Origin of the sequence: Rhizobium nepotum 39/7 (assembly GCF_000949865.1) — a bacterium.
Taxonomy (GTDB): domain Bacteria; phylum Pseudomonadota; class Alphaproteobacteria; order Rhizobiales; family Rhizobiaceae; genus Agrobacterium; species Agrobacterium nepotum.
The window spans coordinates 113,552-169,904 of record NZ_JWJH01000017.1; the positions used below are offsets into that span (position 1 = coordinate 113,552).

56 protein-coding genes and 3 tRNA genes (2 of these 59 cut by a window edge) are annotated in these 56,353 nt (G+C 59.6%); 30 read left to right on the forward strand and 29 right to left on the reverse strand.

Annotated elements, in window-relative coordinates; translation table 11 throughout:
• Nucleotides 1-822, forward strand: the 3' portion of a protein-coding gene (locus RS75_RS17730) for a methylenetetrahydrofolate reductase (protein WP_045022654.1). Its footprint begins 72 nt before the window's first position; the window shows 822 of its 894 coding nt (coding positions 73-894); its start codon lies beyond the left edge, outside the window; its stop codon occupies nt 820-822.
• Between the two features lie 54 nt (nt 823-876).
• Here the strand turns inward: RS75_RS17730 and RS75_RS17735 are convergent, their stop codons facing one another.
• The gene (locus RS75_RS17735) at nt 877-1,815 is read right to left on the reverse strand and encodes a LysR family transcriptional regulator (protein WP_003515711.1); all 939 of its coding nucleotides are present in this window, start codon (nt 1,813-1,815) and stop codon (nt 877-879) included.
• A 241-nt stretch (nt 1,816-2,056) separates the two neighbouring features.
• On the opposite strand from RS75_RS17735, the gene RS75_RS17740 reads away from it, so the two are divergent.
• Both RS75_RS17740 and RS75_RS17745 read left to right on the forward strand, forming a co-directional pair.
• The gene (locus tag RS75_RS17740) at nt 2,057-2,275 is read left to right on the forward strand and encodes a DUF1127 domain-containing protein (RefSeq protein WP_045022656.1); all 219 of its coding nucleotides are present in this window, start codon (nt 2,057-2,059) and stop codon (nt 2,273-2,275) included.
• 269 nt (nt 2,276-2,544) lie between these two features.
• Entirely contained in the window at nt 2,545-3,582 is a 1,038-nt protein-coding gene (locus RS75_RS17745; protein WP_045022657.1) for a GlxA family transcriptional regulator, read from the forward strand.
• 204 nt (nt 3,583-3,786) lie between these two features.
• On the opposite strand, the gene RS75_RS17750 is transcribed toward RS75_RS17745, so the two are convergent.
• Nucleotides 3,787-5,262 carry a bifunctional ADP-dependent NAD(P)H-hydrate dehydratase/NAD(P)H-hydrate epimerase gene (locus tag RS75_RS17750; RefSeq protein ID WP_045022658.1) on the reverse strand — a complete coding sequence of 492 codons (1,476 nt, stop codon included), beginning with the start codon at nt 5,260-5,262 and terminating at the stop codon, nt 3,787-3,789.
• 359 nt (nt 5,263-5,621) lie between these two features.
• On the opposite strand from RS75_RS17750, the gene RS75_RS17755 reads away from it, so the two are divergent.
• The 4 genes from RS75_RS17755 (at nt 5,622) to hspQ (ending at nt 8,987) form a co-directional block, all read left to right on the forward strand.
• Nucleotides 5,622-5,960: a P-II family nitrogen regulator gene (locus tag RS75_RS17755; RefSeq protein ID WP_003508042.1), complete on the forward strand. Its 339-nt coding sequence runs from the start codon at nt 5,622-5,624 to the stop codon at nt 5,958-5,960.
• 74 nt (nt 5,961-6,034) lie between these two features.
• On the forward strand, nt 6,035-7,444 hold the full coding sequence (gene glnA / locus RS75_RS17760) for a type I glutamate--ammonia ligase (protein WP_045022660.1): 1,410 nt from the start codon (nt 6,035-6,037) through the stop codon (nt 7,442-7,444).
• 202 nt (nt 7,445-7,646) lie between these two features.
• Nucleotides 7,647-8,567, forward strand: a complete 921-nt coding sequence (locus RS75_RS17765) for a DMT family transporter (RefSeq protein ID WP_045023181.1) — start codon at nt 7,647-7,649, stop codon at nt 8,565-8,567.
• 90 nt (nt 8,568-8,657) lie between these two features.
• Nucleotides 8,658-8,987, forward strand: coding sequence for a heat shock protein HspQ (gene hspQ / locus RS75_RS17770; protein WP_045022662.1), 330 nt, complete (start codon nt 8,658-8,660; stop codon nt 8,985-8,987).
• A gap of 94 nt (nt 8,988-9,081) precedes the next feature.
• Here the strand turns inward: hspQ and RS75_RS17775 are convergent, their stop codons facing one another.
• Nucleotides 9,082-9,738, reverse strand: a complete 657-nt coding sequence (locus RS75_RS17775; RefSeq protein ID WP_045022664.1) for an invasion associated locus B family protein — start codon at nt 9,736-9,738, stop codon at nt 9,082-9,084.
• Between the two features lie 307 nt (nt 9,739-10,045).
• Between RS75_RS17775 and RS75_RS17785 the strand changes: the two genes are divergently transcribed.
• Genes RS75_RS17785 through RS75_RS17795 form a run of 3 tightly spaced genes read left to right on the forward strand, consistent with a single transcriptional unit; the run spans nt 10,046 to nt 13,595 of the window.
• On the forward strand, nt 10,046-11,893 hold the full coding sequence (locus tag RS75_RS17785; RefSeq protein ID WP_045022666.1) for an extracellular solute-binding protein: 1,848 nt from the start codon (nt 10,046-10,048) through the stop codon (nt 11,891-11,893).
• Nucleotides 11,894-11,932: 39 nt separating this feature from the next.
• Nucleotides 11,933-12,601, forward strand: coding sequence for a DsbA family oxidoreductase (locus tag RS75_RS17790; protein WP_045022667.1), 669 nt, complete (start codon nt 11,933-11,935; stop codon nt 12,599-12,601).
• A gap of 52 nt (nt 12,602-12,653) precedes the next feature.
• A complete protein-coding gene (locus RS75_RS17795; RefSeq protein WP_045022668.1) occupies nt 12,654-13,595 on the forward strand; it encodes a DMT family transporter in 942 nt (313 codons plus the stop codon).
• Between the two features lie 128 nt (nt 13,596-13,723).
• Here RS75_RS17795 and RS75_RS17800 read toward each other — a convergent pair whose 3' ends face one another.
• The 3 genes from RS75_RS17800 to RS75_RS17810 form a co-directional block, all read right to left on the reverse strand.
• Nucleotides 13,724-14,086 carry a hypothetical protein gene (locus RS75_RS17800; RefSeq protein WP_045022669.1) on the reverse strand — a complete coding sequence of 121 codons (363 nt, stop codon included), beginning with the start codon at nt 14,084-14,086 and terminating at the stop codon, nt 13,724-13,726.
• 141 nt (nt 14,087-14,227) lie between these two features.
• Entirely contained in the window at nt 14,228-17,725 is a 3,498-nt protein-coding gene (gene mfd, locus RS75_RS17805; RefSeq protein ID WP_045022671.1) for a transcription-repair coupling factor, read from the reverse strand.
• Nucleotides 17,726-17,728: 3 nt separating this feature from the next.
• Nucleotides 17,729-18,040: an FAD assembly factor SdhE gene (locus RS75_RS17810; protein ID WP_045022673.1), complete on the reverse strand. Its 312-nt coding sequence runs from the start codon at nt 18,038-18,040 to the stop codon at nt 17,729-17,731.
• A 187-nt stretch (nt 18,041-18,227) separates the two neighbouring features.
• On the opposite strand from RS75_RS17810, the gene recG reads away from it, so the two are divergent.
• Complete coding sequence (gene recG / locus RS75_RS17815; protein ID WP_045022675.1) at nt 18,228-20,333, forward strand: ATP-dependent DNA helicase RecG; 2,106 nt, start codon at nt 18,228-18,230, stop codon at nt 20,331-20,333.
• Between the two features lie 14 nt (nt 20,334-20,347).
• Complete coding sequence (locus RS75_RS17820; protein ID WP_045022677.1) at nt 20,348-20,620, forward strand: hypothetical protein; 273 nt, start codon at nt 20,348-20,350, stop codon at nt 20,618-20,620.
• A 24-nt stretch (nt 20,621-20,644) separates the two neighbouring features.
• On the opposite strand, the gene RS75_RS17825 is transcribed toward RS75_RS17820, so the two are convergent.
• Together RS75_RS17825 and RS75_RS17830 are read right to left on the reverse strand one after the other, a co-directional pair.
• Nucleotides 20,645-20,935, reverse strand: coding sequence for a type II toxin-antitoxin system RelE/ParE family toxin (locus RS75_RS17825; RefSeq protein ID WP_045022679.1), 291 nt, complete (start codon nt 20,933-20,935; stop codon nt 20,645-20,647).
• On the reverse strand, nt 20,932-21,177 hold the full coding sequence (locus RS75_RS17830; RefSeq protein ID WP_045023183.1) for a CopG family ribbon-helix-helix protein: 246 nt from the start codon (nt 21,175-21,177) through the stop codon (nt 20,932-20,934). The genes RS75_RS17825 and RS75_RS17830 overlap by 4 nt, the downstream gene beginning before the upstream one ends.
• A 127-nt stretch (nt 21,178-21,304) precedes the next feature.
• Between RS75_RS17830 and RS75_RS17835 the strand changes: the two genes are divergently transcribed.
• Nucleotides 21,305-21,562: a type II toxin-antitoxin system Phd/YefM family antitoxin gene (locus RS75_RS17835; protein WP_045022680.1), complete on the forward strand. Its 258-nt coding sequence runs from the start codon at nt 21,305-21,307 to the stop codon at nt 21,560-21,562.
• Nucleotides 21,559-21,942, forward strand: coding sequence for a type II toxin-antitoxin system VapC family toxin (locus RS75_RS17840; protein ID WP_045022682.1), 384 nt, complete (start codon nt 21,559-21,561; stop codon nt 21,940-21,942). The genes RS75_RS17835 and RS75_RS17840 overlap by 4 nt, the downstream gene beginning before the upstream one ends.
• 3 nt (nt 21,943-21,945) lie before the next feature.
• Here RS75_RS17840 and RS75_RS17845 read toward each other — a convergent pair whose 3' ends face one another.
• The 10 genes from RS75_RS17845 to pcsA form a co-directional block, all read right to left on the reverse strand.
• Nucleotides 21,946-22,614: a DUF502 domain-containing protein gene (locus RS75_RS17845; RefSeq protein ID WP_045022684.1), complete on the reverse strand. Its 669-nt coding sequence runs from the start codon at nt 22,612-22,614 to the stop codon at nt 21,946-21,948.
• A gap of 13 nt (nt 22,615-22,627) precedes the next feature.
• Nucleotides 22,628-23,131: a GNAT family N-acetyltransferase gene (locus RS75_RS17850; protein WP_045022686.1), complete on the reverse strand. Its 504-nt coding sequence runs from the start codon at nt 23,129-23,131 to the stop codon at nt 22,628-22,630.
• Nucleotides 23,128-24,954 carry a glutamine--fructose-6-phosphate transaminase (isomerizing) gene (gene glmS, locus RS75_RS17855; RefSeq protein WP_045022688.1) on the reverse strand — a complete coding sequence of 609 codons (1,827 nt, stop codon included), beginning with the start codon at nt 24,952-24,954 and terminating at the stop codon, nt 23,128-23,130. Before glmS ends, RS75_RS17850 begins: the two co-directional genes overlap by 4 nt.
• A gap of 204 nt (nt 24,955-25,158) precedes the next feature.
• Nucleotides 25,159-26,520, reverse strand: a complete 1,362-nt coding sequence (glmU, locus tag RS75_RS17860) for a bifunctional UDP-N-acetylglucosamine diphosphorylase/glucosamine-1-phosphate N-acetyltransferase GlmU (RefSeq protein ID WP_045022690.1) — start codon at nt 26,518-26,520, stop codon at nt 25,159-25,161.
• Nucleotides 26,521-26,728: 208 nt separating this feature from the next.
• Nucleotides 26,729-27,466 (reverse strand): FadR/GntR family transcriptional regulator, encoded by a 738-nt coding sequence (locus tag RS75_RS17865; protein WP_045022692.1) that lies wholly within the window; start codon nt 27,464-27,466, stop codon nt 26,729-26,731.
• Nucleotides 27,467-27,863: 397 nt separating this feature from the next.
• Nucleotides 27,864-28,937 (reverse strand): BMP family ABC transporter substrate-binding protein, encoded by a 1,074-nt coding sequence (locus tag RS75_RS17870; protein ID WP_045022694.1) that lies wholly within the window; start codon nt 28,935-28,937, stop codon nt 27,864-27,866.
• A gap of 37 nt (nt 28,938-28,974) precedes the next feature.
• Nucleotides 28,975-29,895 (reverse strand): ABC transporter permease, encoded by a 921-nt coding sequence (locus tag RS75_RS17875; protein WP_045022696.1) that lies wholly within the window; start codon nt 29,893-29,895, stop codon nt 28,975-28,977.
• Nucleotides 29,895-30,986: an ABC transporter permease gene (locus RS75_RS17880; RefSeq protein WP_045022698.1), complete on the reverse strand. Its 1,092-nt coding sequence runs from the start codon at nt 30,984-30,986 to the stop codon at nt 29,895-29,897. Before RS75_RS17880 ends, RS75_RS17875 begins: the two co-directional genes overlap by 1 nt.
• Nucleotides 30,976-32,532: an ABC transporter ATP-binding protein gene (locus RS75_RS17885; RefSeq protein WP_045022700.1), complete on the reverse strand. Its 1,557-nt coding sequence runs from the start codon at nt 32,530-32,532 to the stop codon at nt 30,976-30,978. The genes RS75_RS17880 and RS75_RS17885 overlap by 11 nt, the downstream gene beginning before the upstream one ends.
• Nucleotides 32,533-32,743: 211 nt before the next feature.
• Complete coding sequence (gene pcsA / locus RS75_RS17890; RefSeq protein ID WP_045022702.1) at nt 32,744-33,469, reverse strand: phosphatidylcholine synthase; 726 nt, start codon at nt 33,467-33,469, stop codon at nt 32,744-32,746.
• Nucleotides 33,470-33,679: 210 nt separating this feature from the next.
• On the opposite strand from pcsA, the gene RS75_RS17895 reads away from it, so the two are divergent.
• Nucleotides 33,680-34,888, forward strand: coding sequence for a UbiH/UbiF family hydroxylase (locus tag RS75_RS17895; protein ID WP_045022703.1), 1,209 nt, complete (start codon nt 33,680-33,682; stop codon nt 34,886-34,888).
• Here RS75_RS17895 and RS75_RS17900 read toward each other — a convergent pair.
• The gene (locus RS75_RS17900; RefSeq protein WP_045022705.1) at nt 34,872-35,810 is read right to left on the reverse strand and encodes an AEC family transporter; all 939 of its coding nucleotides are present in this window, start codon (nt 35,808-35,810) and stop codon (nt 34,872-34,874) included. The genes RS75_RS17895 and RS75_RS17900 overlap by 17 nt on opposite strands.
• Nucleotides 35,811-35,838: 28 nt before the next feature.
• On the reverse strand, nt 35,839-36,585 hold the full coding sequence (locus RS75_RS17905) for a cytochrome c biogenesis CcdA family protein (RefSeq protein ID WP_045022707.1): 747 nt from the start codon (nt 36,583-36,585) through the stop codon (nt 35,839-35,841).
• A 286-nt stretch (nt 36,586-36,871) separates the two neighbouring features.
• Here RS75_RS17905 and RS75_RS17910 point away from each other — a divergent pair.
• The 6 genes from RS75_RS17910 (at nt 36,872) to nadE (ending at nt 43,155) form a co-directional block, all read left to right on the forward strand.
• Nucleotides 36,872-36,947: transfer RNA gene (locus tag RS75_RS17910), tRNA-Lys, on the forward strand.
• A 327-nt stretch (nt 36,948-37,274) separates the two neighbouring features.
• Complete coding sequence (locus RS75_RS17915; protein WP_045022709.1) at nt 37,275-38,399, forward strand: hypothetical protein; 1,125 nt, start codon at nt 37,275-37,277, stop codon at nt 38,397-38,399.
• The gene (asnB, locus tag RS75_RS17920; RefSeq protein WP_045022711.1) at nt 38,399-40,351 is read left to right on the forward strand and encodes an asparagine synthase (glutamine-hydrolyzing); all 1,953 of its coding nucleotides are present in this window, start codon (nt 38,399-38,401) and stop codon (nt 40,349-40,351) included. The genes RS75_RS17915 and asnB overlap by 1 nt, the downstream gene beginning before the upstream one ends.
• Nucleotides 40,348-40,614, forward strand: a complete 267-nt coding sequence (locus RS75_RS17925; RefSeq protein ID WP_045022713.1) for an acyl carrier protein — start codon at nt 40,348-40,350, stop codon at nt 40,612-40,614. The genes asnB and RS75_RS17925 overlap by 4 nt, the downstream gene beginning before the upstream one ends.
• Before the next feature lie 13 nt (nt 40,615-40,627).
• The gene (locus RS75_RS17930; protein ID WP_045022714.1) at nt 40,628-42,157 is read left to right on the forward strand and encodes a class I adenylate-forming enzyme family protein; all 1,530 of its coding nucleotides are present in this window, start codon (nt 40,628-40,630) and stop codon (nt 42,155-42,157) included.
• Complete coding sequence (gene nadE, locus RS75_RS17935; protein ID WP_045022716.1) at nt 42,154-43,155, forward strand: NAD(+) synthase; 1,002 nt, start codon at nt 42,154-42,156, stop codon at nt 43,153-43,155. The genes RS75_RS17930 and nadE overlap by 4 nt, the downstream gene beginning before the upstream one ends.
• Before the next feature lie 95 nt (nt 43,156-43,250).
• Here the strand turns inward: nadE and RS75_RS17940 are convergent, their stop codons facing one another.
• The 3 genes from RS75_RS17940 to RS75_RS17950 form a co-directional block, all read right to left on the reverse strand.
• Complete coding sequence (locus tag RS75_RS17940; RefSeq protein WP_045022718.1) at nt 43,251-43,994, reverse strand: glycosyltransferase family 25 protein; 744 nt, start codon at nt 43,992-43,994, stop codon at nt 43,251-43,253.
• A 177-nt stretch (nt 43,995-44,171) separates the two neighbouring features.
• Entirely contained in the window at nt 44,172-45,416 is a 1,245-nt protein-coding gene (locus RS75_RS17945) for a YcbK family protein (protein WP_045022720.1), read from the reverse strand.
• Nucleotides 45,417-45,574: 158 nt separating this feature from the next.
• The gene (locus RS75_RS17950) at nt 45,575-46,015 is read right to left on the reverse strand and encodes a VOC family protein (protein WP_045022722.1); all 441 of its coding nucleotides are present in this window, start codon (nt 46,013-46,015) and stop codon (nt 45,575-45,577) included.
• 192 nt (nt 46,016-46,207) lie between these two features.
• Between RS75_RS17950 and RS75_RS17955 the strand changes: the two genes are divergently transcribed.
• Both RS75_RS17955 and RS75_RS17960 read left to right on the forward strand, forming a co-directional pair.
• The gene (locus tag RS75_RS17955) at nt 46,208-46,786 is read left to right on the forward strand and encodes a cold-shock protein (protein ID WP_045022724.1); all 579 of its coding nucleotides are present in this window, start codon (nt 46,208-46,210) and stop codon (nt 46,784-46,786) included.
• Nucleotides 46,786-47,268: a DUF192 domain-containing protein gene (locus RS75_RS17960; protein WP_045022731.1), complete on the forward strand. Its 483-nt coding sequence runs from the start codon at nt 46,786-46,788 to the stop codon at nt 47,266-47,268. Before RS75_RS17955 ends, RS75_RS17960 begins: the two co-directional genes overlap by 1 nt.
• A gap of 59 nt (nt 47,269-47,327) precedes the next feature.
• Here the strand turns inward: RS75_RS17960 and RS75_RS17965 are convergent, their stop codons facing one another.
• A complete protein-coding gene (locus tag RS75_RS17965; protein ID WP_045022732.1) occupies nt 47,328-47,576 on the reverse strand; it encodes a BON domain-containing protein in 249 nt (82 codons plus the stop codon).
• Between the two features lie 213 nt (nt 47,577-47,789).
• Between RS75_RS17965 and RS75_RS17970 the strand changes: the two genes are divergently transcribed.
• A complete protein-coding gene (locus tag RS75_RS17970) occupies nt 47,790-48,059 on the forward strand; it encodes a DUF982 domain-containing protein (protein WP_045022734.1) in 270 nt (89 codons plus the stop codon).
• Nucleotides 48,060-48,275: 216 nt separating this feature from the next.
• Nucleotides 48,276-49,418, forward strand: coding sequence for a ceramide glucosyltransferase (locus RS75_RS17975; protein ID WP_045022736.1), 1,143 nt, complete (start codon nt 48,276-48,278; stop codon nt 49,416-49,418).
• Between the two features lie 55 nt (nt 49,419-49,473).
• Here the strand turns inward: RS75_RS17975 and RS75_RS17980 are convergent.
• A tRNA-Pro gene (locus tag RS75_RS17980) sits at nt 49,474-49,550 on the reverse strand.
• A gap of 265 nt (nt 49,551-49,815) precedes the next feature.
• Between RS75_RS17980 and RS75_RS17985 the strand changes: the two genes are divergently transcribed.
• Together RS75_RS17985 and RS75_RS17990 are read left to right on the forward strand one after the other, a co-directional pair.
• Nucleotides 49,816-50,121 (forward strand): ETC complex I subunit, encoded by a 306-nt coding sequence (locus tag RS75_RS17985; protein WP_045023184.1) that lies wholly within the window; start codon nt 49,816-49,818, stop codon nt 50,119-50,121.
• A 50-nt stretch (nt 50,122-50,171) separates the two neighbouring features.
• A tRNA-Arg gene (locus RS75_RS17990) sits at nt 50,172-50,248 on the forward strand.
• Between the two features lie 139 nt (nt 50,249-50,387).
• Here the strand turns inward: RS75_RS17990 and RS75_RS26905 are convergent.
• Nucleotides 50,388-50,543 (reverse strand): hypothetical protein, encoded by a 156-nt coding sequence (locus RS75_RS26905; protein ID WP_052679712.1) that lies wholly within the window; start codon nt 50,541-50,543, stop codon nt 50,388-50,390.
• Nucleotides 50,544-50,779: 236 nt separating this feature from the next.
• On the opposite strand from RS75_RS26905, the gene RS75_RS17995 reads away from it, so the two are divergent.
• The 3 genes from RS75_RS17995 to RS75_RS18005 are packed head-to-tail and all read left to right on the forward strand — an operon-like array spanning nt 50,780 to nt 54,010.
• A complete protein-coding gene (locus RS75_RS17995) occupies nt 50,780-52,078 on the forward strand; it encodes an efflux RND transporter periplasmic adaptor subunit (RefSeq protein ID WP_045023186.1) in 1,299 nt (432 codons plus the stop codon).
• A gap of 14 nt (nt 52,079-52,092) precedes the next feature.
• Nucleotides 52,093-52,812, forward strand: coding sequence for an ABC transporter ATP-binding protein (locus tag RS75_RS18000; protein WP_045022738.1), 720 nt, complete (start codon nt 52,093-52,095; stop codon nt 52,810-52,812).
• A complete protein-coding gene (locus RS75_RS18005) occupies nt 52,802-54,010 on the forward strand; it encodes an ABC transporter permease (RefSeq protein WP_045022740.1) in 1,209 nt (402 codons plus the stop codon). Before RS75_RS18000 ends, RS75_RS18005 begins: the two co-directional genes overlap by 11 nt.
• A gap of 203 nt (nt 54,011-54,213) precedes the next feature.
• Here RS75_RS18005 and sufA read toward each other — a convergent pair whose 3' ends face one another.
• The 3 genes from sufA to RS75_RS18020 form a co-directional block, all read right to left on the reverse strand.
• The gene (gene sufA / locus RS75_RS18010) at nt 54,214-54,603 is read right to left on the reverse strand and encodes a Fe-S cluster assembly scaffold SufA (RefSeq protein ID WP_045022741.1); all 390 of its coding nucleotides are present in this window, start codon (nt 54,601-54,603) and stop codon (nt 54,214-54,216) included.
• A 111-nt stretch (nt 54,604-54,714) separates the two neighbouring features.
• Complete coding sequence (locus RS75_RS18015) at nt 54,715-55,098, reverse strand: SUF system Fe-S cluster assembly protein (RefSeq protein WP_045022743.1); 384 nt, start codon at nt 55,096-55,098, stop codon at nt 54,715-54,717.
• Between the two features lie 37 nt (nt 55,099-55,135).
• Nucleotides 55,136-56,353, reverse strand: the 3' portion of a protein-coding gene (locus RS75_RS18020) for a cysteine desulfurase (RefSeq protein ID WP_045022745.1). Its footprint extends 33 nt past the window's final position; only the last 1,218 of its 1,251 coding nucleotides appear in the window; its start codon lies beyond the right edge, outside the window — the gene reads right to left on this strand; it ends in the stop codon at nt 55,136-55,138.

Here is a 56,353-nt window from a genome sequence, read left to right on the forward strand (position 1 = left end):
GCAAATCTTGCCGGTCTATTTCCGCAAGGTGTGCGTGTTTATCTGACGGACACGGGACAGGCCTCGCAGGAGAGGCTTGTCGATGCCGCAAAACATCTTCGCGATCTCGGCTACACGCCGGTTCCGCATCTTGCGGCGCGGCGCATATCCTCTCGCGCGGATTTTGAGGAACAGGTGAAGCGGCTGGCGGGCGAAGCCGGCGTATCGGATGTGCTGGTGGTTGGCGGCGGCGTCGACAGGCCCGCCGGTCCCTTCGCCTCCAGCATGGACATGCTAGCGACCGGTATCTTCGATCGCTGCGGGATAAATCACATCGCAATCGCCGGGCACCCCGAAGGCAGCCCCGATTTCAGTGAAGAGACGGCGATGGCGGCCTTGAGGCTGAAACGCGATTTTGCCGAAAGAAGCGATGCGGCGATGCGCATCGTCACCCAGTTCGGCTTCGACCCCGCGCGCTTCATCGCCTGGGCGGAAGGACTTGCAGCCTCCGGCATCGATTTGCCGGTGCATATCGGCGTTTCCGGCCCGGCGAAGATCACGACGCTGCTGAAATATGCAGCACTCTGCGGCGTCGGCAATTCCATCGCTTATCTGAAGAAGAACGCGCTCTCGCTGACAACGCTGGCGAAAGGCCATTCACCGGAAAGCGTGGTCGGGCCGATCGAACGACACTGGCACGCAAATCCGGCGGGTCTGATCCGGCAAATCCACGTTTTCCCGTTTGGCGGATTGCAGAACTCGGCCGACTGGCTGATCGGTCGCGGAAGCTGGCAATTTGGCGATACGGACTGTTCAGCAACGCTGGGCACGGTAGCGGTCTAAGGCTCACCTTTGCCCGTGGCGCGACGACGCTGGCCGTCGCGCATTCCGGTTATGTCACGCCGCCTTGGCGACTTCGACGAAGGCATTGCGGATGCTTTCCGCGACCGCAAGGATAGGGCGCGAGGGTCTTTCGCCGGTTATCAATCGAATATCGAAATAACCGAGTTCCGGCAGGCCTTCCTTGTCGCTGAGAATGACCATGTCGTTCTGCACATAGGAACGCGGCAAGGGCGCGATGGCGAGATCGGCGGCAATCGCCGCGCGCTGTGCCATTGTATGGCCGCTGAGATAGGCCACGCGGAAATTGCGCCCGCGCTTTTCAAGCGAATTGATCGCTTCGGAGCGCCAGATGCAGCCCTCTTCCCAGATCGATATCGGCAAGGGGTCGCGCAGATAGGCCGTACCGCATTTCGCACCCGCCCAGACGAGACGCTCACGCATCAGCACTTCGCCAGTATCCCTCAGCGGATGTGACGCACAGTTGACCAGCGCCAGATCCAGCCGCCGTTCATCCATGCGCTTGTAGAGATTGGAACTGGAATCGATCGTGACATCGATCATGATGCCGGGAAAAACCTCGGCAAAACGCTTGAGGATGCCGGGCAGCAAGCCGCGCTCACCAATATCCTCCGGCGCGCCGAGCCGGACCACACCGGAAAGTTCGGGCATGACGAAACGTGATACGGCTTCGTTTGAAAGCGCGATCATCCGGCGCGCATAGGTCAGAAGTGTTTCCCCATGCGCCGTCAACGTCACAGAGCGCGCATCGCGCAGGAACAATGTCGTCTTTAACTGTTCCTCCAGCTTTTTGATCTGCATGGAAACGGCCGATGGCGTCCTGAACACCACCTCCGCAGCGGTGGAGAAATTTCCCGTTTCCGCAATCGCAACGAAGGTTCTCAATATGTCGTTGTCCAGCAACGGCAAGGGTTGGCGGAAAGTCACGGTCATGGCACGTACCTTCAAATATTTTGATTTATAGATGGATATCATTTCGTTTGATTGATTGTCAACACGAGCGCACCATCGGGGACATCAAAGGACAAGGCGAGCACGGCCCTGTCGGAATGAAGCGCTTATCTCTCAACGGGCGGGCGGAAAAATCCGGCGGGAAGCGTCGGAAATTCATTCGTAAAGCTGATGAATGACATAAAATTCATTCTCTTGTTTGATGGAACGTGCAGGCGCATACCGAAGTCGCAAACAGGATCGTAGGTCAGGAAAGGATAAAGCCATGACCATGATACATTATCTCCCGGCAGCGAGCCGTTCTTCGCACCGTCCCTCGTTCGGCGGCTGGCTCCATCGCCTGTCCGCCCAGGTGTCGGCTCTTTACGCGGCACGACAACGCGCAAGGATGCTCCGCGCACTGGAGGCATTGCCGCCCGAAACATTGAAGGATATTGGATGGCCGACGACAGACAGCAGCCGCATACGCGTCATCCGCAAATGATGCCTGACCGGTGGCTCGCAACCGTTTCAAGACTTGCGAGCCCCCCGCTTTTCCCGCAACGCCCCGGCACAGGCGTAAAATGACTTGCCTGTTTTACATGCGACACAACGCCTTTTTAAAGGGCTTGTCGCAAATTTTGCATATTTCAAAAGCTATTTTTTGACAGCCCGGATTCCAAGGCGTATTTTTCGTTAAAGATGTCGGAAACAGGACATCCAGAAGACCGATTCCAAGGGAGGAATTGCGTATTCGCAACGGAGCACGGGCAAATGAGCAGGAACTCCCAGAAGAAACGCTCAATCGTCTTTTATCTCATTCCGCAATTTACCCTGCTGCCATTCGCCGCAGCCGTTGAAACCCTCCGCATCGCCAATCGCATGCTGGGCTATCAGGCTTACGAATGGCGCATCTCCTCGCTCGACGGCCAAAAGGTCATGTCATCAAGCGGCATCTGTCTTGAGGTCGACACCTGTCTCGCCGACGAGCGCCGATATGTCAGCGGTGAAAACCGCGCCGAAATGGCTATCATCTGTTCGGGCATCGATGTCGACCAGCATATCAACAAATCCGTCAATGCCTGGCTGCGCGAGGCCTATAATCGCGGCATCGCCATCGGCAGCCTCTGTACCGCCGCGCATATCCTCGCGCAGGCTGGTCTGCTGAACGGCAAACGCTGCGCGATCCACTGGGAGAACCTGCCGGGTTTTTCCGAAGCCTTCCCGCAGGTCGAAGTCTATGCCGATCTCTTCGAGGTCGACAGCAACATCTACACCTGCGCCGGTGGCACGGCTTCGCTCGACATGATGCTGAGCCTGATCGGCCAGGATTTCGGCGAAAACCTCGTCAACCGCGTCTGCGAGCAGCAATTGACGGACCGGGTCCGCAGCCCCAACGACCGCCAGCGCCTGCCGCTGCGCGCCCGCCTCGGCGTCCAGAACAGCAAGGTCCTGTCGATCATCGAATTGATGGAAGGCAACCTCTCCGAACCGCTGTCGCTGCTCGACATCGCCGACGCCGCCGACCTGTCGCGCCGGCAGGTGGAGCGCCTGTTCCGGCAGGAAATGGGCCGTTCGCCCGCGCGCTACTACCTTGAAATCCGCCTCGACCGCGCCCGCCACCTGCTCGTGCAATCAGCCATGCCGGTGGTCGAAGTTGCGGTCGCCTGCGGTTTTGTCTCCGCTTCGCATTTTTCCAAGTGTTATCGGGAAATCTACAATCGCACCCCGCAACAGGAACGCGCGGAGCGCAAACTGCTAATCAGCGCGTCGCGAATGGCAATGGCAAGCCAGGGCAAAGCCGCGCACTGAAGACGCGGTTTTAATGCTTCAGACCCGCTGGCGCGTGCCTCAGGGATGAAAACCTCTCCTCCGTCATGCCGGACTAGATCCGGCATCCAGCCACGGCGCGTCTGCCCCGCGAAAAGGACTGTCCTGCGATCAAAGACTTGATCGCACTGGACCCCGGATCAGGTCCGGGGTGACGGAGTGTGGATAAACACACCACCCCGAAATTCACGCAAACGGCCGCACCGCATGGGCGAGATCCTCCGCCGTCATGCCCGCGCCAGCCCTGCTGCCCGCTTCACCATGCAGCCAGACACCGGCGGCGGCCGCCTCGAAGGCGGGCGTTCCCTGCGCCAGCAATGCGCCAATAATGCCCGCCAGCACATCGCCCGACCCCGCTGTCGCAAGGCTCACCGGCGCGTTGCTGTTGACCAGCGCACGCCCATCCGGCGCGGCGATCACCGTATCCGCGCCCTTGTAGACCAGCACCGCGCCGCTGCGCACTGAGGCAAGCTGCGCCCTCTCGATCTTGCTCAATGCCGTATCGGCAGCGAGATCGGGGAACAGCCGCGCGAACTCTCCCTCATGTGGCGTCAGCACGAATTTTCCCGAGCCGGATGTCATCCGCTCGAACAGGGTTTCCGCACAATCCTTGAAAGCGGTAATCGCATCGGCATCCAGCACGACCGCTCTATCACCAAGCAGGGACACGAATTGCCGCGCCTTTTCGAGATCGCCAAAACCGGGGCCGAGAACGAAAGCGCCGTGGCGCTTGTCGTCCAGCCAGCGCCGCAGATCGTCGGCATCATCCATGCCAGTACTCATCACCGCAGTCAGCGTCACCGAAAGCACATCGAGCGCTTGCTTCGGGGCAGCGATTGTGACGATGCCCGCTCCCGCCTTCAGCGCCGATAGCGCGGTCATGCGGCTTGCCCCGGTCGCATGCGGCGGGCCGGAAAAAACGGTGAGGTGTCCACGCCGGAACTTGTGCGTTTCCATCCCGGAACGCGGCAGGGCGTCGCGCCAGACAAGCGGATCGTTTTCCGCCACCGATCCCGCATGAGCGGCAAGGATGCGGGCGGGAATGCCGATATCGAAAACCTCAAGCAGCCCACACAATTCCCGCCCCGGCATCAACAGATGGCCGGGTTTGCGCCCCACGAACGTCACGGTTCGCTCCGCCTTGAATGATGCACCGAGCGGCACGCCCCTCCTGCCGCAGAGACCGGACGGCAGATCGACGGCGAGAACCGGCGCGCCCGCGTCAGTCACCGCATCGATCACCCGATGAAGCTCCGGTGGAATATCGCGGGACAATCCAGCCCCGAAAACCGCGTCTATCACCACGTCGCCCGCCAGCGGCGTATAGTCGCCCAGCGGCAAAGGCATCACCCCGCTTCGCTCGAAAGCTGTCCGCGCATCGCCCTTGAGCGCGGCGACATCGCCGAGATGATGAACCGCAACCGCCGCACCGCTTTGCAAAAGAGCGCGCGCCGCCACGTAACCATCGCCGCCATTGTTGCCGCCGCCGCAGAGCACCACGAAACGCACCGCCTGCGGGTAATGGCGAAGGGCCGAGGCGGCGACAGCCTGCCCCGCCCGCTCCATCAGATCGTAAAGGGGAATGCAGGATTGATCGGCGGCCGCGTCGATGCGGGCCATCGCCACCGGGTCGATGAGGAAGAGGTGCGACAGGGACTTCATGGCCCGATCATCCCTTCAAAACATCGGAAAGGCAATCGATCCAAAAAATAAGCAGATCGACAAGGCGAAATAATAGTCAAATGCACAAAATATAATCATTCAACTAAGGCGGCGTCTGCGCATCTTCAAATATTAAAGATTACTAAAATAATACGAATCCCTAGAATCGATGACGGATTTTTTGAGTTTCAGCGAGAAATTGGCCGAGAAACCGCGAAAAGCGAATGCATTTTGTGCCGGAAGGCGGGGCAAGCGAAGTTTTTTCTTCAAGCCCGCTTCCGATCTGGCACAATACGTGCATTCTTGTGGCAGAGCGGGAATTACCTGCTTTAACGGGAGAAGCGGAGAGATATTTTCTCATGAAAAAGATCGAAGCGATCATTAAGCCTTTCAAGCTCGATGAAGTGAAGGAAGCCCTTCAGGAAGTCGGACTTCAGGGAATCACGGTCACGGAAGCAAAAGGCTTTGGTCGTCAGAAAGGCCACACGGAACTCTACCGCGGAGCGGAGTACGTCGTGGACTTTTTGCCGAAAGTGAAAGTCGAAGTCGTATTGGCGGACGAGAATGCGGAAGCCGTCATCGAGGCGATCCGCAATGCGGCGCAGACTGGACGTATCGGCGACGGAAAGATTTTCGTTTCCAATATCGAGGAAGTCATCCGCATCCGTACCGGTGAAACAGGCGTGGACGCCATATAATCAGAACTAGGTCCTGAGCCAGGGAGGCTCAGGTTTTTCACCTCGTCACCACCACACTCAAGGAAAACGTTTAAATGACGACCGCAAACGATATCTTGAAGCAGATCAAGGACAACGACATCAAGTTCGTGGACCTGCGCTTTACCGACCCCAAGGGCAAGCTGCAGCACGTCACCATGGATGTTGTCTGCGTTGACGAAGACATGTTCGCCGACGGCGTGATGTTCGACGGCTCCTCGATCGCCGGCTGGAAGGCCATCAACGAGTCCGACATGGTGCTGATGCCCGATCCGGCAACCGCCCATACCGATCCGTTCTTCGCCCAGTCCACCCTCGTCGTCCTTTGCGACATTCTCGACCCGGTTTCCGGTGAAGCCTATAACCGCGACCCGCGCGGCACCGCCAAGAAGGCCGAAGCCTACCTCAAGGCCTCCGGCATCGGCGACACTGTTTTCGTCGGCCCAGAGCCGGAATTCTTCGTCTTCGACGACGTGAAGTACAAGGCCGACCCCTACAATACGGGCTTCAAGCTGGATAGTTCCGAACTGCCGTCCAACGACGACACGGATTATGAAACCGGCAACCTCGGCCACCGTCCGCGCGTCAAGGGCGGCTATTTCCCGGTTCCGCCGATCGACAGCCTGCAGGACATGCGCTCCGAAATGCTGACGGTTCTGTCGGAAATGGGCGTCGTCGTTGAAAAGCACCACCACGAAGTTGCCGCCGCACAGCACGAGCTGGGCGTGAAGTTCGACACGCTGGTTTCCAGCGCCGACAAGATGCAGATCTACAAGTACGTCGTGCATCAGGTCGCCAATGCCTATGGCAAGACGGCAACCTTCATGCCGAAGCCGATCTTCGGCGACAACGGCTCGGGCATGCACGTCCACCAGTCGATCTGGAAGGGCGGCAAGCCGACCTTCGCTGGCGACGAATATGCGGGCCTTTCCGAGACCTGCCTCTATTACATCGGCGGCATCATCAAGCACGCCAAGGCCATCAACGCCTTCACCAACCCCACCACCAACTCCTACAAGCGTCTGGTGCCGGGTTATGAAGCGCCGGTTCTGCTCGCCTACTCCGCGCGCAACCGCTCCGCATCGTGCCGCATCCCCTTCGGCTCCAACCCGAAGGCGAAGCGCGTCGAAGTCCGCTTCCCGGACCCGACCCAGAACCCCTATCTCGGTTTTGCGGCGATGCTGATGGCCGGCCTCGACGGCATCAAGAACAAGATCCACCCCGGCAAGCCGATGGACAAGGACCTTTACGACCTTCCGCCCAAGGAACTGAAGAAGATCCCGACCGTCTGCGGCTCGCTGCGCGAAGCGCTGGAAAGCCTCGACAAGGATCGCAAGTTCCTGACCGCCGGCGGCGTGTTCGACGACGACCAGATCGACTCGTTCATCGAGCTGAAGATGCAGGAAGTCATGCGTTTCGAAATGACCCCGCATCCGGTCGAATTCGACATGTACTACTCGGCCTGACCGGCATTTGGAGCGCTACAGAGCATTTCCAGTAAAAGTGCGTAGCGGTTTTACGTCCGGAAATGCGCAAGACAAAAAGATAGAGCGTTTTCGCGATTCGGAGAAAAGCGGAAACTCTCTATCAGGCGCTCCCTGTCCATTCCGGCGGTTTTCCCCTGGAAAGCCGCCGTTTTCTTTTGACGCCCAGCCACAGTCGCGGATGATGTCGATCAAGCCAGCCTCTCAGCAAACACGCCTCACGGACTGGCTCATCTTTCTGGCGGTGCCGTTCTTTTTCTCCAGCAACGTCATTTTCGGCCGCGGCGTCATCGGCGAGGTCTCCCCCTTTATCGCCGCCTTCATCCGCTGGATCGGCTCGAGCCTCGTCATCGCCCCATTCATGATTGCCGACTGGCGAAACTGCCTGGCTTTCGTCCGCCAGAAAACGCTGCTCTGGCTTGTTCTCGGCATTCTCGGCATGGGCATCTGCGGCGGCGTGGTCTATTGGGGCCTCACCATGACGACGGCCGCCAATGGCACGCTGATCTACACGACCTCATCGCTGTTCATCATCCTGTTCCAGCGCGTCTTTGAGGGCCGCCCGATTAAAAAGCTCGAAATGGCGGGCATGGTCATGGCTTTTGCGGGCGTGGCGGCGATCGTCCTGAAAGGCGACATGTCCGCTCTCTGGCAGATGAAGTTCAACGTCGGCGATTTCGCCATTCTGGTGGCCGCGATCGCCTTTGCAATCTATTCGCTGCTGCTGCGCGATCCGGCAGCACGGCAGATGGCATCCTTCAGTCTTTTCGGCCTGATCGCCTTCTCCGGCGCGTTGGTCCTTCTGCCGCCAGCGGCGCTGGAACTGGCGCATGGCGGATTACTGCCGGCCACTCCCATGGCCTGGGCGAAGATCGGCGGCATCATCCTCTTCGCCTCGCTGCTCGCCTTTTATTGCTTCACCCATACGGTCCGCGTTTTCGGCCCCGCCACGGCGGGCATCACGCTTTACATGATGCCGCCAGTCTCGATCCTCATGGCCACGCTGTTCCTCGGCGAGACCTTCGAGACCTATCATGCCGTCGGTATCGTGCTGGTTACGGGTGGCGTCATCATCGCCACCGCGCCCATCGGCCGCAAGACCTAGAGCACCAGAGGGCAGAAAGGGCCAGATACCCCCTAGCCCTTGATATTTTCCGTTCTGCACCCAACTATTAGTGGGAAAGGAAGTCATGCCATGAAACAAAGAGACGCAAAATTTACGCTTGGCGAGATCGTCCGCCACAAGGTGTTTCCGTTCCGCGGTGTGGTCATCGACGTGGACCCGGAATACGCCAATACCGAGGAGTGGTGGAACGCCATTCCCGCTGAAATCAGGCCGGATCGCGATCAGCCCTTCTATCATCTTCTGGCGGAAAACGAGGAGACGGAATACGTCGCCTACGTTTCCGAGCAGAACCTGGTTCACGATGAGAGTGAGACGCCGCTCCGGAACCCGAATATCAGCCGCATCTTCGACAAGGCACCGAACGGTGAATGGCGCCCGAAGATGTCGACGGCCCATTAACGCGGTCCCGATAACGAGCCTTACCAATCCCAAGACATAAAAAAACCGGTCTGTTGCCAGACCGGTTTTTTCGTTTTCGATGCGGATGCAGCGATCAGGGCTTCGGCGCGCTCTTGGCGGCGTCCTGAGCGGCTTCCAGCTTCTTGCGAGCCTCTTCAGCCTTCTTCTGCATGCCTTCCTGCAGGGTGCGCTGGCTTTCGGCGAGCTGCGACTGGCTGATCGCCGCGCCGTCATAAGCGCCCGTGAAACCGGAGAGTGCGATCTTGATGGGGTTCGGCGCGCGGCGGAAGTTGATGGAGGTGAAGACCACCTCGCTACCCTTCTTCAGCGAAGCGATCATGGCGTCCGTCAGCGGAACTTCGGCCGTGCACTTGTCGGGCAGGCAAACGGCGTAATCGAGCTTCTGGCCCTTGCCGCCGTCGATCTGCATCATCACACCCGGAGGAACGAGACGCGCGGTCGGAACGGAAACCTGCAACAGCTTGCGGTTGACCTTGCCTTCAACGCTGATGAGGCCGACAGCGGTGATCATCTGGCCATTCTGGGCGAGAACCACATTCTGTACGACGCAGACATCGTTGTCTTCCTGCTTGGAGCAGGTCTTGAACCAGCCGAGCGGCGGAGCGCCAGCGCCACCTGCGGCGGGAGCAGCATCCTGCGCCTGCGAGATGGCCGGAGCGGAAATCGCGCCCAGGGAAAGAACGAGAGCGGACAGAGCCGTCCGGGTGAATGTGTTTGCCTTTTGCATCATAAGAGTTCCGTCTCCTGAATGTCTGCCAGAACAGAACCGAGGGTCCTGCTCGCCGATGGCGGTATCCTTCTGCCCGTTCAACTGTCGTTTAAATGAGGCAAATGCGTGACCCGTCTCTTCCGGCCACCCTGTTACATGCCGATCGCGGCGATATCCAGCACTTCTTTAACTTTTTCTTGAGGAGGGCCAAGATTTCCCGCCCTCGCATGGGTCCCGCCATAGGCTTGTGCTACATATTTGCCAGAATCACGACGGAAAAACCGTTGATGACGATAAATCGGACGGACAGTTGAGACAGGATAGTGACATGCGTAACCTTGCGGCCCTCATCCCCGCATTGTTTCTTTGGGGATCGGCCCTGTTTTCGCCGGAAGCCGCCGTGGCGCAGCCGCTTCACGCCATTTCCATGCACGGCACGCCGGCACTCCCCGCCGACTTCCGGCATTTCCCCTATGTCAATCCGGACGTGAAGAAGGGCGGCCGCATTTCCTACGGCGTCGTCGGCACCTTCGACAGCCTCAACCCCTTTGTTCTCAAGGGGATGCGCACCACAGCGCGCGGCGTCTGGGACCCGGAATTCGGCAATCTTCTCTACGAACCGCTGATGCAACGCTCCAGCGACGAGCCTTTCAGCCTTTACGGCCTGCTCGCCGAAACTGTGGAGTGGGATGAGGAACGCACCTTCACCCAGTTCAACATCAATCCCAGGGCCAGATGGTCGGATGGCGAACCGGTGACGCCTGACGATGTGATCTTCACCTTCAATCTCCTGAAGGAAAAAGGCCGCCCTCCCTTCAACAGCCGTCTCGACGGCGTGGCGAAGCTGGAAAAAGTCGGCGAACACGGCGTCCGTTTCACCTTCAACGACAGGGCGAACCGCGAAACGCCGCTCATTCTCGCCTCCTCCACCCCGATTTTGCCGAAACACGCAATCGATCCGGAAAAATTCGAGCAGGCGGGTCTCGGCGCGGTCGTCGGCTCGGGTCCATACCGTATCAAGACATTGCGGCCGGGCGAGCGAATCATCTGGGAGCGGAACCCGGACTATTGGGGCAAGGATATCCCGAGCAAGGTCGGCTTCGAGAACTACGACGAGATCAGCGTCACCTATTTCCTTCAGGTCACCACCATGTTCGAGGCCTTCAAGAAGGGCGATATCGACATCTACCCCGAAGGCGACGCCATCAACGGCACGTCCGACACGTCCCATTGGGGACAGGCCTACAATTTCCCGGCCGTTCATCGCGGCGATATCGTCAAGGACGTGTTCCAGCCGCGCCTGCCATCGGGCATGTTCGGGCTGGTGTTCAACACCCGCCGCGCGGTCTTCGCCGACGAGAAGGTGCGCGAGGGCCTGTCCTACGCGCTCGATTTCGAGTGGATGAACAAGAACATTCTCGGCGGCGCCTTCAAGCGCACGCAGAGCTACTGGCAGAACTCCGTGCTTGGCGCCTATGGCAATGCCGCAGACGAGCGCGAGCTGGCGCTGCTTGGCGATGCAGCGAAGAACATGCCGCCGGAGCTATTGGCGGGAACCTATGCCCTGCCGACCACCGACGGGACCGGCGCGGACCGCAAGGTTCTGAAGCTTGCCGTCGATAAGCTGAAAGAGGCCGGATACACCATCAAGAATGGCAGGATGTCCGACGCCAACGGCCGCCAGCTCGCATTCGAGATCATGACGCAGAACCCGGCCCAGGAGCGCATAGCGCTTGCCTACCAGCGCTCGCTGAACCTGATCGGCGTCGCCATGGGCATCCGCTCGGTCGATGACGGCCAATATCAGGCACGCTCCAACAGCTTCGATTACGACATGATCATCCGCTCCCTGCCCTCCTCGCTTTCGCCGGGCGCCGAGCAGCTCAATCGCTGGAGTTCACTGTCGCGGGATGCGCAGGGCAGCTTCAACTATGCGGGCGCGGCCAGCCCCGACATAGACCGCATGATCGAGGCCCTGTTGCAGGCCCGCTCCACGGAAGATTTTCAGGTGGCAGTACGCGGTTATGATCGCCTGCTGGTTGCCGGCCACTATGTCATTCCGCTTTACTACATCGGCGCGCAATGGGTAGCGCGCTGGAAATACATCGACCGCCCGGATATGACCCCGATATCAGGCAATCAGAAACAGACCTGGTGGGATGCACGGGCGCAATAACCCGCCCCTGCCCGGTCCAAGACAACGGAAGATAAAGCCATGGAACGCATCGTTATCGACGTCGTATCGGATATGGTCTGCCCCTGGTGCTATCTGGGCAAGGCAAGGCTCGATCTTGCCATTGCCGAGGTGCAGGACGAAATCAGCGTCGACGTGAACTGGCGGCCTTACCGCCTCAACCCGGATTACCCGCCGGAAGGCGTCGATCAGAAAGCCGCCCTCGAGGAAAAGCTTGGCAAGGAGCGTCTCGAACAAGCCCATGCCTCGCTGGTTGAACTCGGCGCCCAGGTCGGCATCCACTATGATTTCGACGCGATCAAGATCGGCCCGAACACGCTCGACGCGCACCGCCTGTCGCTCTGGGCGCATTCTGAAGGAAGAGACGTTCAGGAGAAGATCGTCACCGCTCTGTTCAAGGCGAATTTCGAGGAAGGCCGCAACATCGGCGATCACGCCGTGCTGACCGACATTGCCGAAAAGTCCGGCATGGACGCCAAGGTGGTCGCTCGGCTTCTGGCGTCGGATGCGGACAAGGACACTGTTATCGCCGAGATCGACGCGGCGCAGCAGATGGGCGTTTCCGGCGTGCCGTTTTTCATCGTCGACCAGAAATACGCCATCAGCGGTGCGCAAACGCCTGACGTGTTGATTGCTGCATTGCGGGATATTGCAAAAATGAAGGCGGACGAGCATAAGTCGATGAACTGACGGTCGAACCACCGGCAGCTTACCCTAACCGATAGACTGTTGGTGTTTTCCCGTGTCCGACCAGACCCTGAAAGGCATTCTGCTTGCCTTTGCCGCCTTCGCTGCCTACGCATGGAGCGACGCGAGCGTTAAACTCATAGAAGGCCAGATTTCGCCGATCGAATCGGCCTTCTTCGGCGCCATGTTTGGCCTCGTCGCCCTGCCCTTCATCCGCAAGCGCAACGACCGCTGGGTGGACATCGTCAAGACGACGAACCGCCCCCTGTGGTTGCTGCGTTTCTTCGCGGCTGGTACCGGGGCCATCGGCAGCGTCACCGCTTTCACCCACCTCTCCATGGCCGAAGCTTTCGCATTGATCTTCCTGCTACCCTCCTTCGTCACCATCATGTCAGTGGTGTTTTTGAAGGAACAGGTCGGCATCAAGCGTTGGTCGGCGGTCATTGTCGGTTTTCTCGGCGTCCTCGTCATTCTGCGGCCGGGCTTCCGCGAATTGGGCATCGGCCATCTCGGCGCCATTGTCGGCGGTTTGAGCGGCGCACTGTCGATCGTGATCTTTCGCGCCATGGGGCCTTCCGAAAAGAACGTCTCGCTTTATGGAGCGGGCGTGCTCGGCTGCCTGACGCTCAGCGGCCTTGCCATGATACCCACCTTCGCCCTGCCGAATGGCGAACAATGGCTGCTTCTGGCGGGTTACGGCCTGCTCGGGGCGATCGCCAACGTGCTGGTCATGTATGCCGCGAAATACGCGCCCGCCGCCGTGATCGGCCCGACGCAATATAGCCAGATGCTCTGGGCCATCCTGTTCGGTTATCTGATCTTCGGTGACCATATCGACAGATGGATGCTGGCCGGCATCGCCCTCATCGTCGGCTCCGGCCTTCTGACACTCATCCGTGAAAAGCAGAGAAAGGTACCGCTGCCGGCCTCGATCGCTGCGACGGACCAGAATGTGGCAGTGGCGATCACGCCGGAAGATGCGCCGAAAACCCCATAAGGGGCCGCGTCATTTCCCGGAGAGCGCGTCCGATTGCTGGACGCGCCCTATATCCTTGGCACCCATTTTCCGGAGGTAATGCCGCTACGCGGTTTTGCAGGAAATGTGGTGGCGCATCGGTTGAGAGATCAATAGCACACGCGCGTGCGGTACATGTCGCCCCAGCCATCCTGACGCCAGGCCATGTGGCAGCGCGGATATACGGGTTCATAAACAACGCGTGGACCGTATACCGGCTGGGCGTAGACGGGTGGACCGTAAGCATAGGCGGGCGGCGGGCCATAGGCGTAGGCGGGCGGACCATAAGCGTAACCCGGACTTCTCGCTCCGGCGATGAGAGCGCCGCCAACGATGGTGCCGGCAATGCCGGCCGCAAGGCCGCGTCCGAAATTATTGCGTGCTTCCGCCTGGCTTGTCGTGGCAATTGTGGTACCCGCAACTGTCAAAGCAACCAGACCAGCGGTAACGAACCTGTTGATGTTGGTCCACATAGTCTTGCTCCTTGGTCGCCCGACTGCGGCCTACATCATGACCGCACCGGGCATGAAGCAGAGACTACGCCGGCAATTTTTACCGGCATATGTCCGTTTCCTTAAATCCCCGTAATGTCGGCCCGCTTGTGAAGCAGCCACTCAGGAGCGGGCCAGTTCCGCAAGCTGCGTCATGATCATCGCCGCACCCGTCAGCCGTTTTTCCGGCGTGGGCAGGTCGCGGGTCAGGAACAGGCTGTGGTCGGGGCGGATTTTGGCCATCGAGCCCTGCTTGCCGATATAGGCGACGAGAGCCGCCGGGTTCGGGAATTCCTTGTGGCGGAATTGCAGGACCACACCCTTCGGTCCGGCATCCACCTTCTCGACATTGGCGGTACGGCAGAGCGACTTGATGTAGACGATCTTGAGAAGGTGCTGGACTTCCTTCGGCAACGGGCCGAAACGGTCGATCATCTCCGCACCGAAACCGTCGATCTCGCTTATATCGGCAAGCTCGCCAAGACGGCGGTAAAGACCCATGCGCAGATGCAGATCCGGCACGTAATCTTCCGGGATCATCACCGAGGTGCCGACCGAGATTTGCGGCGACCAGCCGGTGTCCCTCACCTCCTCGTCGCCCTTCACCTCGGCCACCGCCTCCTCCAGCATCTGCTGGTAAAGCTCGAAACCGACTTCCTTGATGTGGCCGGATTGCTCCTCGCCGAGCAGATTGCCCGCACCGCGAATGTCGAGGTCGTGGCTGGCAAGCTGGAACCCGGCCCCAAGCGTATCGAGCGATTGCAGCACCTTCAGCCGCCGTTCGGCCATCGTCGTCAGCACCTTGTTGACCGGCAGGGTGAACAGCGCAAAAGCGCGCACCTTGGAGCGACCGACACGGCCGCGCAGCTGGTAAAGCTGGGCAAGACCGAACATGTCGGCGCGGTGCACGATCAGCGTATTGGCGGTCGGCACATCGAGACCGGATTCGACGATGGTGGTCGAAAGCAGCACGTCATATTTGCCGTCATAAAAGGCGTTCATGATGTCTTCGAGTTCGCCCGCAGCCATCTGCCCATGCGCCACCGCCACCTTCAGCTCAGGCACATCCGATTGCAGGAATGCGTGAATATCGGCGAGATCGGCAAGGCGCGGGCAGACGTAGAAACTCTGGCCGCCACGATAATGCTCGCGCATCAGCGTTTCGCGGATCACCAGCGGATCAAACGGGGAAATGAAGGTGCGCACCGCCATACGGTCCACCGGCGGCGTGGTGATGAGCGACAATTCGCGCACGCCGGTCATGGCCAGCTGCAACGTGCGCGGAATGGGCGTCGCCGAAAGCGTCAGCACATGCACGTCGCTCTTCAGTTCCTTCAAACGCTCCTTGTGCTTGACGCCGAAATGCTGCTCTTCATCGATGATGAGCAGGCCGAGATTGGCGAAGTTGATGCCGGCGCCAAGCAGCGCATGGGTGCCGACGACGATATCCGTCTTTCCATCAGCCACTTCCTTTTTGGTAAGCGCAAGCTCCTTGGAGCCAACAAGGCGCGAGGCCTGCTGCACCCGGATCGGCAATCCCCGGAACCGTTCGGAAAAGGTGCGGAAATGCTGGCGGGAAAGCAGCGTGGTCGGCACCACGACGGCCACCTGAACGCCGTTCATGGCGGCAAGGAAAGCGGCGCGCAACGCCACTTCCGTCTTGCCGAAACCGACATCGCCGCAGATGAGGCGATCCATCGGCCGCCCGGCACCGAGATCGTCGCGAACCGCATCGATGGCGTTCTGCTGGTCTTCGGTCTCGTCATAGGGGAAACGGGCGGAAAACTCATCGTAAAGCCCATCGGGTGCGGCCAGAACCGGAGCATGGCGCACCAGCCGCGCGGCCGCGATGCGGATAAGCTCGTCGGCCATGTCGAGCAGGCGCTTCTTGAGCTTGGCCTTGCGCATCTGCCATGCGCCGCCGCCGAGCCTGTCGAGCGTGGCTTCCGCCGCGTCGGAGCCATAACGCGAGAGAAGATCGATGTTTTCGACCGGCAGGAACAGCTTTGCATCGTCGGCATAATGCAGCTCCAGACAAGCGCGCGGCGCACCCGCCGCTTCGATGGTCTGGAGACCGACGAACCGGCCGATACCGTGCTCGGCGTGAACGACGAGCGATCCCACGTCCAGCCCCGCGACTTCCGAGATGAAGTCCGCGCCGCGCTTGCGGCGCTTGGAGCGGCGCACCATGCGGTCGCCGAGAATATCCTGCTCGCCGATGATCGCCAGCGTTCCGGTCTCAAACCCGGCCTCGAGGCTCAAAACTGCCGCCGCAGCCTCGCCCTTGCCGAGCGTCTCCACCTCTTTCAGAGATGCCACCGACTTGATCTTTTCAAGCCCGTGTTCGTTCAAGACCTGCAACAGCCGGTCGAGCGAGCCTTCCGACCAGCCAGTGATCAGCACCTTCCAGCCCTTGGCGCGGCGTTCGGCAATGTGCTTTACCGCCAGATCGAAAACATTGATCCGCTCTTCGCTATTGCTTTCGGTCAGCGGGCGGGCCCAGCGCGGTCCAATATGGGCGTCCAGTGTCGCGACCGGATGGCCCTCGCTATCGTGTTCGTTGAAGGGCGTCAGCCGCACGGCATTGACGCTCGCAAGCGCCGCGTCGAAACTCTTGCCGTCGAGATAGAGTTGCCCCGGCGATACCGGCTTGTAGGGCGCGCCCTGCGTCGAGCCCTTGGTCTCGCCGGACGCCCGTCGCGCCTCGTAATAATCATGGACCAGCTTGGAGCGTTCCTTCGCCGCCTCGCGCGCCGTATGATCTGTGACGATGCGGAAGCCCTGAAGGTAGTCGAAGGCGGTTTCCAGCTTCTCGTAAAACAGCGGCAGCCAATGCTCCATGCCGGCATAACGGCGGCCTTCGGAGACGGCCTGATAAAGCGAATCATCGCGCGTCGCAGCGCCGAACAGCGACAGGTAATTCTTCCGGAAACGGCCGATCGTATCCGGCGTCAGCGTCACTTCACTCATCGGGTTGAGATCGAGCGAGCGCGCCTGGGCGATGGTGCGCTGGCTGGCCGGATCAAAAGTGCGGATGCTTTCCAGCGTATCGCCGAAGAAATCGAGCCGGACCGGCTCTTCCGTGCCTGGCACGAAAACATCGAGAATACCGCCGCGCACGGCGAATTCGCCGACTTCGCGCACCGTCGCCACCCGGTCGAAACCGTTGCGCTCCAGCCGCGCGGCAATCTCTTCCATGCGAATCTGATTGCCGGGGCGAGCGGAAAAACCAAGGTTTTCAATGATGTCGCGCGGCGCCATCTTCTGCAGCATGGCGTTGACGGTAACGAGTACAATGGCCGGATGCGGTTTCTTCGCGTGGCTGTTGAGGCCGGCAAGCGCCGCAAGCCTGCGCGCCGAGGTGTCGGCGCTCGGTGACACGCGGTCGTAGGGCAGGCAATCCCAGGCCGGCAGCGACATGACCGGAATATCCGGCGCGACGAAACCGAGGATCTGTTCGAGATCGGCGACCCGCTGGCCATCCGACATCACATAGGCAACCGATGTCCCTGCCCGCGCCATGTCGGCCAAAAGCAGGGCTTCCATGCCGGAGGGTACATTTCCGATGGTCAGCGGCGTATCGGCCGACGTCACCAGCTTTGCATCGAATCCGGCTATCATGTTTCAGGCCTTCAAGGTTTCGGATGTGACGAGATCGAAATCCGGGCGGTAGGAGGTGATCTTTTCAAACAGCGGGGTCTGGAATTTTTCCGGTACGGCCAGAGCGCCCGTCACCATTTGAACCAGGTCCTGGTCCTCTTCCGCCATGATGATTTCCAGCTCATCGAGCTGTTCGTCGGAGAGCGTGGCGATATGGTCTTCCGCGAATTGTCCGAGCACGAGATCCATCTCGCGAATGCCCCGGTGCCAGCAGCGGTAAAGTATCCGCCTGCGTCTCGGATCGAGGTCGGCGCTCGTGCGCACCAGTCCAGTCATCGCATTCACCTTTCGGTTGGCTATTCAACAAGATGTTGATTGCGACCTCCTATAGAACAGGAGGCGAACGCTTGGAACCGGTTTTTATCGAAATAATGCCACGGCAGCTAAAAACTGCCGGTGATAAACCGCCTTTGTCGGCACGCAAGTCTTGCATAACGCGTCCCCTTCCCCGATTTTGCTGACCATGCGCCCCGCCATTCTCGATCCGCTATTTGCTTCCGTTTCCACCCTTGCCGGTGTGGGGCCGAAGCTTGCCGACCTTCTGGCAAAACTGCTGAGCCGGGAAAACGCAGAAGACACCCGCGTGATCGACCTTCTGTTCCACGCGCCGTCCAACGTCATCGACCGGCGCAACCGCCCCGGCATCGCGCTTGCGGCCCCCGGCGCCATTGTCACCATTCAGGGACGCGTCGATCGCCATCAGCCGCCACCATCAGGCAACCGCTCCGCACCCTACCGGGTTTTCCTGCATGACGAGACCGGCGAACTGGCGCTGACCTTCTTCCGCGCCAAGGGCGACTGGCTTTCCAAGGCGCTGCCCGTCGATGAAGAGGTTCTCGTCAGCGGCAAGGTGGACTGGTTCAACGGTCGCGCCTCCATGGTGCATCCGGATTTCATGGTGAAGCTTTCCGAGGCCGAAAACCTGCCGCTGGTGGAAGCCGTCTATCCCATGACCGCCGGGCTGTCTCCCAAAGTGCTGAGACGGGCGATCGAAGGCGGGCTTTCCAAACTGCCCGCCTTCCCCGAATGGATCGACGAGACCCTGATGGCCCGGCAAAGCTTCGGCGACGTGGCATCGAGCTTCCGCGAACTGCACGACCCGCGCGACAGCGCCGATATCGAGCCGCAGGCCCCGGCACGCAGACGGCTTGCCTATGACGAGTTCCTCGCCGGGCAGCTTTCGCTGGCACTGGTGCGGCAGCGGCTTCGCAAGGTGGCGGGCCAGCCGATCCGCGCCAAGGGCGACGTCGCCGCAAAAATTCTGTCGCTATTACCCTTCTCGCTGACATCAAGCCAGAGCGCTGCGGTAAAGGACATCCTGACCGATATGGCAGGCGAAGACCGTATGCTTCGCCTGCTGCAGGGCGATGTCGGCGCAGGCAAGACGCTGGTGGCGCTGATGGCGATGGCGACGGCGGTCGAAGCCGGTGGACAGGCGGTGCTGATGGCGCCGACCGAAATCCTTGCCCGGCAGCACTTCGCCACCATCTCCAAACTCGCCAATGCCGCAGGCATCACCGTCGAGGTGCTGACCGGCCGCACCAAGGGCAAGGAACGCCGCGAGATCGAGGAACGCGTGGCCTCCGGGCAAGCACAGATCGTCATCGGCACCCATGCGCTGTTTCAGGACAGCGTCGCTTACAAGAACCTCGTGCTTGCCGTGGTGGACGAACAGCACCGTTTCGGCGTGCACCAGCGGCTGCGCCTCACCGCCAAGGGCATCACGCCGCATATGCTGGTGATGACCGCCACCCCCATTCCGCGCACGCTGGTGCTGGCCGCCTTCGGCGACATGGATGTCTCGAAACTCACCGAAAAACCCGCCGGCCGCAAACCCATCCAGACCGTGACGATCCCGACCGAACGTATCGGCGACATTGTCGAGCGACTGCGTGCGGCGTTGAAGGATGGCAAGAAGGCCTACTGGATCTGCCCGCTGGTGGAAGAGACCGAAGAATCCGACCTGATGTCGGCTGAGGAGCGGCATGCGGTGCTCTCGCAGATGCTCGGAGCCAATATCGGCCTCATCCACGGGCGCATGAGCGGCCCGGAGAAGGACGCCGCCATGCTGGCCTTCAAGAGCGGCGAAACCCGGCTGCTGGTGGCAACGACGGTGGTGGAAGTGGGCGTCGACGTACCGGATGCCTCGATCATGGTCATCGAGCACGCCGAGCGTTTCGGCCTTGCCCAGCTTCACCAGCTGCGCGGCCGCGTCGGGCGCGGCGAAGAGGCCTCCACCTGCATCCTGCTCTATAAGGGTCCGCTCAGCGAAAACGGCCGTGCCCGGCTTTCCATCCTGCGCGACAGCGAGGACGGTTTCCTGATCGCCGAGGAAGACCTGAAGCTGCGCGGCGAAGGCGAGTTGCTCGGCACCCGCCAGTCCGGCACACCGGGCTTCCGCATCGCCAGCCTTGAAGCCCATGCCGACCTCTTGGAAATCGCTCGCAAGGACGCGGCCTATGTCATCGAGCGCGACCCCGAACTGACAGGCCCGCGCGGCGACAGCCTGCGCACCCTGCTCTACCTGCACCGCCGCGACGAAGCGATCCGCTTCCTGCACGCCGGCTGAAAGTTGTGACCGCCATGAACATGATTGACCCACGCCGCCCGCCACCTGCCTTCAGAAAGGGCTACGCGCTCTGCTCGCCGCAAAATATCCTGCAACCGGATACATTCGCCAAAAGCCAGAAGAAAGCGATCGGCAAGGCCTTCAAAAAGCCGGGCCGCAAAAAGGCATGGGAAGAGGCGCTGGAGGAAGGCTGGAGCGTGCGGCTGGTCTATATGCGGCTTTTCGTTCCCGTGTTCCACGCTACGAGCACCGGGACAGAGGTGGATGATCTGGATGACGAGGATTGATCGGGAAGTCTGAGCGACCGTTGACTAGCGTGTCGAAGGCCATCGCTGCGAGGTGTGGATGACCGTCAGAATTTCGATATCCCCGCCAACACGATAGGCGACGATATAGGAAATGTCGGAAAACACGGCTTCCCGCGTTCCCCTGATGCGCCCAACCCGCCCCATGGCTGGCTGCTCCACCAATATATCGACCGCTGAAACAATACGCGAAATTACGCGGGCCGCAGCGGCCGGATTGTCCGTTTCGATATGCGTACCGATTTCATCGAGCCGTCGCAGCGCCCGCAAGGTCCAGAGAATTCTCCGGTCGCTCATGACGAGCGGGCGGGCTTGACGTATTTACCGATAATGTTTGCGAGATCTTCCGGCGTCCCGAACTCACCGCGATCCGCTTCCGCCACACCGGCCTCGATCTCGGCAAGCTGCCACTCTTCCCGGGCAACGTAGTCCTCAATCGCCCGCGCAGCCATATAGGACCGCGAGCGGTCAAGCTTTTCCGCCAGCTGATCAAGTTTGTCAGTGACCTCGTCCGGCAAGCGTACCGTGAATGCAGTCATGATCCCGACCTTTCCTGGTTCATTGCGATTATTGGTGAACCACATTGGTCCGTCAAGGTTCGCTCCGGTATTGATATGGTCCATGAAACGGACTATTTTTACGTGGAGAAAAATCCGGGAAATCCCCATGCAGATATCCGTGACTGACGCTAAAGGCCAGCTTACAGAACTGGTACGCCGCGCCGAGGCTGGTGATGAAATCATTCTCACACGGCACGGCCATGCAGCCGTGCGGCTGGTTCCGGTCACTGCCGTGGTGGATAAAACCTCCCGTAGGGCCGTGCTTGCAAAAGTGCGCGCGGCAGTCGCAAACAAAGCCGATGATGGCCCGGATGCCGCGCATAGTCAGGATTTCCTCTATGACGAGCACGGCCTTCCCAAATGATCGCAATCGATACGTCGGCTCTGATGGCGATCCTGCTCGATGAACCCGAAGCAGATGCCTGTGCCTCGGCTCTCGAAACGGATGAGCCTCTGCTGATTTCAGCCGGCACGCTTGCGGAAGCCTTGATTGTAGCACAACGGCGCGACCGCAGCCGCGAACTAGAAATGCTGATCGAAGGGCTGAGCGTTGACGTCAGACACGTCACCCCCAAATCGGCGCACGGCGTTTCCGAAGCCTATCGCATCTGGGGAAAGGGCATTCATCCGGCCGGGCTGAATTTCGGGGACTGTTTTGCCTACGATCTGGCGAAAACAGAAGGCTGCCCCTTGCTTTATGTCGGCAACGACTTTTCCCGAACCGATATCGTCAGCGTTCTCTAACTCTCAAACCGGCGCGATCATCTTCGGCGGGGTGAAATCCGGGGCCACCAGACCGCCGGAAATCAGCAGTTTTGCCGCGTCCTCCGGCGTCATATCCAGCATCACGATCTTGTCTTTCGGCACGAACAGCAAGAAACCCGCTGTCGGCACTGGCGTCGGCGGCAGGAAGACGGCGACCATCTGCTGGCCCATTTCGTTGAAGCGATGGGCAATCTCGCCCTTCACATCGGAGGATACGAACACCATCGCCCACATTCCGGGTGAAGGAAACTCGATCAGGCCGACCTTCTTGAAAGAGTTCGAATGCTCTTTCAGAACGGATTCGAACATCTGCTTGATGCTCTTGTAGATCGGCCGCACCAGCGGCATGCGGTTGAGAACGGATTCGCCGACGCCGACAATCCATTTGCCGATGAGGTTATTGCCGAGAAAACCGATGAGCGTGATGCCGACGACGGCGATCAGGAGGCCGAAGCCGGGGATGGCCACATCGAAATATTGCTCGGGATCGTAACGGGCGGGAATATAGGGCTTAACCCAGCTATCCGCCCATTGCAGGAAACTCCACACCAGCCACATGGTAATGGTGACGGGCGCGAGGATGAGGACGCCCGTGAGGAAGCTGTTGCGCAGACGGGCTGCGAATGAAATTTTGACTGGAATATCGGTCATTTACCGTACGGAATTAAGCGTTGTCGCTATCGAAACCCGGATGAAAACCGACAATGCCGGATGGAGTTCCGCCATGCAAGCGGAGAACTGTGAAATATTCGTCAGGAATCCCTTCGCCGCTCAGGCCCTCAACGTGGCGAAAACCGAAGCGGCCATAATATTCGGGATCGCCCGCAACAACTGCGCCGGCAGCGCTCAGACGCTCCAGCACTGCAAGCCCTTCCCGCACCAGCCCGGAGCCGACACCCTGCCTTTGCCGGTCCGGCGTGACGGAGAGTGGAGCAAGGCAGAACCAGCCGGTCTCGCCGCTGGTCAGCGTCACCGGCGAGAACCCGACATGGCCGATGATGCCTTCGCTGTCCTCGGCAACCAGTGAAATCGTAAGCGCGCCGGCTTTGCGCAGCCGATCGACGATCAGATGTTCGGTCTGACTGCTGTAGTCGACGTCACGGAAGGCATCTTCCGTAACGCGAGCGATCGCCTCTTCGTCGCCAGGCTGTTCCAGCCGGATTATCATTCCACCGTCACCGATTTCGCCAGATTGCGCGGTTGATCCACATCTGTGCCCATGAAGACGGCAGTGTGGTAAGCGAGCAACTGGATCGGCAGCGAAAAGACCATCGGCGCGATCAGCTCGTCGACATTGGGCAGCGTGATCGTCGCCATCGTTTCCAGCTTGGAGGCAGCAGCACCCTTCTCGTCGGTGATGAAGATGATCTTGCCGCCGCGCGCGGCGACTTCCTGCATGTTCGAAATGGTTTTTTCGAAGAAGCGGTCATGCGGCGCAATGACGATAACAGGCATATTCTCGTCGATCAGCGCAATCGGCCCATGCTTCAACTCGCCGGCGGCGTAACCTTCGGCATGGATATAGGAGATTTCCTTGAGCTTCAGCGCGCCTTCCAGCGCCAGCGGGAAGCTGGTGCCACGGCCGAGATAAAGCACATCCTTGAAACGCGACAGATCGCGGGAAAGCGCCTCGATCTGCGGCTGGATGCTGTTGAGAACCTTGCTCATGATGCGCGGCATCTCGATGAGATGGCGAACCAGTTCGGTTTCCTGCTGCGGTGTGATCGTGCCACGCGCCTTGCCGGCGGCGACTGCCAGCGAAGCGAGCACGGCAAGCTGGCAGGTGAAGGCCTTGGTGGAGGCGACGCCGATTTCCGGGCCGGCAAGGATCGGAAAGATGGCGTCCGATTCGCGCGCCATGGTCGATTCACGCGTATTGACCACCGCGCCGATCTTCAGTCCCTCTTGCTGGCAATAACGCAAGGCCGCCAGCGTATCGGCGGTTTCGCCCGATTGCGAAATGAACAGCGCGGCCTGCGTGGGGACGAGCGGGATATCGCGGTAACGGAATTCCGACGCCACATCGATTTCCACCGGCAAACGCGCATAACGCTCGAACCAGTATTTGCCGATCAGGCCGGACAGATAGGCCGTGCCGCAGGCGGAAATGGCAAGGCCGGAAAGCTTGGCGAAATCGATCGCCTTGTCAGCATCCTTCACGGTTTTGGAGGCGAAATCCACATAGTGGCTGAGCGCATGGGAAATGACTTCCGGCTGCTCGTAGATTTCCTTTTCCATGAAGTGGCGGTGGTTGCCCTTGTCGACCACGAAAGCCGTCGCCTGCGAAATCTGGCGCTCGCGCTTCACCGGCTTGCCGGAGAAATCGATGATTTCCGCGCCTTGACGGGTCACGATGGCGCAATCGCCATCCATCAGATAGGTGATTTCGTTGGTGAAGGGCGACAGCGCAATCGCATCGGAACCGAGGAACATTTCGCCCTTGCCGTAACCGACGGCAAGCGGCGGGCCGGAGCGCGCCGAAAGCAGCGTGCCGGGATCGTCCTGAAACATCACCACCAGCGCATAGGCGCCCGTCACGCGGTTCAACATCTTCAGCATCGCCTCGCGATGGCCAAGACCGTCACGCGTGTATTTTGCCAGAAGCTGCGCCACCACTTCGGTGTCGGTCTGGGTGGTGAAGGTTGCACCCTCCGTGCTCAGTTCATCGCGTAATTCGGAGAAGTTTTCGATGATGCCGTTATGAACGACGGCAACGCCTTCAACGAAATGCGGGTGAGCATTGGTTTCGTTCGGCACGCCGTGGGTCGCCCAGCGGGTATGAGCAATGCCCACCACACCCGGCAGCGGCTCTTGCGAAAGCAGCTTCTCCAGGTTGAACAGCTTTCCTTCCGCGCGGCGGCGGTCCATCGCACCATTGTCGATGGTGGCGACACCAGCCGAATCGTAACCGCGATATTCGAGACGCTTCAGCGCATCGACAAGCCGTTCAGCAACGGGCTGGGTTCCGACAATTCCGACAATTCCGCACATATATTTCTCCAGACGGCGATCTCTTCGCCGAAACTTCCAGAGTATTTCCGCCTTTCCCTGAAATGCGAAAATACTCCACCTTTTTGTTCTGACGCACTTTCCGGACGTAAAACCGCTGCGCACTTTACTGGAAATGCTTTAACCGTTTCCCTGAAATCGGCAATTATGCCGCCGGTCACTTTCAGTATCGCTTGGTAACGTCTTTCAAGACGATTTTTTCTTCGATTCCTTCAGCGCTTTCGCCCGCTCGCGCACGAGGGTTGCCCTGCCCGGTTTCACTTCCTGCCGCGCACGCCCGAAAGCCAGCGCGTCGGCCGGCACGTCATCGGTAATCACGCTGCCCGAAGCGATATAGGCCCCGTCTCCGATGGTGACGGGAGCGACCAGCGACGAATTCGAGCCGATGAAGCTATTGGCTCCGATCCGCGTTTCGGCCTTGTTGTAGCCGTCATAATTACAGGTGATGGTGCCGGCACCGATATTGCTGCCCGCGCCGATGAAGGCATCGCCGATATAGGTCAGATGGTTGACCTTGGCGCCCTCGCCGATCTCGGCTTTTTTGACTTCACAGAAATTGCCGACCTTGGAATTGGCGTGAAGATTTGCGCCCGGACGCAACCGCGCATAGGGACCGACAGCTGCCCCTTGCGCGACATAAGCCCCTTCCAGATGCGAAAACGCATGGATCACAGCACCCGGCTCGATCGTCACACCGGGACCGATGACGACATTCGGCTCGATCAACGCATCCTGACCGATCTTCGTATCGAAGGAAAGAAACACGGTCTCTGGCGCGATCATAGAAACACCGTCCACCATCAATTCGTGGCGTCGGCGCTCCTGCCAGAGCTTCTCGATAAAGGCCAGTTCTGCGCGGTTGTTGCAGCCGAGCAGCTCCGTTTCCGGTGCATCAATGGCAACGGCGCGGCGGCCGAGAGACCGGGCGATCTCGACGATATCGGTCAGATAATATTCGCCCTTCACATTGCCGTTGCCGATCCGGTCGAGCAGATCCAGCGCATTGCGACCGTTGATGGCCATCAATCCGCTGTTGCACCAGGTCACCTTGCGTTCCTCGTCGGTGGCGTCCTTTTCCTCGCGGATCGCCACCAGCTCGCCATTCTCGACCAGCAGCCGGCCATAACCCGTGGGCCGGTCGGTATGAAAGCCGATGACGGCGACATCGGCACCGGTGGCAATCGCCTCGCGCGCCCTGTCGAGCGTTGCGGAAGTGATGAGCGGCACATCGCCATAAGCGACGATGACATCATCAAAACCGCGCTCGATGGCCGGGCGTGCGGCAAGAACCGCATGGCCGGTGCCCTTGCGTTCCTTCTGCAAAAAAGCTTCCACCTGCATGCCATGAAGACTGGCGGCGGCAGTGACATTATCGGCATCGCGCCCGACCACCAGCGCCACCGCGCCGACGCCCGCTCCAGCAACCGCCTCCACCACATGCGCGATCATCGGACGCCCGGCGACCGGATGCAGCACCTTGGATTTCGAAGACTTCATGCGCGTGCTGTCGCCCGCTGCGAGAATAACGGCTAGAGAGCTGCGCTCCATAAGACCTCCAACACCCTGTCACCGGCCGCAAGACGGGCGGGACAGCGGCATATATTTGACTTTACGCCGGCAGGCTTGAGCGGGCGGCGCGTCGGTGATTGCATTCCGGCATTGCTATAACGGCGCCCCACTTAAGAAACCATGCAAATCTGCACCAAATTTCCGCGCCGATTTTCATGAAACGTGATCAGCAGCGGGCTAGCATGATCTATCGGCGGGAGCTACGGGCCGTGAATTCGAGTATCTGCTGGCGACCGTTTTCAATCAGCCTTTCCATTTCGCGACGGGCCGCAGCCTCGTCGCGCAGGCGAAACGCCTCGACGAGCCGCAAGTGAGAGGCGGAGACGTCGGAAATCTCGTTGGGATCGGCTTCCGGGTTGCTCATCCGGAAAATACCCGCCAGAGCCGCCTTTATCAGCGAACCGACGGTGCGCATGAACGGGTTGCCGGACATTTCGGTAATGAGGACATGGAAATTCATGTCCGCAAGCGCCCGCTTTTCCTTGGAATAGGCCGTATTGCCCATCTCGTTGGCGTAAGCGGCAAGTCTTGCAATATCGGCATCTTTTGCCCTGATAGCAGCAAGGCCCGCGCCATAGGGTTCGAAAGCCTGGCGGATATCGTAAAGATGCAGCAGGAATTCCTCGCTGACACCAGCCTCGAAGTGCCAGAGCAGCACCTCGCTGTCGAACATGTTCCAGCTTTCGCGCTCCGTCACACGGGTGCCGATGCGCGCCTTGGGGGAAATCATGCCCTTGGCGGTGAGCGTCTTCATCGCCTCGCGAAGCACAGTTCGGGAGACTTTCAGCCGCTCCATCAGCTCGGCGTCGCCCGGCAGGATGTCACCCGTCTTGAAAAAGCCGGACACGATATCGAGACCGAGCTTGTGAACGACCTGTGCATGATTTGTCCGCAACTTTCGAAAACCGATCGCCGCATCGAGCATTCCGCGCTGCAAATTCCATGTCCTTCCGTTCGGTTGACGATGTAAAAATCGCGCCTGACTTGTGTATTCCAAGAAAGCAGCCCGATTTTCAACGCAGAATACAGTGAAAAACATCAACGAGCGTGAAAAGCAAAGCCAAACTTCGTTCGAATAATAAAACACATCAAAAAAACAAAGACCGCGCATGAATGTCATGCGCGGCCTCAGTGGTGACAACAGATATCGAACACCGCTTCCGTCATGCCGGACTTGATCCGGCATCCAGCCACGGCGCGTCTGCGCCGTGAGAAACGGTCTATCGCGATCAGTGACTTGATCGCGATAGACCCCGGATCAAGTCCGGGGACGGAGTGCGGACGCGACGTCGATTGCAAACCAAAAGTGCCGTCAAGTCCGATTATTGCGGCAGCTTGTCGTCCACGCCTGCGACGTAGAAGTTGAGGCCGAGCAGAACCTTGTCTTCGGCCTTTTCACCGGCCTTCAGCCATTCCGAACCGTCCTGCTTCTTCACCGGACCGGTGAAGGGGTGCAGCTCGCCCGACTTGATCTTGGCTTCGGTGTCCTCGGCCATCTTCTTCACGTCATCAGGCATGTTGGTGTAGGGCGCCATGGTCAGGATGCCGTCCTTCAGGCCGTCCCAGACAGATTCGGACTTCCAGGTACCGTCAAGCAAAGCCTGCGTACGCTTGATGTAATAAGCGCCCCAGGTGTCCTTGATGGCGGTGAGCTGCGTCTGCGGACCGGCTGCGATCATGTCGGAAGCCTGGCCGAAGGCCTTGATGCCGCGTTCCGCTGCAACCTGCATCGGTGCGGTCGTGTCGGTGTGCTGCGTCAGGATATCGACGCCCTGGTCGATCAAAGCCTTGGCGGCATCGGCTTCCTTGCCGGGGTCGAACCAGGTGTTGGCCCAGACGACCTTGACTTTGAACTCCGGATTGACGGACTGCGCGCCGAGAACGAAGGCGTCGATGCCCATCACCACTTCCGGGATCGGGAAGGAAGCGATGTAACCGGCAACACCCTTCTTCGACATTTTCGCGGCGATCTGGCCCTGAATGTAACGGCCTTCATAGAAACGCGAATTGTAGGTCGCAACGTTTTCGGCATTCTTGAAGCCGGTGGCGTGCTCGAACTTCACCTTGGGGAACTTCTGGGCAACCTTCACGGTGGCGTCCATGAAGCCGAAGGAGGTGGTGTAGACCAGCTCGCAGCCCGAGCGGGCCATGCGCTCGATGGCGCGTTCGGCATCCGGGCCTTCCGGAACGCTTTCGAGGAACGGCGTTTCGATCTTGTCGCCGAAATGCGCCTGAAGTTCCTGACGGCCGATTTCATGCGCCTGCGTCCAGCCGCCATCGGTGCGGGAACCGACATAGATGAAGCAGACCTTTTTGGCGTCGGCGGCCTCAGCCGAAGAAACGACGCCTCCGAGAGCCGCGATGGAAGCGGCAAGTGCGATGACCAGTTTTTTCATTTTTACCCCTGTTTGGTTTGGAGATTTGAGAGTTTTTTCATCGATCCGGTACGAAGGATTTGCCCAATGATGCCGGGGTGTTGATCAAGGTCGTGCGGCGATTATGCGAGATGATGACCAGCACGACAATAGTGGCGAGATAGGGCAACGCCGAGAGCAATTGCGACGGCACCCCGATACCGAATGCCTGCGCATGCAATTGCCCGATGGACACGGCGCCGAACAGATAACCACCCGCCAGAACCCGCCATGGGCGCCAGGAGGCGAAGACGACGAGCGCGAGCGCAATCCAACCCCGCCCGGCCGACATGTTTTCCACCCATTGCGGGGTGTAGACAAGCGACAGCTGCGCACCGGCAAGACCGGCGCAGGCGCCGCCGAACATGACAGCCAGATAACGCGTGCGGATGACGTTGATGCCAAGAGCATGGGCGGAAGCGTGACTGTCACCGATGGCGCGGATCTTGAGGCCGGCACGGCTCTTGAACAGAAACCAGCCGGTGCCGAAGACCAGCGCAACGGACATGTAGAAGATCAAATCCTGCCTAAACAGCAACGGGCCGATGAAGGGAATATCCGACAGCAGCGGAAAGACGATGGGCTGCAGCTTGACGCCCGGCAGGCCGACGAAACTCTCGCCCAGCATGCCGGAAACACCGAGACCAAGAATGGTAAGCGCAAGACCTGTCGCCACCTGGTTGGTCACGAGTGTCAGCGTCAGGAAGCCGAACAGCAGCGAGAAAACCGCACCGGAAGCAATGCCCGCCAGAATGCCGAGATAGGGAGAACCGGTCATATGCGCGGCAGCAAAGGCGCAGACCGCACCCATGATCATCATGCCCTCAACGCCGAGATTGAGGACGCCCGAACGTTCCGCCACCAGCTCGCCGGAAGCGGCAAGGACGAGCGGCGTCGCGGCGGTAATGACGGTGAGGAGGATGGCCTGAAGCATATCCATCATGCCGCTCCTTCTTTATGATGCGCCTTGCCGGCAAAGACGACCCTGATGCGATAGAAGATCAGCGTGTCGCAGGACAGCACGAAGAACAGCATCAGCCCCTGAAACACGCGCGTCACCTTGTCCGACACGCCGATGGAAAGCTGCGCCGCCTCACCGCCGAGATAGGTCAGCGCCAGCACCAGCCCGGAGAGGATGATGCCGAGCGGATTGAGACGGCCAAGAAAGGCGACGATGATGGCCGTGAAGCCATAACCCGGTGAAATGCTGGGCTGGAGATGGCCGATGGAGCCGGAGGCCTCCGATATGCCCGCAAGCCCCGCCAGCGCGCCGGAGAGCAGCAGCGAAAACCAGACCATGCGGCTCGATGAGAAACCGGCGAAGCGCCCGGCCCGCGCCGATTGCCCGAGAACCGTAACCTCGAAGCCTTTCAGCATGTAGCGCATCATGAACCACAGCGCGATGGCGGCGACGATGGCGAAAACGAAACCCCAATGCGCCCGGCCCGATGCCAGCATTTCCGGCAGGACGGCGCTGTCGTTGAAGGCTTTCGTCTGCGGAAAATTGTAGCCGCCCGGATCGCGCCAGATGCCGCGCGTCAGCCAGTCGAGAAAAAGCTGCGCGACATAGACCAGCATCAGGCTGACGAGGATTTCGTTGGTGTTGAATCTCGTCTTCAAAAGTGCGGGAATACCGGCATAAAGCGCGCCGCCAATGGCGCCCATCACCATCATCAGCGGCAGGATCAGCGGCGAATGCCAATCCGGATAAAGCACCGGCAGGATGGAACCCGTGATCGCGCCGATGGTGAATTGCCCCTCCGCGCCAATGTTCCAGTTGTTGGAGCGATAACAGATAGACAGGCCAACGCCGATCAGGATCAGCGGTGCGGCCTTGATCGCCAGTTCGTGCAGCGACCAGACTTCCAGAAGCGGCTCGACGAAAAACGCGTAGAGCGCATCGATCGGGTTTTTGCCGAGCATGGCGAACATGATGGCGCCGACGAGCAGCGTCAGCACCAGCGCCAGAAGCGGCGAAAGAAGGGTGAATAGCCTCGAAACCCCTGCCCGTTTTTCAAGCTCAATGCGCATGCTGGGCGGCTCCTGACTGTGTGTGGATGCCGCCCATCAGCAGGCCGATCTTTTCAAGCGTCATCTCTTCCACCGGATGGGCCTCAGACAGCTTTCCATCGGAAATGACCGCGATATTGGTGGCGACCTCGAAGATTTCATCGAGGTCCTGACTGATGACGATGACGGCCGAGCCTGCCTTTGCAAGATCGACCAGCGCCTGGCGGATGCGGCTAGCAGCCCCCGCATCCACGCCCCAGGTCGGCTGGTTGACAACAAGCACTGCCGGCTGGCGATCAAGTTCGCGCCCGACGATGAATTTTTGCAGGTTGCCGCCAGACAGCGATCCGGCCAGCGGATCCGCACCGCTTTTGCGCACATCCATGGTTTCCGATACGCGCCGCGCCGCCGCCTTGATGGCCGAACCGCGCACGATCCGCAGAAAACCGCCGGTCAGAAACGCCTTGGCATCAGAGCGCGCCCGCGCCAGCAGCAGATTGTCGGAAAGGCTCATGCCGGGAACGGCGGCGTGGCCGTGGCGTTCCTCCGGCACGAAACCAGCCCCCATCAGCCTGCGGCCATTGATGCCAATGCGGCCGACCGGCTTGCCACGCAGATGGATGGCATCGTTGTTATAGACCGGATATTCGCCGGAGAGCGCGTCGAACAGCTCGCCCTGGCCGTTTCCGGCCACACCGGCAATCGCCAGCACTTCACCGGCACGCACATTCATGGAAATCGATTTCAACGCCACGGCAAAGGGCGTGCGCGGCGCGACGGAAAGCCCCATGACTTCGATCTGCGGCTGGCCAAGCGCTTCACCCGTCGGCCGCGACACGCTTGCGACATCGCTGCCCACCATCATGCGCGCCAGAGACGCAGGGGTTTCCTTGCGCGGATCGCAGGCGCCCGTCACCTTGCCATGGCGCAGAACGGTGGCGCGATCACAGATGCGCTGCACCTCTTCCAGTCGGTGGCTGATATAAAGCACGGAACGGCCTTCGGCTTTCAGCTTCGCCAGCGTCTCGAACAGCTTGTCCGCCTCCTGCGGCGTCAGCACCGATGTCGGTTCGTCGAGAATGATGAGGCGCGGGTTCTGCAACAGGGCTCGCACGATCTCGATCCGCTGGCGCTCGCCGACCGAAAGATCGGCCACATGGGCTTGAGGATCGAGCGGCAGGCCATAGGCGCGCGAAAGCTGTTCCGCTTCCTTGGCTATTTCCTTCAGTGAAATTTTCGGATCGAGGGACAGGGCAATGTTTTCAGCAACCGTCAGCGCCTCGAACAGGGAGAAATGCTGGAAAACCATGCCGATGCCGAGCTTTCTGGCCTCGCTTGGCGAACCGATGAAAACCGGTTGGCCCTGCCAGACTATATCACCCTCGGATGGCGAGAGGACGCCGAACAGCATCTTGACGAGCGTGGATTTGCCCGCGCCGTTTTCACCCAGAAGCGCGTGGATTTCGCCCGGCGCTATATCGAGGTCGATGCCGTTGCATGCGGCGAAATTGCCGAACAGCTTGGTCAGCTTGCGAACGGACAGGAGAGGCACGGCCTCCGGCGCCAAAGTTCCAGTCACGAATTCCCTCTCTCACCGGCCACCCATGCTTTCTGCGAAGCACTTCAGCGACCGTAGTCATTGTTCCCAATCACCGGGCAACGCGTATGCAATGCCGTATGATCATGATTTATTGATAACTGTTTTGCTGCTGCGCACAACTGAAAAAGACGCCGCTTAAATGCAATTTGCACAAGCAATAAACGGCTTTACCTTTTTCTTATTTCGCGCCGAGCGAAGGGAAAAACTGCAATATTCCGCCGATGCAGTAAAGATAGATGCCACTCGCCACAAATGCGATCACGGCCCAGGTCGGGGTTGCGAAATGCATCAGCAGCGCATAACCGCCAAGCGCGCACCACACGAACACAACAGCCAGATTGAGCGGCCGCAATCGCTTCACCCGCACCGGATGCAGGAAATTGATCGGCAGAAACGTCAGGAACACCGAAAACGTCACGACGGTCATGGCCGTGGTGGCGCTGGCATCCATGACGAACAATGTGAAAACCACCATGTTCCAGACCACCGGAAAGCCGGAGAAGAAATATTCATCCGTCTTCATGCCCATATCGGCGTAATAGATGGCGCTCGACACCACGATCATACCGGCAGCAACAAAGGATAGCGGCTCGCCGATCATGCCGCTCTGGTAAAGGGCGAAGGCGGGCAACAGCACATAGGTCACGTAGTCGATGATGTTGTCGAGCGTGTCGCCGGACCAGTTGGGCAGAACTTCCTTCACCCGAACCTTGCGGGCAATGGGTCCATCGATACCATCGACCAGAAGGGCAAGCCCCAGCCACCAGAACATATCGACGAACCGATGTTCGGAAGCGGCGACGACGCCGAGAAAAGCCAGAAACGACCCGGACGCAGTCAAAATATGAACGGAAAAGGCGCGGATTTCCGCGTAGGGAACACGCTTATAGTTGAAAATTTTCATGGTCAGCGTCTGCGCCCCGCTTTTTCATCCGCCCTGTTCACTCCGGTATGCGGCCATTCACCACGCTTTGCAACCGGCTGATCTGGCTTATCCTAAGACTAATATAACGGCACAACCAGGCAATGTTTACGCCGGGATGTTCCAGCGCCCAAGTGGATTTACCCGCGCAAAGCCACTATGATGCATTCGAAATAACAACGGATCAGGACCATGAGACACTTCGATATCGCCATCACCGGTGCGGGACTTGCGGGCCAGATCGCGGCCATCGCGCTTGCGCGGGCGGGCCGTCACGTGGCGCTCGTCGCGCCTTCCAGCGAAAAGAAGGACCGGCGCACCACGGCGTTGATGGACCAGTCCATCCGCTTCATGGACCGCCTTGGTCTGTGGTCGCGCATAGCACCTGCCGCAGCCCGTCTTTCCACCATGCAGATCATCGACGGTACCGACCGCCTGCTGCGTGCGCCGACCGTACAGTTCCGTTCCTCCGAAATCGGGCTCGACGCCTTCGGCTGGAACATTCCCAATGAGGCGCTGCTGGGTGTGCTTGGCGAAGCGGTTGAGCAGGAACACAATATTACCCGCCTCGACACCACCGCCGAGACGATCGATATCGGCAACGACCGCGTATCGGTAACGCTTGGCGACGGAGAAACCCTGTCGGCCGATTTCCTGATCGGCGCGGATGGCAGGAAATCGATGGTGCGGGATGCTGCCGGCATCGGCGTCAAATCCTGGTCCTATCCGCAGACGGCCATCGTCTTGAACTTCAGCCATAGCCGGCCGCACGGCAATGTCTCGACCGAATTCCATACGCCTACGGGTCCCTTCACGCAGGTTCCCCTGCCCGGCGACCGCTCCAGCCTTGTCTGGGTTGTGACCCCGGCGCAAGCGGAGGAGCTGACGGCGCTGCCGCTTGAGGCTCTGGGCCTCCGGATAGAGGAGCGCATGCAATCCATGCTCGGTGCCGTTACCGTGGAGAACAGCGTGCAGGCATGGCCGCTTTCTTCCATGACGGCGCACCGCTTCGGCAAGGGTCGCGTGGCCTTGATCGGCGAGGCAGCGCATGGCTTCCCGCCCATCGGCGCGCAGGGACTGAACCTCAGCCTGCGCGACATTATTGCGCTGACGGAACTGCTGGGCGCGGTCTCCGACCGCCCGATTGCAGCGGACGCCGGAAGCAGCTTCGACCGCAAGCGGCGGGCGGATGTCTATACCCGCACCCTCAGCGTCGATCTCCTCAACCGGTCGCTGCTTTCGGACCTGCTGCCGATACAGATGGCGCGCGCGGCGGGCCTGCATGTCCTCTCCGGCATCGGCACGCTTAGAAGCATGGTCATGCGCGAAGGCATCGAGCCGGGACGCGGGTTGAAGGCCCTGCCCTCGCTCCTGTTCGCCAGCTTCAAAAAGGCTGGATGAAATAAACCACGCCCGTCAGCGTGAAGACCGAAAGCACCGTCGAGATCAGGATCGTCGCCGACGCCCTCTCCTGCCAGACGTGATATTGCTGGCCGATGACGAAAACATTCGTCGCGGTCGGCAAGGCGGCAAGCAGCACGGCGGAATAGATCCACACCGGCTCGAACCGCCCCAGCGACGAGAGCACGAGATAGGCGGCAAGCGGATGCAAAATAAGCTTTGCCGGCACGATATAGCTGATTTCCACCGGCACCCGTTTCATGGGCCGCAACGCCAGCGTCACGCCCATGGCAAACAGCGCGCAGGGTGCCGCCGATTGCGCCAGATAATCCACCAGCCGCTGCACCGCCTCCGGCGGCTGCCATGACAGCGAAGCGGCCAGAAAACCGGCAATTACCGACACGATAAACGGATGGGTAATGACCTTGCGCGCCACATCCAGCGCAAGCCTTGGCGGGGAACGCTTGTCGCCGCCCGCAACCGCCATCATCGCCGGTGCGACGATGAAATGGGCGGCGTTTTCGAGACACACGATCAGTGCTACGGGCACCGCCGCTTTTTCTCCGAGCGCCAGCAGTGCAAGCCCCGGCCCCATATAACCAATATTGCCGTAGCTTGCCGCGAAACTCTGGATCGTCGTTTCCGCAAGGCTGTTTTTGCGCACGAACCGGCCGATCAAAAACACCAGCAGGAAAATGCCGTAGGTGCAGGCAAGACTGGCGGCGACGAAATCCATACGCGCCAGCTCTTCCACCGGCGTTTTCGACACCAGCTTGAAAAACAGCGCCGGAAGCGCCGCATAGATGATGAAGGTATTCAGCCAGCCCATCGCCTCGACCGGCTGTTTTGTTATGCGTGCCGCGCCGTAGCCGATGAAGATAAGGCCGAAAAACGGCAGAAGCATTCCAACGATATCGGTCACGATCTTTCCCCCTACGTCTGCGGGAGGCTTAGCCGATTTTCATCAGGATCGGAAAGGTCTCCTGGAACCAGATCGCCACATTGGTGATAAAACCGGACATGAAGGCGAGACCGGTGAGCACCAGCAGCACACCCATAAGCTTTTCCACAAGGCCGAGATGGCGGCGGAAGCGGACGAGGAAACGCATGAACGAACCGGAAAACGCCGCAGCGATCCAGAACGGCACCGCAAGACCGAGCGAATAGACCGCAAGCAGCATCGCCCCATCGCCAACCGTCTCGCGCGACGCGGCGACACCGAGGATTGCACCGAGAACCGGGCCGATGCAGGGCGTCCAGCCGAAGGCGAAGGCAAGGCCCATGACGTAGGCGCCGGAAAGCGTGGCCGGTTTACCCCCGCTCTGAAACCGCGCCTCGCGCGAAAACAGGCCGATGCGGAAAACACCGAGAAAATTGAGACCCATCAGAATGATGATGAACCCGCCGATCTTGGCGAGAATATCGAGGTTCTGGCGCAAAAGCGTGCCGACCGTCGAAGCGCCCGCGCCCAGCGCCACAAAGACCGTCGCGAAACCGAGCGTGAAGAAGAAAGCCGAAAAGAGCACGGCCTTGCGGATCTCCGGTCGCGGCGCGGTCTCCTCCGTCCTGAACTGCTCGACCGAAACACCTGCCATGTAGCAAAGATAGGGTGGCACCAGCGGCAGGACGCAGGGCGACAGAAACGAAAGAGCGCCGGCCAGAAGCGCGCTGAACAGGGAAATATCGGCAATCGACAAGAAAGAACTCCGGATCCCGCAAAGCCCACCGCGATTCTTGAGAGATTCGCCGGCGCCTCACGCTTTCATTTTCGCGCATGTCATTGCCGCAAAACGATTTCACCCGTTTGCCCGACATGTCTGAAGCAGCTTTTATCCCCAGCCACCCCCTCTCTCCAATCACCTTTTCGGGGGTGCGACAAAAAAAACCGGATTGATTGTAGAAAGCGCTTTTTTTGGGTTGACCGAACGGGTCGCTCTACCTATGTTCCGCGCACTTCCGAAGGGCAACCAAGCCCCGACATGGGAGAGCGTAGCTCAGCCGGTAGAGCAACTGACTTTTAATCAGTAGGTCCAGGGTTCGAATCCCTGCGCTCTCACCAAAAATCCCAATAAAAATCAATTAACTACCAGAGTTTTAAGACTTTGTACGGCCGATAAATGTCGCACAAGTCGCACGCGGTTTTTTGCCTTTTCGAGGGGCTTTCCACGCGCCCACCGCATCAACCTCGAAATAACGAGATCCAAAATCTCCATTGCGCTTGCGCCAGCAAGGAGTGCGTCCGCATTCATCGTCGCGATGGTATCGATGACAAGCCCGTTTCAGTTGAAAAATTATCAGGTATATAACCTCTGGTTAACGCGACCGTGGCAAAATAAACGCAATATAATTATCGACTAAAACAACAATCCGGCAAGAAACGGCGAGTATGTCTGAAGTACGTTCATTTGTTGCGGACGATCTCGGGTCCGTGGCCGAGATGTTTCACCGCAATCTTCGGAAGAAGAACGATGCCGCAACGGATGACCTGCGGGCGTATTTGCGCACCCTCTTCCTCGAAAATAAGAGTATCCATCAGGATATTCGCTCCAAGGTCTATATACGCGAAGACGGGCGCGTTTCCGGATTTCTTGGCGTGTTACCCGTAGCGATGGAGCTTCGCGACCGCCAGATCGAGGCTGCTGTCTGCTCTTCCTTTGTCGCTGAAGACCGCGAGACCGACCCCTTTGCCGGCGCGCGCCTGTTGCGCGAAGTTCTGGCAGGTCCGCAGGAACTTACTTTCGGCGAGACAATCAATGACGTTTCCACCGAAATGTGGAAGACGATGCGCGGCCAGATGCTGGCGCCATACAGCCTTGATTGGCTGAGGGTTTTGCGTCCCGCTTCATTCGGACTCGAGATTGCCACCTCGCGTTTTTCAGGCGGATTGCGTGTGCTGTCGCCATTTGGCAAGTTCATCGACAAATCTATTCTATCGCGCGTGAGCAGACGGGCGTTATCCTATTATGTACCACTTCCTGACAGGGCCGACAGCTTTACCGACGAGGCGGCTGGAGATGCCGAATTCGCTCGTCTGGCGTGTGATCTCGTCAGGAATTTTCCGCTGCATCCCGTATGGAGCGAGGAAAACCTGCTGACGATGCTTCATCACGCCAAGCGCAAGCGCCTGCATGGCGAAGCGGTTCAGCGGATCGTGAAAAACAAGGGCGACAGGCCTGTCGGGCTTTTTCTCTATCACGGAGATTCAGGCGGCGTTGGCCGCACGGTGCAGATCATGGCCGTGCCGGGACAGGAGCAGATCGTCATCGACCGGTTGATCCGCAATGCCTTCGATCGTGGTCTCGTTGCGATCAGAGGTCGCACCCAACCGGCGCTTTTACAGGCGATGATTGGACGAAAATGCATGTTCTTGCATGCCTCTTCGACAATCGTTCACTCGCGTGATCCTGACCTCGTCAAGGCCGCGACAGATGGAACGGCGTTTTTCAACGGCCTGTGCGGTGAAAGCTGGACCCGACTCATCGGCGACAGTTTCGATGAGGCAGGCACATAATGTGTGGAATTGCCGGGTTTTACCAACACTCCATGCCGACAGGCCGCGCTGAAGAGCGTCTTGCGTTGATGGCGTCACGCCTTGGACATCGCGGGCCGGATGCGCATGGAACCCTGTTACGCGGCGACGTTGGACTGGCGCATGCACGGCTGGCAATTGTCGGCATTGCAGACGGTGCGCAACCCATGTGCACGCCGGAAAACGATCTCGCCATCTCCTTCAATGGCGAGATATTCAATCACATCGAATTGCGCGAAACGCTGACCGAACGCGGTCACCGCTTCCGCACGCAATCCGATACTGAAGTCCTCCTCCATCTCTACCGGGAAAAAGGCCTGGATTGTCTTGACGACCTGAACGGCGATTTTGCCTTTGCGCTGCACGACAGGCCCAACGACAGGCTGGTAATTGCCCGGGACAGGATGGGTGTCCGCCCCCTTTATTATACGTGGCACGAAGGCACGTTCCACTTCGCATCCGAGATTGGCGCTCTTCTGGCCCTGCCGGGAATAGATGCGACGATCGATCCGGTGGCGCTGGACCAGATTTTCACGCTCTGGTTCCCACTGCCGCCGCGCACCGCCTTTCGCGGTATCTACGAACTGCCGCCGGGCCACCTGATGATCCTGCGTGATGGCGCGGCCACGGTGCGGCGGTGGTGGCAGCTGTCTTACCCCGACTTGAACGACGCACCGCCGGCGGCAAACCTCGGCGCCCAGGTGGAGGAGCTGAAAGCGCTGCTTGCCGAAGCGACGCGGATACGCCTTCGCGCCGATGTGCCGGTTGGTTCCTATCTGTCTGGCGGGCTGGATTCTTCGCTTGTTTCGGCGCTCGCCGCCCAAAACGTCACACAGGGCCTGCGCACCTTTTCCCTCGCCTTCGAAAGCGAAGAGCACGACGAACGCAACTGGCAGAAGGCGATGGTCGATAGTCTTGGCGTCGCATCGGAAACGGTTGAATGCTCGACTGGGGACATTGCCCGCTACATGCCTGAAGTCATGGAGCATGTGCAGACACCTGTTCTTCGCACCGCCCCTGTGCCGCTGTACCTGCTGGCAAAGCACGTGCGCGAACGGGGCATGAAAGTGGTGCTGACGGGCGAAGGCGCCGACGAAATATTTGCCGGCTACGACATCTTCCGCGAGGCGCGGGTGCGACGGTTTTGCAGCCGCCAGCCGCAATCCTCACGTCGCCCGAAACTGTTCCAGCGGCTTTATCCTTATCTGCCAGGGTTGAAGCAGCAGACGCCGGATTACCTTGCGCGATTTTTCGCATTCGGGAGGGAAGGAACGGACGAGCCGCTATTTTCCCACCGGCCACGTATCCGTTCGACGGCGGCAGCGAAAATCTTCTTCTCCGCAGAGTTGAAGGCGGAACTGGGCGATTACGATGCAGCGGCCGATCTTGCCGCGCAACTTCCCGAGGACTTCCGCCGCTGGCATCCGCTGCATCAGGCGCAATATCTTGAAACGTCATTCCTCCTGCCGGGCTACATTCTATCCAGCCAGGGAGACCGGGTGATGATGGCCAACGGCGTTGAGGGACGGTTTCCATTCCTCGATCCGCGTGTGATCGACTTTGCAACCGCGCTCCCACCCGAAGCGAAACTGCGCGGCCTGAAGGAAAAATACATTCTCAAGCAGGCAGCGGCCGGGCTGGTGCCGAATGCGATCATCAATCGCCCGAAACAGCCCTATCGCGCCCCGGATGCAGAGGCGTTTTCGACTGCCGCATATCTCGACACCACGCTTTCCACGCAGCAGATCAGGAACGTTGGTCTTTTCAACGCTCAGGCGGTTGAGAAACTCACAGCCAAGGTACGGCAGAAACAGGCGACCGGCTTTCGCGACAACGCGGCCTTTGTTGGCGTACTGTCCACCCAGCTTCTGCACGCCGCCCCATCTCAGAATTCCTCAACGCCATCGCACAAATCAGAAGGAAGCCCGAAATGACCACAGATATCGCCGCAGGCACGAAAGCGGAAATTCGCGCATTCATCGTCGAAAACTTTCTCTTCGGTGATGAAAGCCAGCCGCTTGGCGACGATCTTTCGCTGATCGACAACGACCTCATCGATTCCACCGGCATTCTCGAGCTGGTCAGCTTCATCGAGGAACGTTACGGCATCAAACTTGCCGATGCCGATATCGTTCCGGCCAATCTCGACACCATTGATAATATCGCCGCTTTCGTTGGCCTCAAGCAGTCTGCCTGACGGGAGACGGCGCGTGCGTATCGACAATTACCTGCACGCAAGCGCTGAGCGCCACGCCGCAAAAACGGCGCTGGTGGCGGGAGAGACGCGTCTGAGTTACGGCGATCTTGAAAGCATGAGCGAAGCTTTCGCCACCGCCCTCATCGCGCGGGGTGCAAGACCGGGGGATCGTGTCGTCCTTTTGATGGACAATGGCTGGCGCATGGCTGTTGCGATCTTCGGCTGCTGGATGGCGGGCGTGGTCATCTGCCCGGTCAACCCATCCGCCAAACCCGCCCGGCTTTCGCAGATATTGGATAGCTCCCGCCCATTTGCCGTCATTCTCGAAACACGATTGCAGAAGCTGGTTTCAGATGCAGCCGGTCCGCAACCGAAACTGCTGATTGTTACAGGCGTTGCGAACCTCACCGGCGATGATCTCGATTTCGATGCATTGCTGAGCGAACCAGCCGGCGCTGTGCCGAAGGGCCTGCCGGACACCGATCTGGCCGCGATCATCTACACATCCGGTTCCACCGGCGAGCCGAAAGGCGTAATGCTGGGTCACGACAATCTTGACGCCGCCGTGAGATCGATCACGTCCTACCTCGGCAACACCTCGAACGATATATTGCTCGGCGTATTGCCGCTTTCGTTCGGATACGGGCTTAACCAGCTGCTTTCCAGCATCTTCGTTGGCGGCACGCTGGTCATCGAAAAATCATTCGCTTATCCGCATCTGATTTTCGAGCGCATTCGTGACGAGCGGGTCACGGGGTTGGCGCTGGTGCCGACCATGCTCTCCATCATGATGCAGACACGGGATCTTTCGCCGCAGACCTTTGAAAGCCTGCGATATGTCACCACCGCCGCCGCCGCCCTGCCGGTCGCTCACGGCGATTGGCTTCGCGCCTTTCTGCCCAGCCTTCGGCTCTATTGCATGTATGGGCAGACGGAATGCACCCGCATCAGTTTCCTGCCGCCTGAATATCTGGACAGAAAACGCGGCACCGTCGGCATCGCTATCCCGGGCACCACAGCTCTGGTTGTGGACGAGACCGGTAATGTCGTGCCGCCAGGCGTTGTCGGCGAACTCGTCGTCGCCGGGCCGCATGTCATGCGCGGCTACTGGAACAATGACGCAGCCACCGCCCGCGCGTTACGCACGGATGCAACGGGCGGGATGCGCCTGCACACCGGCGATCTCTTCACCTGCGATGCGGAGGGATATCTGACCTTCGTCGCCCGCAAGGATGACATCATCAAATCGCGCGGCGAGAAGGTCGCGCCGCTGGCTGTCGAAGCCGTTCTGCAAGCCATGCCGGGCGTGACGGATGCTCTGGTTTTCGGCGTCGCGCATGACGTGTTCGGCCAGGCGGTCAAGGCGATTGTTGTCGCACCCGGCGGCGCGATGACGGAGAAAGATGTGATGCGCCACTGCGCCCAGCATCTTGAAGCACACATGGTCCCGACAATTATCGAATTTCGCGATTTCCTGCCGACGACGGATACCGGGAAGGTAAGCCGTCGTCTGGCCGCTCAAGATACGGAGAACAATCCATGAAGAAAACCACTGCAAATATCACGTCCTTTGCACCTCTGGAGCTTGATGCGGCAGCAGAGGTCGAGCGCATCGCTGAAAAAATTCGGCGCGCGCTTCGTTTCGACCTGCGCAAGCGCGGACTGGTGCTCGGCATCTCCGGCGGCATTGACTCCAGCGTCTGCGCTGCTCTCGCCGTCCACGCGCTGGGGCCACAAAATGTCTTCGGCCTGTTCATGCCGGAAAACGATTCCGACCCGGAAAGCCTGCGACTGGGGCAGGCAGTCGCAACGATGCTGGGCATGGACTGCGTGCTGGAAGATATCGGTCCCTCGCTTGCAGCCATGGGATGTTATGAAAGACGAGACGGCTTCATCCGCGAGGTCATTCCTGAATATGGCCTCGGCTGGACGTCCAAAATCGTCTTCGACAATGCCATGACAACCGGCGCTTACAATATTTCCTCTCTGGTCGTGCGTTCTCCGGCAGGCGAAATACGCAAGGTGAGACTGCACGCGAAAGCATACCTCGGCATCGTCGCGGCAACGAACATGAAGCAGCGCACCCGCAAGCAATTCGAGTATTACCATGCCGACCGCCTGAACTTTGCGGTCCTCGGCACTCCCAACCGGCTGGAATACGACCAGGGCTTCTTCGTCAAGAACGGCGATGGCGCAGCCGATATCAAGCCGATCGCCCATCTCTACAAATCACAGGTCTACCAGCTGGCGGCTCACCTTGGTATTCCCGCAGAAGTCCGCGCCCGCCCCCCGACCACCGATACCTATTCCATGCCGCAGACGCAGGAGGAGTTCTATTTCGCCCTGCCCTACGACAAGATGGATATCTGCCTGTACGGCCTGGAAAACGACGTGCCCGCAGCCGAGATCGCGGCGGCAGCGGGGCTGACGGAAGACAACGTCCGTTTCGTCTGGACCGACATCGCCGCCAAACGCAAGGTCGCCCATTACCTGCACCACGCGCCTATCCATTTCCATGACGGTGCACAGGCAAAAGCCTGACAAATAGGCTGGTGGAGCTGCCCGCTCCACCAGCCTCACCACGCAAGGCAGTGGCTACCGCCGCTTAAGCGGACCTGATAGACCGACTGCGTATCCTAGAGATACGCGTACACATAGCGCGCAATATTGTCGTAGAAACTGGAGAGATAGGCCGGAACCCGCATGAAACGGGCGAACTTGCTGCCGCGATATTCGGCGCGGGTGCCGACCAGCGTGTCCGGATCGCCGAAAGGCAGGAAATCCTTGTCAGTCACATAGACATGCGTGCCGTAACCCCAGCCGCATTCCAGCGCCCGGTCGAACGGCAGCGTCATCACCCTCGCCGCTTTCAGAAACCGTTCCGCCCCGCCGCGTGAAATGACATAACAGGCCGACGACCCCTGCGGACCATAGATGCAGCGCCCGAACGTGTCTCCGAGCGCGCTGGTCTTCCGGCCCTTGAAACCGCTGCGACGGTGGTTGGTCAGTTTCACGATCGAATTTTCCGGCATGATCGCGACCATTGCTTTGATCCGGTCGGAAAAGTCCGGCGTAAAGGTGACATCGTCCTCAACGATCACCGCCACCGGCGCATCGGTCGCGAGGAAAATCTCCAATGCTTTGATATGGCTGGCGTAACAGCCATATTCTCCGGGCAAGGCGCGACGGCCGTTGCGAAGCTCAAAGCCACGCCTGTTAAAGTCCGTCCAATCGGCAGGGGGAACGGTCTTGCCGTCGACACCCTCGACGGGACGCAGATCCAGCCCGAGGCCGGAGGCGCCGTTCAGCATCTTTTCGAGCCGTGCGCGCGCTCTGGCGATGGAGATGATGTAGACGGGAAAAGTGGAGATCGGCAGCATTCGCTAGACACCATGCGCATAGAGACAGGGAAACGTCTCCTACAGCATGGCGTGCCGTACGTCCATTCGCACGAGAGAGCCGCCTTCTCTGACGGATCTGCCTATCGAGATTTCGGACTGAACGGATTTCCGGCGCACAACGCTTCGAAATTGACTGCTGTAAAACCCGGCGGGAGATTATTTGCGCGAGGCGGTGCGGCGGCAGCGCCAGTTCCAGTCTCTTGGCTCACCCGTATCCATGTGTACCGATTCGGTGTGGCAATAGGTGCCGACACCACCACGCTCCGGCATCGATCGCAGATAGGTTGCAAGCTCCCATTTGGAGACGCCCTTGATCTGGATGTCGGCGGCATCGCAGGTGTAGTGCTTGGAACCCTGCCTTATGCCCTTCGGCGGGCGATAACCCGAGGTGACGATGGCCGGGCTGTTATAGTGGCGCTCGACATCCTTGATCATCCGCACCAGTTCCGGCTTGAAGCAACCGACTTCGACATGATCCGTCTGCAGGAAAAGGCCGTTCGGGGAGATACGGGTCAGGCCGGAGAGAGAGGCGAGCTTCATCAGGCCGGTCGGCTGGTCATCCTCGTCTTCGAGATGTGCGTCGTCGAATTCGTCAGACATTACCGAGCGGCCCGAAAGCGCAATGCCCATCGTCCTGTCTGTCGTCCCCGACAGTGCCGCAACCTGCGTGTTCTCGGCCGCACCGTTTTCGATCATTTTCGGCAGACGCTTCTTGGCCGCACCGGCGAAAAAGGCCGCAAGCGTCACGCCCTTGCCCTCGCCTTCCTGCCCTTCGCCCGTCAGTCTGGCGCCTCCGGAAGGCGGTGTGGCAACGGCGGCGAGCTGTTCCGATGCCTGTTGCGGCGCGGGCACGGGAACCGCCTGACGGTTTTCGCTGTGCTGTTCCTCGGGCAACGGAGCCTGAACCGGCGCGGCTACCGGCTGGGGCTGCGCCGCCTGAGCCGGTGCCGAATAAACGCTGCTGACGGCGGGGGCTATACCCTGCGACAATGCGCCCGTTGCGGCGACAGCACCTGCCGCCACGGCAGGTCTGGTGGAATAGATGCTGGATGTCCCGGCGGAAATCGCGGTGGGTTGCGTCGTCAGCCCGCCAATATCGGCGGCGGCGCCGTAAACCTGCGCCGGGCCGCCGGACGCCTGCTGCTGGGCCGGCGTGGCCCCACCCGCTGCCGAGGCGACGGCGGGGTCCACATAATGCCCCGGCGGCTGTTTGCCGGCCGGGCCGTTAACCGCCGATGCCGCCTGCGCCTTCTGCTCGGCGGAAATCGCCGGCTTCTTGCTGTTGGCGGCCATGTCGTCGTCGGTCACCGCCGAAACGCATCCGGAAAGCCCGAGCAGCGAAACCGCGACGACAAGACGCTGACAGGCAACACGTCCTTTCGCGCCATCGACAGTTTTCATGGGTGGCCTCCGTATCTTGCATTTACAACAGCAGCACGGGAACGGAATCGTCTGCTTTCTCCAAAACAGGACATGCCGTTTCGATTCGCGGACTATGCCTCAACCTGTCCGGACAAGGCAAGAGTGCCGGAAACCGCAGCTGCCGGCCGGGGAATCCCCTACCAGGAACCGGTATTCGGCATAGATATCCATGGTTCAGCTGGCGCGAGGCTTTCGCCCTTCTGCAAAATTTCGAAGGAAATGCCGTCCGGGGAGCGGACGAAGGCCATGTTTCCGTCACGCGGCGGCCGGTTGATGACGATACCGTTTTGCTGAAGGCGGGCGCAGAAGTCGTAAATATTGTCGACCTCATAGGCTAGATGCCCGAAATTGCGTCCGCCGGTATAGTCCTCGGTATCCCAATTATAGGTGAGTTCGAGGCACGGCGCCTTTTTTTCCCGCGCCGGAGAAATATCGTCACGCGCGGCAAGGAAGACCAGTGTGAAGCGGCCTTTTTCGTTTTCAGTTCGGCGTATTTCCTCGAGACCCAGCAGGTCGCAATAAAATTTCATTGATTCGCCAAGGTCTTTGACCCGAACCATCGTGTGCAGATACCGCATTTTCTTCCTCTCAAATACATAGGCCCGGAGGCAATAAACGCATGGTCGCAAGCCCCGGACAAGGACGGCGACATAAAAGCAGCTACGCAAATCAAAAACTAGGGCTTGCGTGGAACCGTTACCAAGATGTTAATCTGGCGCACAGGAATCAGTTGACCGGTGTATGGCGCGTAATCGAGGGGTTGGCAGGATATGGCTGATAGGATGTCATCGAAAACAATAGTCGATGTCGAGGACCTTTCGGGCGATGCCGTGGACCTGACCGAAATCACCGGCGCAGTGAAATGGTTCGACGTCGCCAAGGGTTTCGGCTTTATCGTGCCCGACAATGGCATGCAGGATGTACTGCTGCACGTCTCCTGCCTGCGCAGGGACGGATATCAGACCATTCTCGAGGGCACGCGCATCGTCGCCCTCATCCAGCGGCGTGATCGCGGCTTTCAGGCTTTCCGCATCCTGTCGATGGATCAGTCCACCGCCGTTCATCCCTCGCAGCTGCCGCCGGTGCGCACCCATGTGCAGGTGACGCCCTCGAGCGGGCTTGAGCGCGCCATCGTCAAGTGGTTCAACCGCACGAAGGGCTTCGGCTTTTTGACGCGTGGCGAGGGAACCGAAGATATTTTCGTGCATATGGAAACGCTGCGCCGTTACGGCCTGACGGAACTGCGCCCCGGCCAGGTAGTGCTGGTGCGTTTCGGCGATGGCGACAAGGGTTTGATGGCGGCGGAAATCCACCCCGACGACCCGGCCCCGATCGGGATGTCGCACTAATGACCGGCCTGTTTCGCAATAGGATGAAGAGCGCCGTTCTGGCGCTTCTTTTTTTCACGCTTGCAGGCGTTGCGCAGGCTCAGCAGCAGACCTTCACCTCCGAGCCGCTGACAATAGAAACCGCCTCCGGGAAAAACCACGACTTCGTTGCGGAACTGGCGCTCGACAATGCCCAGCGCGAACAGGGCCTGATGTTCCGCAAGTCCATGCCGCTTGAAAGCGGCATGTTGTTCGATTTCGGTGAGACACGGGACGTGGCCATGTGGATGAGAAATACCCTCATTCCGCTCGACATGCTGTTTATCGCCCGCGACGGGCGAATCACCCACATCCACGAAAACGCGGTGCCCCATTCGGAGGCCATCATAAGCTCCCGTGGGGCGGTCAAATTCGTGTTGGAACTGAATGGCGGCACTGCAAAACGCTACGGCATCAAACCGGGCGACATGGCCCGCAGTGCGCAAATCGGCAACCGGAAATGACATTGCCGCGTTATTGCGTCTGAACAAGCCGGACGATGCGTCGCCCGGCTGCGGAATGCTTAATAGACCGGCTCGATATGGCTCAGAATCCGGCAATTGGAGATAGATGCGGCAAGATTGATGGCGATATCGATCGCCTCCACCGAATCGGCCGTTCCTTCCAGATAGATCATGTCATTTTCAACGGTTGCGGAAATCCGCGACTTCTCAAGCCCTGTTTCGAAGGCCAGCGCCGAGGTGATTGCCTCACATACGCCAGCCATGCGGTCTCCGAAAAAGCTCTCCTGGATGCCTGACAAATTGAACATGTGCGTTCTCCTTCCTATGGACATTACAACGCCCGAATAGAGGTTTTGTTCATCTCCGGTTCATCATTTCGTTCATCTTCCATTCATCTTGGCAAATTGGAACCCCCTGACCGATCACTTTTTAGGTGATCGGGAACCATTTCGTGAGGCGAGCATTTCGCGCATGGGAATGGAAATCGCCGTCAAGACGCGTGAAACAGGGAGGAAGACGACATGCTGATCAACAGAACGGAGCCGTGTCACCACGCCTCGTGGATGAAGCCGGTGGCGATCCACCTGCCGCTGTCCGCCGCCGTGGAGATCTACAGCCCGCTGGTGGCGCTGGATATGCTGATGTACCGCTGGCCGGAAGAACACGGACCGGAATATGAAGAAGCGCGCAGGAATTGCCTCGATGCGATCGCCGGACGATGCGACATCGAAAAGGCGCGGGAATCGTTTCTCGCCGCAAGCAGTCACGCGCATATTCTGAACATCCACTAGTTCATTGGCCGTGATGATGACTGGGCCCTTCTTTATGGAGGGCTTTTCTTTTGCCGCCGGACAGACGCTTCGGCACCGTTTCCCGTGCCTTGCACCCTGCCCGCCTGTCGATGATGACATGTAACTGTCACGCAAACGTTATAATCCGCAGTGACGAATTCCATGGAATCGGTTGGCGGACAGACCGCCGAAAGCTAGGGAGTGAAACTGGCCAGCATGGAAACTGTTTTTGCCCTTTGCGCAATTCTCCTCCTCGCCTTCAATCTTCTCGGCATTGTTCTCGCCGGCTGGCGCCTGACGAGACGAGACACGGAAAACGAGCTTGTGCGGCGAAAACCGCCAGTCTCGCTGGTGGTGCCGCTACGTGGTGTGGAAAACTTCACGCCGCTGACGCTGTCGCGGGCGTTTCAGCTCGATTGGCCGGATTACGAATTGCTATTTTGCGTCGCCGACGAATCCGATCCGGTGATCGAGGAAGTGCGCAAGGCAAGCGCCGCCTCCCCGGCGGTTTCGGCACAATTGCTCATCGGCGACGACCGCATCAGCGCCAATCCGAAACTGAACAATTGCGTCAAGGGCTGGCGCGCCGCCCGCCACGAATGGGTCATTCTGGCCGATTCGAATGTGCTGATGCCGCAATCCTACATCGCGACCATGATGTCGGCCTGGCGGCCGGATAGCGGGCTTGTCTGCTCGCCGCCGCTCGGCTCTCGGCCGGCAGGCTTCTGGGCCCATGTGGAATGCGCCTTCCTCAACGGTTCACAGGGCCGCTGGCAATATGCGGCGGAAGCCATCGGCATCGGTTTCGCGCAAGGCAAATCGATGTTGTGGAACAAGCCGTTTCTGGAGGAGCGTGGCGGCATTCGCGCACTCGCCGCCGAAATCGCCGAAGACGCCGCCTCTACGAAACTGGTCAGAAATGCCGGCCGCAAGGTGCATCTGGTCTCTGCCCCGTTCGAACAGCCGCTCGGCCAGCGCAATGCCGGCGAGATCTGGTCGCGGCAGACCCGCTGGGCGCGGCTGCGGCGCGTGACCTTCCCGCAATATTTTGCCCCGGAAATCCTGACAGGCGGGCTTCCCCCGCTTCTCTTCGCGCTCGGGGCCGCCGTTGCGGCGGATGCAGACCTCACCGTCACCGCCATCGCCGTGCTCGCCGCCATGTACGGCCCGGAACTGGCGCTCACAGCCCTCAACCGGTGGCCCGTATCCATCTATACCCTGCCGGCCATGATCGCGCGGGATATGATCATGCCCTTCGTCTGGATACGCAGCTGGATCGGCAGCGCGGTCGCGTGGCGCGGCAATGTCATGACGATCGGCACAGCCGAAAGCACATTGGCCGGCCCATCGGCGGACTGAACGAAAGCTTTTCCTTTAAGGAAGTTACACCGACAAGCGAATATTTCGCTTTAAATGGTCGGAGTGGAGAGATTCGAACTCCCGACCCTCTGGTCCCAAACCAGATGCGCTACCAGGCTGCGCTACACTCCGCCGAGGCGATGGCTGGGGAATACACGGTTCACCCGAAGTCCGCAACAGGGAAATTCATCTTTGTTGAACCGTTGCCATGATCGGCGGAAATTGGTGCCTATGTGAAGAGAGCACCATCAGGCGGCAAGGGATAATCGTCTTGACTCTCACATGAAGTCGGTCCATTTCAAATTCAGCGTTCCTGACACGATTTGGTTATTCTATTCAGGTACGTGAAGAGTAATCCGGGGTGTATGCCCCGCCGCCCAACCGGAGCAGTTTCGACATGTCTGCGAAGATTTACCGCCCTGCAAAAACCGCCATGCAATCCGGCACGGCGAAGACCAATGTCTGGGTTCTGGAATTCGACGCCGAGGTACCGCGCAAGATCGATCCGATCATGGGCTATACCTCCAGTTCAGACATGAAACAGCAGGTCAAGCTGACATTCGAGACCCAGGAACAGGCCGAAGCCTATGCGCAGCGCAAGGGCATCGAATACCGCGTCATTCAGCCGAAGGACGCGACCCGCAAGGTTGTTTCCTATCCGGACAATTTCCGTTTCAGCCGCACCCAGCCCTGGACGCATTGAACGAAACGCACTGAAGACTTTCCGCCGGAGCAATGATCGCCTGGCACAACGGCCCCTTAGCTCAGCTGGATAGAGCGTCGACCTTCTAAGTCGAATGTCGCAGGTTCGAATCCTGCAGGGGTCGCCACTTCTTCTTAAATTATTGGTTTTTCGGTGAAATACTGAACGCCACCCTCACTATGACGAAGGTGAGGGAATAGAGCTTTGCTGACTTCAGCGAACAGCAACAATCCCCAGCAAGTGCGCGCCTTCGAAAAGACCCCGCCCTACCCCTGCCCGAAAAGCGTGAAATAACCCCATGCTGCCGCGAAGAATGCGATGACGGCGGCGATCGTCAGGGCTTTTTTCGATTTCGGCCCGAGCGGCTGGCGTGGTTTTTTCGGCGGTGTCGGTTTGCGGAACTTCACCACGTTGTCGTTCATTCTATCATCGTCCTGCATATCGCTGCTGAAACCGGCGCCACATCCATGGCGTCGGCGTTTCCGGATTTATCTCTACCAGACGAGAGCTATCATAAATATTACCAAGTTTTCACTTCCCCCTTTGGGCAAGCTATGTCACTTCCCACAATCAGAGGAATACAAACAGCGACAGACGGACCGGAAAACAGGGGTGGAAACAATCCCCTGTGGCATTTTGAATTTTGCGGGTGACGAAAATGAATGACACCAACACCAATGGCCGCGACGTGGAAAACAGCCAGCCCGACCTGCGGGAGATCTTGGGCACAAGCAGAACCGGCAGGAAGAAGAAGTCGCGCCGGTATCTCTATGCCGCAGCAGCCATCGTGCTGATCGGCGGGGGGCTTGCCTATTATTACCAGTCGCGTGCCGCAGGCGTCGCCTATAGCTACGTCACGGAAGCGGCGAAACAGGGCGATCTTTCCGTCATCGTCACCTCCACCGGCTCGGTCCAGCCGACGGATCAGGTTGATATATCGAGCGAATTGTCCGGCACCGTGCGCAAGGTCAACGTCACCTACAACACCCCGGTCAAATCCGGCGATATTCTGGCGGAGCTTGATACCAACAAGCTGGAGGCCGACGTGCAGAGCGCCCGCGCCAAGCTCGCCTCCGCCAAGGCCAATGTGCTGAAGGCGCGCGCCGATCTCGGCTCGGCAAAGACGTCGATGGAGCGCCTGCGGTCGCTGGTGCAGAACCGGGTCTCCAGCCAGCAGGATCTGGACGCCGCACAGTTCACCCACGATGCCGCAGCCGCCACGCTGCAGGTCAACGAGGCGACCGTGCTTTCGGCGGAAGCGGATCTGAGGCTCGCCGAGGTCAATCTCGGCAAGGCGAAGATCGTCTCGCCCATTGACGGCGTCATCCTCACCCGCAGTGTCGATCCCGGCGCCACCGTCGCCTCGTCGCTCAACGCCCCGGTGCTGTTCACCATCGCCGGCGATCTGCGCCAGATGGAATTGCAGGTGTCGGTGGATGAGGCGGATGTCGGCAAGGTCGAAACCGGGCAGAAAGCCACGTTCAACGTCGATGCCTATCCCGACCGCAGCTTCCCGGCGGAAATCGAAACCGTGCGTTTCGCGTCCGAAACCGTGTCGAACGTGGTAACCTACAAGGGCATATTGACGGTGGACAACGAAGAGTTGCTGCTGCGCCCCGGCATGACCGCAACCGCCAATATCGTCGTTGAAGAGATCAAGGATACGCTGCTGGTACCGAACTCGGCGCTGCGATATACGCCGCCGCGCGAATCCGCCTCCCGTGGCGGCGGGTTGATGAGCCTGTTCCGCCCTCCCCGCATGGGCCGCTCGCAGAACCGCGACGCCGGACAGGCCGCTACGGGCAAAAGAACGGTCTGGGTGCTGCGCAACAACAACCCCGTCTCGGTCTCCATCGAAACCGGCTCCACCGATGGCCAGCATACCGTGGTAAAATCGGGCGAGTTGAAAGCCGACGATCTGGTGATTACCGACGCAACGGCCCGCAACGCCGGCTGACGGAGGAAAACCGCATGCAACAGCCGCCGCTCATCGAGTTCCGCAATGTCGTCAAGCAATATGGCCGGGGCGAAGCGACGATCCGCGCGCTCGACGGCGTCAGCCTTTCGATCCGCGAAAAGGAATTCGTCGCCATCATGGGTCCATCAGGTTCGGGCAAATCCACCTCGATGAACATCATCGGCTGTCTGGATGTGCCGACAACAGGCGAATATCTGTTCCAGGGCGTGCCGACCAGCGGCTTCGACAACGAACATCTGACGCTGCTGCGCCGCCATATGCTGGGCTTCGTGTTTCAGGGCTTCAATCTTCTGTCGCGCACCTCGGCGGTGGAAAATGTCGAGCTGCCGCTGATCTATCGCGGCATGAAGGCGTCGGAACGGCGCGCACGCGCCATGGAGGCGCTTGCACAGGTGGGATTGAAGGGCCGCGAGGATCACACGACGCAGGAGCTTTCCGGCGGCCAGCAGCAGCGTGTGGCCATTGCAAGGGCCATCGTCACCCGCCCCGCTCTGCTTCTGGCCGACGAACCGACCGGCAATCTCGATACCAAAACCAGCGCCGAGATCATGGAGCTGATCACCGCGCTTAATCGCGACAAGGGCATTACGGTCGTCATGGTCACGCATGAGGAGGATATCGCGGCCCATGCGGGGCGCCTGCTGCGTTTCGTCGACGGGCATCTCGCCTCCGACAGCGCGGCGGAAAAGAAGGAGACTTCCGATGTTCTTTGAAACGTCGCGTCTTGCGCTGCGCGCCATCAGCCGCAACCTGCTCCGCTCATTCCTCACGGTGCTGGGCGTCGTTATCGGTGTCGCAGCCGTCATCGCCATGGTCACCATCGGCAATGGCACGACGGAACAGGTGAAATCGGAATTATCGCGGCTCGGCACCAACATGTTGTTCGTGCGTCCCGGCCAGTTCGGCCCCGGCCGCGCCAGCACCGAGGCCAAGCGCTTCGATGACCGCGATGTCGAGGCCATCCGCAACCAGATCAGCGGCATACGCGCCGTCGCCCCGCAAAACCGCAGCTCGGCCGCGACAGTCATTTTCGGCGGCAAGAACCACCAGACGAGCGTCATCGGCACCACCAACGACTATCTGATCGCGCAGGACTGGACCATCGCACTCGGACGCGAGTTCCAGCCCGCTGAAGATCGCGGAGGCCAGATCGGCTGCATCATCGGCGAAACGGTGCGGCAGGAATTGTTCGGTGCGGAAAACCCGGTGGGGCAAACGATCCGTGTCAGCAACATCTCCTGCCCTGTCATCGGGGTTCTCGCCAGAAAAGGCCAATCCGGCCTCGGCGACGATCAGGACGACACCATCATCATGCCGCTGAAAATCCACCAGCGGCGCATCGGCGGCACCACCACCATTTCCTCGATCATGGTCTCGGCGCAGGACGGCGTTTCCACCGCCAAGGTGCAGAGCGACCTGCAGAACCTGTTGCGCGAGCGTCGCCGCATCGGCATCGGCCGCGAGGACGATTTCACCGTCAACGACATGACGCAGATCGCCTCGGCCATGACCGGCACGACGACGCTGCTGACCGGGCTTCTCGGTGCAGTCGCAGCGGTCAGCCTTCTGGTCGGCGGCATCGGCATCATGAACATCATGCTGGTCTCGGTGACGGAACGCACCCGCGAAATCGGCATACGGCTCGCCATCGGCGCACTGGAAAAACAGGTGCTGACGCAGTTTCTGGTGGAAGCGGTCATGCTCTCCGCCTTCGGCGGCACCGTCGGCATCCTGACCGGCCTCGGCCTTGCCTATAGCGTCGTCAGCTTTCTCAACGTGCCATTCGTCACCAGCCCGTCGATCATCTTCCTCGCCTTCGCCTTCTCGGCGGCCATCGGGGTGATTTTCGGTTATTTCCCGGCGCGGCGGGCGGCGAGTCTGAGCCCGATAGAGGCGCTACGGCACGAGTGAGCGGCTTCGAACGGGGCAGTTTCGTGGAAGAGCGAGCAAACCTCTCCTCCGTCATCCTCGGGCTTGTCCCGAGGATCTACAAACGTTTCAAGCGATTTGACGGGGATGGATCCTCGGGTCAAGCCCGAGGATGACGTCGAGAGTGCGGTGACGTCACGTACCTAACGAGGTTTTTCCCACAATCGGAGATGGCAGGTGGCCGATCAAACGCTCGCCTCAGCCTCGCGCTGCTTGGCAAGCGCTGCCAGATCGGCAGGCTTCAGCTCAACCGATTCACCGCAACCGCAGGCCGAGGTCTGGTTCGGATTGTTGAAGGTGAAGCCGGAACGCATCTTGGTCACTTCGAAATCCATCTGGGTGCCGAGCAGATAAAGCACGGCGGAGGGCTGAACCCAAACCCTTGCTCCGTCGAATTCGACTAGGTCGTCCTTCGCATCCGCTTCGGTCACGAGGTCGATGGTATATTCCATGCCCGCGCAACCGCCCTTCTTGATGCCGATGCGTACGCCCTTGGCATCCGGTCCGGAATTTTCGACGATTGCTTTAACACGCGAGGCGGCAGCCCCGGTTATGGTCATGATCGCAAAGCCCATGGGCTTAGTCTCCTTCGACAATCGAGTTCAAGGCTCGATGTTTATGGATTTCAATTTAATGGCGCTCGAGAGTGTCATCAAGAGATGACACCAGTCAAAATCAAATCAGTCTCAATACCAGCCGACGGCGACCTGCGCCTCTTCCGACATGCGGTCCGGCGTCCACGGCGGATCGAAGGTCATCGACACGTCAACGCCGGATACACCCTCGACCGCGCCGACGGCATTTTCCACCCAGCCCGGCATTTCGCCCGCCACCGGGCAGCCCGGCGCTGTCAGCGTCATGACGATCTTGACCATCCGGTCGTCTTCGATATCGATCTTGTAGATCAGACCGAGTTCGAAAATGTCGGCCGGAATTTCCGGGTCGTAGACCGTCTTCAGCGCCGAGATCACGTCGTCGCTGAGGCGCGCCAGTTCGTCGGGGGCAATGGAAGACGGCTTTGCCGCTTCTTCGATCGCATCATCTGTCTTTGCAGTAGCTTCGGCAGTCATGGTCTTATCCTCAATCCTGATCTCTTTTATCCTGATATCAGGCGAAAAATTTGCGCGCATAATCCAGCGCCTCGACAAGAGAGTCTACTTCGGCGCGGGTATTGTAAAGGCCGAACGATGCCCGGCATGTGGAGGTGACGCCGAACCGTTTCAAGAGCGGCATGGCGCAATGGGTGCCGGCACGCACGGCTACGCCGCGCCGGTCGATCACCATCGAGACGTCATGGGCATGAATGCCCTCGAGTTCGAAGGAGAAGATGCCGCCCTTATCAGGCGCATTGCCGATGATGCGCAGCGAATTGACCTCGCGCAGCCGCTCGGTGGCGTAAGCTGCAAGATCGGCCTCATGCGCGGCAATCGCGGCACGGCCGAGATTGTCCATATAATCCAGCGCATAACCAAGCCCGATAGCCTGCACGATGGGCGGCGTGCCCGCTTCGAAGCGATGCGGCGGCTCGTTATAGGTGACATTGTCTTCGGAGACGTCGAGGATCATCTCGCCGCCACCCTGGAACGGCCGCATCTCGCTCAAGCGATCAGCCTTGCCGTAAAGCACGCCGATCCCGGAGGGACCGTAAAGCTTGTGGCCGGTCATGACGTACCAGTCGCAGTCGATATCGCGCACGTCGACCGGCATGTGAACCGCGCCCTGACTGCCGTCGACCAGCACCGGGATGCCGCGCTCATGGGCGATGCGGCAGATTTCCTTGACCGGAACGATGGTGCCGAGCGCATTCGACATATGGGTGATGGCGACGAGCTTGGTGCGCTCCGTCAGGCTCTTTTCGAAAGCCTCGATATGGAATGCGCCGTCATCATCGACAGGCACCCAGACCAGCTTGGCGCCCTGCCGCTCGCGAATGAAATGCCATGGCACGATATTGGAGTGGTGCTCCATGATCGAGATGACGATCTCGTCGCCCTCGCCGATCTTTGGCATGCCGTAACCGTAAGCGACCGTATTGATCGCCTCGGTGGAGGATTTGGTGAAGACGATCTCGTCCACCGAACCGGCGTTCAGAAAACGGCGCACCTTTTCGCGCGCCGCCTCATAGGCGTCGGTTGCGGCATTGGAGAGAAAATGCAGGCCACGATGCACATTCGCATATTCGTTGGAATAAGCATGCGAAACGGCATCGATCACCACCTGCGGTTTTTGAGCGGACGCGCCGTTGTCGAGATAGACCAGCGGCTTGCCATAGACCTCGCGCGACAGGATCGGAAAATCCTTCCGCACGGCTTCGACGTCATAAGG

Coding starts and splice junctions, on each gene's coding strand:
- asnB (WP_045022711.1), top strand. CDS start 38,399: ATGTGTGGAATTGCCGGGTTTTACCAACACTCCATGCCGACAGGCCGC.
- RS75_RS18015 (WP_045022743.1), bottom strand. CDS start 55,098: ATGACTGCCGAAGCTACTGCAAAGACAGATGATGCGATCGAAGAAGCG.
- RS75_RS17865 (WP_045022692.1), bottom strand. CDS start 27,466: ATGCTCGATGCGGCGATCGGTTTTCGAAAGTTGCGGACAAATCATGCA.
- nadE (WP_045022716.1), top strand. CDS start 42,154: ATGAAGAAAACCACTGCAAATATCACGTCCTTTGCACCTCTGGAGCTT.
- RS75_RS17870 (WP_045022694.1), bottom strand. CDS start 28,937: ATGAAAAAACTGGTCATCGCACTTGCCGCTTCCATCGCGGCTCTCGGA.
- glnA (WP_045022660.1), top strand. CDS start 6,035: ATGACGACCGCAAACGATATCTTGAAGCAGATCAAGGACAACGACATC.
- RS75_RS17840 (WP_045022682.1), top strand. CDS start 21,559: ATGATCGCAATCGATACGTCGGCTCTGATGGCGATCCTGCTCGATGAA.
- RS75_RS17925 (WP_045022713.1), top strand. CDS start 40,348: ATGACCACAGATATCGCCGCAGGCACGAAAGCGGAAATTCGCGCATTC.
- RS75_RS17740 (WP_045022656.1), top strand. CDS start 2,057: ATGACCATGATACATTATCTCCCGGCAGCGAGCCGTTCTTCGCACCGT.
- RS75_RS17830 (WP_045023183.1), bottom strand. CDS start 21,177: ATGACTGCATTCACGGTACGCTTGCCGGACGAGGTCACTGACAAACTT.
- RS75_RS17960 (WP_045022731.1), top strand. CDS start 46,786: ATGACCGGCCTGTTTCGCAATAGGATGAAGAGCGCCGTTCTGGCGCTT.
- RS75_RS17955 (WP_045022724.1), top strand. CDS start 46,208: ATGGCTGATAGGATGTCATCGAAAACAATAGTCGATGTCGAGGACCTT.
- recG (WP_045022675.1), top strand. CDS start 18,228: ATGCGCCCCGCCATTCTCGATCCGCTATTTGCTTCCGTTTCCACCCTT.
- RS75_RS17895 (WP_045022703.1), top strand. CDS start 33,680: ATGAGACACTTCGATATCGCCATCACCGGTGCGGGACTTGCGGGCCAG.
- RS75_RS26905 (WP_052679712.1), bottom strand. CDS start 50,543: ATGAACGACAACGTGGTGAAGTTCCGCAAACCGACACCGCCGAAAAAA.
- RS75_RS17750 (WP_045022658.1), bottom strand. CDS start 5,262: ATGAAGTCCCTGTCGCACCTCTTCCTCATCGACCCGGTGGCGATGGCC.
- sufA (WP_045022741.1), bottom strand. CDS start 54,603: ATGGGCTTTGCGATCATGACCATAACCGGGGCTGCCGCCTCGCGTGTT.
- RS75_RS17875 (WP_045022696.1), bottom strand. CDS start 29,895: ATGGATATGCTTCAGGCCATCCTCCTCACCGTCATTACCGCCGCGACG.
- RS75_RS17765 (WP_045023181.1), top strand. CDS start 7,647: ATGTCGATCAAGCCAGCCTCTCAGCAAACACGCCTCACGGACTGGCTC.
- RS75_RS17975 (WP_045022736.1), top strand. CDS start 48,276: ATGGAAACTGTTTTTGCCCTTTGCGCAATTCTCCTCCTCGCCTTCAAT.
- RS75_RS17835 (WP_045022680.1), top strand. CDS start 21,305: ATGCAGATATCCGTGACTGACGCTAAAGGCCAGCTTACAGAACTGGTA.
- RS75_RS17940 (WP_045022718.1), bottom strand. CDS start 43,994: ATGCTGCCGATCTCCACTTTTCCCGTCTACATCATCTCCATCGCCAGA.
- RS75_RS17790 (WP_045022667.1), top strand. CDS start 11,933: ATGGAACGCATCGTTATCGACGTCGTATCGGATATGGTCTGCCCCTGG.
- RS75_RS17845 (WP_045022684.1), bottom strand. CDS start 22,614: ATGACCGATATTCCAGTCAAAATTTCATTCGCAGCCCGTCTGCGCAAC.
- hspQ (WP_045022662.1), top strand. CDS start 8,658: ATGAAACAAAGAGACGCAAAATTTACGCTTGGCGAGATCGTCCGCCAC.
- RS75_RS17945 (WP_045022720.1), bottom strand. CDS start 45,416: ATGAAAACTGTCGATGGCGCGAAAGGACGTGTTGCCTGTCAGCGTCTT.
- RS75_RS17785 (WP_045022666.1), top strand. CDS start 10,046: ATGCGTAACCTTGCGGCCCTCATCCCCGCATTGTTTCTTTGGGGATCG.
- RS75_RS17965 (WP_045022732.1), bottom strand. CDS start 47,576: ATGTTCAATTTGTCAGGCATCCAGGAGAGCTTTTTCGGAGACCGCATG.
- glmU (WP_045022690.1), bottom strand. CDS start 26,520: ATGGAGCGCAGCTCTCTAGCCGTTATTCTCGCAGCGGGCGACAGCACG.
- RS75_RS17850 (WP_045022686.1), bottom strand. CDS start 23,131: ATGATAATCCGGCTGGAACAGCCTGGCGACGAAGAGGCGATCGCTCGC.
- RS75_RS17820 (WP_045022677.1), top strand. CDS start 20,348: ATGAACATGATTGACCCACGCCGCCCGCCACCTGCCTTCAGAAAGGGC.
- RS75_RS17880 (WP_045022698.1), bottom strand. CDS start 30,986: ATGCGCATTGAGCTTGAAAAACGGGCAGGGGTTTCGAGGCTATTCACC.
- RS75_RS17745 (WP_045022657.1), top strand. CDS start 2,545: ATGAGCAGGAACTCCCAGAAGAAACGCTCAATCGTCTTTTATCTCATT.
- RS75_RS17915 (WP_045022709.1), top strand. CDS start 37,275: ATGTCTGAAGTACGTTCATTTGTTGCGGACGATCTCGGGTCCGTGGCC.
- RS75_RS17775 (WP_045022664.1), bottom strand. CDS start 9,738: ATGATGCAAAAGGCAAACACATTCACCCGGACGGCTCTGTCCGCTCTC.
- RS75_RS17825 (WP_045022679.1), bottom strand. CDS start 20,935: ATGAGCGACCGGAGAATTCTCTGGACCTTGCGGGCGCTGCGACGGCTC.
- glmS (WP_045022688.1), bottom strand. CDS start 24,954: ATGTGCGGAATTGTCGGAATTGTCGGAACCCAGCCCGTTGCTGAACGG.
- mfd (WP_045022671.1), bottom strand. CDS start 17,725: ATGATAGCCGGATTCGATGCAAAGCTGGTGACGTCGGCCGATACGCCG.
- RS75_RS17950 (WP_045022722.1), bottom strand. CDS start 46,015: ATGCGGTATCTGCACACGATGGTTCGGGTCAAAGACCTTGGCGAATCA.
- RS75_RS17970 (WP_045022734.1), top strand. CDS start 47,790: ATGCTGATCAACAGAACGGAGCCGTGTCACCACGCCTCGTGGATGAAG.
- RS75_RS18000 (WP_045022738.1), top strand. CDS start 52,093: ATGCAACAGCCGCCGCTCATCGAGTTCCGCAATGTCGTCAAGCAATAT.
- RS75_RS17985 (WP_045023184.1), top strand. CDS start 49,816: ATGTCTGCGAAGATTTACCGCCCTGCAAAAACCGCCATGCAATCCGGC.
- pcsA (WP_045022702.1), bottom strand. CDS start 33,469: ATGAAAATTTTCAACTATAAGCGTGTTCCCTACGCGGAAATCCGCGCC.
- RS75_RS17755 (WP_003508042.1), top strand. CDS start 5,622: ATGAAAAAGATCGAAGCGATCATTAAGCCTTTCAAGCTCGATGAAGTG.
- RS75_RS17995 (WP_045023186.1), top strand. CDS start 50,780: ATGAATGACACCAACACCAATGGCCGCGACGTGGAAAACAGCCAGCCC.
- RS75_RS17800 (WP_045022669.1), bottom strand. CDS start 14,086: ATGTGGACCAACATCAACAGGTTCGTTACCGCTGGTCTGGTTGCTTTG.
- RS75_RS17810 (WP_045022673.1), bottom strand. CDS start 18,040: ATGACTGGACTGGTGCGCACGAGCGCCGACCTCGATCCGAGACGCAGG.
- RS75_RS18005 (WP_045022740.1), top strand. CDS start 52,802: ATGTTCTTTGAAACGTCGCGTCTTGCGCTGCGCGCCATCAGCCGCAAC.
- RS75_RS17735 (WP_003515711.1), bottom strand. CDS start 1,815: ATGATATCCATCTATAAATCAAAATATTTGAAGGTACGTGCCATGACC.